Raw genomic sequence first — 51,234 nt, 5'->3', positions numbered from 1 at the left:
AAATAATAATGTCGCGAATCCTACTCCTATTAATCATTATGATCATTTTGAGACCTTGGTCATAATCACTATAATCAAGGGACTTGGCTTGGATTGAAAACCATGAAAACACCGAATTAACAGCATATTAAACTGGTTTTGTGTGATTTAATCAAAACTAAAAACCAAATTTTAAGATTTTTCAGTAAATGTAATTAGTTGACGATTTATCCAGCACAGTCACGCACAGCAAACAAAAATGAAGGACATTTGTCCTCCCTAATAGGTAGGCGATCATGATTTTATACAATCGTTTTTCGAAAAGAGGCACACAGATAGACACTGTAGGTATGCAGGGCCAGAAGATAAATAGGAATCGATTTATAGGTTTACAGTGTAAATGGCCCTAAATAGGGCCAATTGAGTCTATCTCTGAGCTGTGATATTTATGAATTAACGGCTTTGATAAGGATAGAAGTATCCATTCTTCCCTCACCTTGCTCAGACAAGGCTTGGTAAGCATGATAAGTTTTTTCTGTCATCGGCAATTTTAGATCGTTTCGTTGCGCTTCATCCAAACAAAAGCCCAAGTCTTTGATCATCCAATCAATGGCAAAGCCGTAATCAAACTTACCTATTGACATATTCACAGCGCGGTTTTCCATCTGCCATGAACCTGCGGCTCCATTTTTCAAACAATCAACCAAAACGCCAATATCTAACCCTGACTTTTCCGCTAAGATCAATCCTTCCGACAGGCCATTTAATACGCCAGCAATGCAAATTTGATTGACCATTTTTGCGCGTTGTCCTTGCCCTGCTTTCCCCATCAGCACCGATGACTTGCCATAAGCACGAAATACGGGTTGCAGCTGCTCAAACAGTTCGGCATCTCCACCACACATAATGGTTAGCACACCATTTTCAGCCCCTGCTTGGCCACCAGAAACAGGAGCATCCATAAAGCGAATGCCCGCTTTATGAGCCGCAGACGCCAGCTCTTCGGCTAACAGTGCCGATGTGGTGGTGTGATCAACCAAAATTGCGCCGCGTTTCATCGCCCTTATCGCGCCGCCGTCACTGGTCGTCATGCTACGGACATCATCATCATTGCCAACGCAGGTTAAAACCACATCGGCATCTTGCACGCACTCTGCGACTGTTTGCGCTGCATGCCCATGATACTGCTGCGCCCACTGCTGCGCTTTAGCTTGAGTGCGGTTGTAGACGCTAACATCAAATCCTGCATTTTTTAGATGCCCAGCCATAGGGTATCCCATAACCCCTAATCCAATAAAACTGACTTTCATTAACTTCTCCTTTTATTATTACCCAGCAGCCCAAACGGACGAACACACGTAACTGAGTGTGGGCTGTATGTATCCTTGCGTCATTCTCTATGAATAAGACCACGGTTAGCAATGCACAGATAAAAAAAAGCCGAGTCAATCACTCGGCTTCTCATTAATTCGCTCTATTACAGCTCAGCGTTATGGTAAACCTGCTGAACATCATCACAGTCATCTAGCATGTCGAGGAATTTCTGGAATTTCTCCGCCTCTTCGCCCGTGACCGGTGTGTGTGTTTGTGGAACGAATGTGATTTCTTCCACATCGATAGTCAAATCAGGGAACTGATTATTTAGCGATGTTTTCACTTTGAAGAATTCAGTGTTAGGTGCAAATACAGTGATCACACCATCTTCCAGTTCAACATCCGTTACATCGACATCATCCATCATCAGTGCTTCAAGGATAGAATCTTCATCATCCCCTTTGAACTGAAATACCGCTTGGTGATCAAACATGTGTGATACGGTACCTGGAGTACCAATTTTCGCACCCGTTTTAACAAAGCATTGACGCACATCTTGGAACGTACGGTTGCCGTTATCTGTTAAGCAGTCAACGATAACACTTGCGCCGCCAGGGCCAAAACCTTCGTAACGAGCAGGTTGGTAGTCTTCACCACCACCACCACTGGCTTTATCTAGCGCTTTATCAATAACGTGGCCTGGAACTTGGTCTTTCTTCGCTTTTGTGATCAGGTGGCGCAAAGACAAGTTCATGTCTGGGTCCGAACCACCATTTTTCGCACACATGTAAATTTCTTTACCGTATTTGGAATAGACTTTAATTTTTGCGCCTTGAGTTTTCGCCATTGAGGCTTTGCGCACTTCAAAACTTCTTCCCATAGGGATGATCTCTCTAATTCAATTTAACGCGAGGGATTTTAGCAAAAAGTGGGATCATTTCAATTTTCCACTTAGCAAAGACATGAATGCTACGCAACACCCATCACTCTTTTGTATTTGTTCACCGATTGTAAAAACCACTCTTTTTCGGCCTCACTGGCAATTTTAGACTGCTGCTGAGTGATCGCTTCAGGCCCTGCTTTTCCTTGCTTGAGTTTCCAAACAAGAAAGGAAGCTTGTTTATCGAGCTCTACTTTGTTTTTCTCTTCAGCGGCAAGTAAAGATAGGTTGAAGGACATGAGTTAGCCTAGATCGGTAAATACGTGGCACGAAATATAGCATAGGACATAGGAAAATTAAGAGCATAAATGTGCAATTTATCGGTATGAAATCAAGAAAATTGGAAAATATAAAGGGTGGCTATGCGCCACCCTTAGGGGATTAATGGTGAGAACTCGTCAGTGAAGTATGCCTAGCTCCTTCGCTTCTTCAATGGTTAAACCACTTTCTCGAATCTCTCTTAATGCTTCAATACGACGGCGAGCTTCGGCTGATTTAAGGTTTTTAACTGGTTTTTGAGTTTCTACTTCTTCCGTGAAGTCCCACTTATTTGCAATATCAGTCATTTCGTCATGGTCAATAGAATTTATGGACATTGTTACCTCCGAACAAACCACGTAAGGGACATGTAATCTGTAGCAAACGATATTTGATTTGTTAAGCATATTTCGTCCATATTGTGATTTTGGCGATGGTTTAGAAACCTTATTTTTAAAACTATTAATATTACTTTGCCAACCTTGCTAGACGAGGCTAGATTTAAATATTGCATACATGAATTCAAGCGTTTTAGCGCTCATTTTATTCTGTTGCATACTGTCGCAGCCCCCCTACCCCACGCTCTTTCAATGTGCTGATTTTTAGCTCATGGTTCCCCATTTCTGTTTGGCAAATAAGCTTGAAATACACCAGACTGTAGTTAATGCATTTAAAGTTGTAGGTAAGACGCGATGTGTAAGCTTCACGACTGGTTAACTGAGATCCATCAATGGCATCTGAACAAGCGCTATGATCAGGTGGCTCAATTACAACCTCTGATCCTTAATGCTCCACAAGAGATCTGGGGGCCGGATCTGAGTGATGATCAAAGTAAAGCAATTGCTTGTTGGCTTGATGCTTGCCTGCGCCAATATGAGTACTACAAGCTCATTGACGGTGAGCTTGCCTTCCAATATCTGCAGCTTGCTTACGCTCGTTTTCAGCGTTGCGTCTCGGAGCCGAGTAGTGAACTTGAGTTAAAATCTTGGTGTATAAAACGGATGCAGCAGTTGATGGTACTGAGTTTGGAACATCTCAATCAACAGCACGTTGATGAGGCCTTATCCCGAAGTTTAATTGATGCTCATGTTCGATTTCTTGCATACTACGCGTGGAACAATGATCAAGGTATAAAGCGAGGGTATTAATTGATTGCAGGGATCAACAGATAAAAAAATAGCGAGTTATATAACTCGCTAAAAACATATATGAGCCAATCTATTAATTCATCAGATAGGACAAAAGGTTGTCTATTCGTTTGCTATACTAACGAACCTTCTAGAACAAAATGTCAGCTACATGTCAAGGTTGTGTTGTAAATTGGTTTTAAATACCTTTTAAATACCAATAGCGACTTCATCAAGTGCCCGGAATACGGATTCATCTAAATGCCCCTCGTACACTTGCTTACACACTTTGCGACGTACTGCGAGACCCGAGATCAAACGTTCGATCGATAAATGTTTATTCTCGTTTTTCGTGTTATAGAGCTCGATCAATTTACTCAACGTCTCATAAGAGATCGCCTCATTTCCAACCCTCAGCCAATCCAGCTTATCAATCAGCTCTGTACACTCTTCCTTGATGGAGGATGGTGGATGCCCAGTCATTGCTGATAACGCCGTTATACTGCGTTCTAGGGCCTCTGGAGAGGTATATTTAGATAAGGTAATCGTAATTTCATCGGCATTGATCTCTACTAGGTGTTTGCGCTGCTTGACTCTTCGTCCTAGCTTACCCTTTGGAGACGGTGCTTTACGTTGAATCGGTTCAAATTCACCATCAATGATCTCAGAGAGCTCTTCTAATTTTTGCTTAGAAACCATCTCATTGCGCAGTGGGTTAGGCAACGTTGGAGCCATGTTGCGTTTGCCTGCATTGGTGGTACGAGCGCGCGAGTAGCGCAGGACTTCTTCCACATCGCATTTAATGTCGACTTGGTAATCCATCACTTTTTCTTTATCCACCAGTGTGGTGACCGTCAAATGATAGCCCCAAAGATTCACGACAAATAACGAATCGCTGCCCTTTCCTTCCGATAATCGTTTTAGCTCACGGACAAGATCCATCGAAAAACGACGCCATTCGATATTACGGGCCAACTTTTGGTTCAATTCACTCAGTAGCATGCTGTCGGTATGGCGACGCGACATGCGACTGCGAAAATAGGAGTAGAGTTGGAAGACCAACGTATGTTGCTTTAGGATCTCTGGTGGAAACAAGAAAAAGTAATCGCGAGTGAGTAACTCTTCGTAGAATGAAGGTTCCCACACCAAAATGTACAAATTAGGTTTGATCCTAATTTCACCATCAGCCCCTTCCGTTGGCGCTTCTTCAGAAGCGGTGATCGTTCTTGCTAGGAACCGAAAACGATCACTCTTAAATCCTTCTGGCATGTTTTCACTCAGCCAACGGCCGGTTAACTCATGCAGTTGGAAGTCTGTAAATTCAATCCGATCAATACTATCGCGAATAGAATCTCTTGCTGGGCCACTATCTTTTTTACCGCGAAGCGACAAAATGTCAGTAATGTACAATGGGGTTTTATTCGGTGTGTGTTTGGTATTAAGTTGATAATCTTCTTGGTGATGATCGTGGTATTGCACCGTTAAGGTGAACAGTGCAAACAGTGTCATTAGATCATCCACTGTCATGATATTTTTGGAAGAACGAGTTTCAATGATCGCACGGGTACCAGAAATCGATACCATTGATTTCTGGTAGCTTTTACGAGTTCTCGGTGGAGCTAATGCTTGATCAATGATCCCAGCCCAATTGGTGGGTGAAACCACAAACTGATCCGCTTCGTCTTTCATCGCTGGTGGAATATTTAGCCCATGCTCTGTCAACAAACGCTTATTGACCTGAGTTTGAGCCAGCGCTTTTGAACGCTTGCGTTTTTCTGTCTGTTTTACTGATTCAGTTACCAGACTGGTTGAACCAAGCACAGAGATGAGCTTATTTGGGTTAACAAATTTATGCAGCATTGTCTTGCCAGCTAAACCTTCTTCAAATCTCACCGGGATCTGTTTAAATAAACCAATACTTACTGCAGCACGCAGCCGTTGCTGAATAGCCGCTCTGGTCAATTGGCCATCGGTTGCTTCAATTAACTCTGTTGTTGAGACTAACCCATCTTGGCTGCGGAAACCTCTTAATGAGATCAGGTTAAGAAGTTCAACGATACTTTTGGTAACACCTTTAAAATGTTGGTATTGATCAACCCAATCAACAGCAGTTTCTGAAACTTCAAAAAGATGCCCATCTTTGTGGCTCCTTGGTGCTTTGATCAATATTTTTTCGTCTGCGTTCATTATTAGATCCGTATCACACTAGCCGTAATATCGCTATAGTTCCAATAGAATAAAGAAAAAGAGATCATAAATAAAGAAAAACTTATTGCTTTTAAATAACTGATCTTTTTGATTATTCTGATCTATATTGCTTATATGATCTAATGATCAAGCCTTAATGAGCAGCCTAATTGATTGTTTTATAGGGATAAAAAAAAAAAACCTTCAGAAGCATGATCATATAAAACTGAAAACATGATCATTGTAGAGAAGAAAGCATGATCAATCACATTCCGAACGATGATCATCAGACGACTGAATCAATGATCACACACTTTCTTAAAGCATGATCATGGCTCATGCACAACTTATCCACATGATGAGTTGAAGTGATTATTTTATTTGAGCTAGATGAAGAATATGGGCTTGGTTTTTCTTTGGAAAGATGATCAAGGAAGTGCATTAAATGTTCTTTCAAAGTCGATTTTGGCATAAACACGAATTGAAATGACAAATAACTCTTTTAACGGCTTCTATTATAAGGAGTGAGAGTGTGTCGAAAGCATGATCAAGAGCGTATTGAAGAAGGTTTTGTTATTTGGTGTGTTTTAAATTTTACTTGTTATGTACTAGGTATCTTGCTCAGCCCCTATTCCATCTGCAATTCCCCGTAATTATGCGCTATTTTTACATGCTTCCGAGCTTAAATCACACTTGATCATTGATCCGATGAAGATCCGTTTGTTTTCTGATTATTTGCTGATAAGGAAGGCGCTAATTCCTCTTGATCATTGTTCCTGTGGCGAGGGATCTCTTCGGACGCATGATCATCATGTTAGCCTTGATCATGCGTCCTGGCACCCTGACGAAAAGGATAAGTTTCCCCTGCCCTGTCGCTCTAGTTATTATTATTCATGTTCTGCGATTATTTAATTGATCTGCAGGGGGAACATCATTCCAAATGACACATACCGTAAATTATGCTGATTCTCTAATCGTTCCGGGTATTTTAAGCTCATTTACAATGTAAATAAGTTACGTTGTAATATTTTTAATGTTCAAATAAATAATGGACTAAGTTGCCCATTATTTAAGGAAAAATGATGACCATAATGAGGTCAATTCATTAAATTCCGATATGTTTTTCTATTTATTGTGATATTAATCTAAAAGTGAATGTTCACCTTTTTGTTGAGTATTAAATTGTTTGCTGTACAATCTGCGTTAGGTACTTATTATGGAATTTGGCAATGAAAAGAGAACAAACCATAGCGAATCTCTACCAGCTCGCCGAGCAAACTCAACAGGTGCAAGCTGACCGAATTGAAATTGTTTTAGAAGAACGTAGTGATGACCATTTCCCAGCGATGTCAAAAGCGCTAATGGAAACTCGTTCAGGCTTAACACGCCGTAAGCTAGATGATGCCATTTCCAAAATGGAACAAGCTGGCCATCAATTTACTAAAAACAATGCAAATCACTATTCAATTTCTTTAGCGGAAGCCCACATGCTCATGGATGCCGCTGGTGTGCCTAAGTTCCACCAAAGGAAAAAGCATGGTGATCATAAGCCTTGGGTCATCAATGTTCAGAACCAAAAGGGGGGGACAGGTAAATCAATGACGGCTGTCCATCTAGCCGCGTGCCTCGCCCTGAATTTGGATCAGCGTTACCGTATCTGCTTGATTGACTTAGATCCGCAAGGTTCATTACGGTTATTTCTCAACCCGCAAATAAGTTTATCAGAGCACAGTAATATCTATTCTGCCGTTGATATTATGTTAGACAACGTGCCTGAAGACACTGAAGTGGACAAGGCGTTCTTACATAAGAACGTGATGTTGCCAACCCAATATCCCAATTTAAAAACCATCTCTGCATTTCCTGAAGATGCAATGTTTAACGCAGAAGCGTGGCAGTATCTTTCGCAAAACCAATCGCTTGATATTGTTCGACTGCTGAAAGAGAAACTTATCGATAAGATTGGCGATGATTTTGACATCATTATGATTGATACTGGCCCACACGTTGATCCATTGGTATGGAATGCAATGTATGCTTCCAATGCATTACTGATCCCGTGCGCGGCTAAGCGATTAGATTGGGCGTCAACCGTCAATTTCTTTCAACACCTTCCTACGGTTTATGAAATGTTTCCAGAAGATTGGAAAGGGTTAGAATTTGTACGTTTGATGCCGACGATGTTTGAAGATGATAATAAAAAGCAAGTCTCGGTATTAACGGAAATGAATTACCTGTTGGGTGATCAAGTCATGATGGCGACGATTCCGCGTAGCCGAGCATTTGAAACCTGTGCTGACACCTACAGCACTGTTTTTGATCTCACCACCAGCGATTTTGAAGGTGGTAAAAAGACGCTAGCGACTGCGCAAGACGCTGTGCAAAAAAGTGCACTGGAGCTTGAGAGAGTGCTTCACAGTCATTGGTCATCACTAAATCAGGGGTAAGTAAAACATGGCAATTAAAACGTCTGAACTAAATGCGAAACTGTTTGGTAAAGCGAATAAGCGACGTGCAACCACCCCGCAAGAAGCCCAAACGGCAGCGAAAGAACAAGCGCAAATAATCGAATTGGCGGTTGCGGGAGAAGAGTTAGTCACTTTCGAACTGGTCAGGATTCCCGCTGATCAAGTAGCGGAAAAGACGATTGTTTTTACGCAGAATGCGCGTGAACAAGCTTTTCTGAATGAGCATGCTCTATCTGATGTATTGAGTACATTACGTGAGCGTGGTCAGCAATATCCTGCGGTTGGTCGTAAAACCGCTGGGGGCAAAATTGAAGTCCTTGATGGCAGCCGTCGTCGAATGTCTTGTATCTTGGCGGGTAAAGAATTTTTGGTTTATGTCGCTGAAGACATAAACTCGGAACATGCGAAGTTTCTTTCGGATGTGGCAAACGCGCACAAGCCGCTTTCTCTTTATGAGAAGGGTAAAGAGATGCAAGCGAAGCTGGATAATGGTGAAGCGGAAGACCAAAAAGCTTTAGCCAAGATATTTCAATGCAGTGAGGCCCTAGTAAGTGGTGCTCTAAAAGCAGCGGCTTTGCCACTTGAGCTATTGCAAGCTTATCCAAATGTGGTTGAATTAGGTCGTCCAACCATAGTTAAATTGCATAAACAATTTAATGAACTCGATGCAAAGCAACAAGCAAATTTGTTGGAAAAGTGTCAATCCGAAGATGGATTTGTTTGGCAGCGTAGTAGCGTACAAGGTGTTGCCCGATTGACGAAAGAAGTCACAGAGACAATTGAGTCTTGGATACAAGAGTTGTTGCCACCTAAGCGCACTGAGCATGTAAAAATTGATCTGATCAAAGGCCGCGTAAGTTACAGTCGTAAAGGCAGTAATTTAGCGCTTAATTTGAAAAAGGTGGATGATGCTACGGTGCAAGAAATATTAGATTTTATTCAATCTAAGCTTGATTAAGCATCCATCATGTAAAGACTAAAAAACCCGCCACGGCGGGTTTTTTAGTAACTAAGTCTATTCAGTTCGAATCTATTGATTTCTTAAACGCTGCCAGTATTTTTCGTAGATAGCGAGCGCTTCAGGCCCAACATCATTAATGAATTCCCCTTTAGCCATATCTTCATCGGCTGGAAAAATCGTTGGATTGTCGCGAAGTTCTGCTGGAAGCAACGCTCGGCCGCTTTTTGTTGCCGATGCATAACCTAAGCTATTCACAATCTCAGCTTGGTTCTCTGCTTGATACATGAAGTTGATGAATTTATGCGCCAACGCTTTGTTGTGGCTGCCTGATGGAATAGTAAAGTTATCCATCCACAAGACTGCGCCTTCTTCCGGCATTACAAATTTTAGCTCTGGCATCTCAACTTGGCCTTGGTAGGCATTCCCGTTCCATTGCATCCCTAACGCTGCTTCACCTGAGACATAAGGCACATGTGGCGCATCAGAGTTATACAACAGTACATTATCTTTTAACGCGACCAATGATTGGTAGGCTTTTTCAATCTCTTTTTCATTTTTTGTATTAATACTGAAGCCATTTAAGATCAGCGCCATACCAAAGACATCGCGAATATCGTCAATCAGCATCACTTGTTGGCTATATTTCTTATCCCACAAATCAGCCCAGCGAGAGATACCTTCTGGTACTAATGCTTCGTTATAGCTGAGGCCAGTGATCCCCCAAATATAGGGCAGGGAATAACTATTTTTGGGATCGTGTGCTTGGCCGAGTAGTGAAGGCATGGCATCTTTCATGTTCGGGATTTGTGCATGATCCAGCTCGGTTAGTAACCCTTCACGTCCCATTTTTTCAATGAAATACGCTGAGGCAAAAACCACATCATAACCGCCACCTTTGAGCAACTTGAGCTTGGTATACATTGACTCGTTATTTTCAAAGGTCGAATAGTTAATCGTTACCCCTTCCTGCTGCTCAAACTGCTTGAGGGATTTTTCTGGAAGATATCCTCCCCATGCATAAACGTTGAGTGTTTTGTTGTCTGCGCTTACGTGTGAAGAAGTTAGAGCTGCTGCCAAAACCAATCCTTTGATGAAAGTTTTCATTGCATTTGAATTCCTTAAATAGCCCAGAAGTGTACTGGGGTGTAGGTGAATAATTAGTTAAAAATGGTCACGATTAAAGCAAATATAATTTGTCGTAAAGAAAAATATTTTTAACGACGCACAGTGATTATAGCGGCTGTGCTACCATTGCGTTTCAGCGAGGTGGCGTAAATATGAACATGATAGCGGCTTATTTAGATGATTTGATGGTGCAGGCTGAGAATAGCCTATGGCGTATGGGGCTCTTAATCCGTGGTGAGCCTCAATGGCAACAACACGTGCTTATGCATTTTCTCGCAAAAAATGAGGGGCAAGCCATATTTCAGTTAGGTGGAGAACCGTTACCATGCGTTCGTTATGCCCCCTTCAACAAAGGGCAGCAGTTTCTTGGTCAAGAATGCCATTTACTTATTTGTGACAATCACCATGGTTTTGATGCGAACAGTTTCAGTGCTGCGCTGGGTTCACTGGTCGGTGGTGGGTTACTGTTGATCATTGAAGCCCCTCAGCGTAACGACTCTTTTGCTGAGCGCTGGTTAACGCGAGCGTTCGAACAGCTTGTTGTTATAGAACAGAATCAACCTTGCCCTCCTTTACCCGTTTATCCACGAGTCAGCTCTCAATCACCGATTTATGAACAGCAAGTTGATGCGGTTTCAGCAATTCTTCGTGTGATGGATGGGCATCGCAAGCGACCATTGGTTCTCACTGCCGATCGGGGACGAGGGAAAAGTAGTGCGCTTGGTATTGCTGCGGCTAAATTGATGGCGTCTCGTTCATTAGATATTGTGGTCACGGCACCCTCAATCCATGCCGTAGCGCCGATATTTGAACATGCGGCTAAAGGTTTAGCAGGCGCTCGCGTCACCAGACAATCCCTTACTTGGCAAAACTCGTCATTGACGTTTGTGGCACCTGATGAGCTGATTTTGCATCGGCCACAATGTGATCTCCTATTGGTAGATGAAGCGGCCGCGCTGCCTTTATCAATGTTAAAAAACTGGGTTGAACACTATCATCGTGCGGTCTTCTCTACCACCATTCATGGCTACGAAGGGTGTGGGAGAGGGTTCACGCTTAAGTTTCAAACTTGGTTAGCACACCATCGAGCTGGGACTCGAACTCTCCATTTAGATCAGCCGATCCGTTGGCGTCAGGGTGATCCGTTAGAAGCGTGGCATTACGATACTTTCCTCCTTCGCTATGATTTAGCTACATTGCCGACGATGACATCAGAACAGTTAGCGACACTTAACATTGAGCATCTGGATAAGGCTCAACTCATTGCCAACCCGACACGCTTAGCCGCTATTTTTTCGTTATTAGTGAATGCTCATTACCAGACATCACCAAACGATCTATTTCATTTTTTAGCGGACGATAAAGTTCAGCTAGTTGCTGCAATGGTAGGCGAGGTTTGTGTCGGTTGTTTGCTGACAGTACGTGAAGGTGGGCTTTGTAACGCTTTAGTGGAAGAGATCCAACGAGGAAAGCGACGTCCTAAAGGTCATCTAGTTCCTGTTTGCTTAGCTAATCAAGTTGGTATTACGCAGGCAGCGCAGAGTGTTTGCCAGCGCATCATGCGTATTGCAGTTCATCCCGAATTACAAAATCAAGGGTTGGGCAGCCGCTTGATTGAAGCGTGCATGCTGGAAAATGATGCCGACTATTTAGCGACGAGTTTTGGCGTAACGAGCGATTTAATGGCTTTTTGGGCTAAGAACCAATTTGTTCCGATAAAACTAGGGAGCCACAGAGACAGTGCGAGTGGCTGTTTTTCCTTAATCATGGTTCAAGCGAAAAAATTGGATTGGTTAACTCGGGCAGAACAGATTTTCGAACAGCATTTCATTTTCTCTCTATCTGATTCTTTACAAAGTTTAGAGCCGGCTTTGGTTCGGACCACCTTGTCATTGGTCCGAGATCGTGTCGCATGCGCGGATTTAAATGAAGTTAATTTCCTACCTTATTCATTGCTGCGTTGTTACGCACAAGGCGGTGCGGATTATGAGAGTGTGAGTGTATGGATTCATCGGCTAATTACTTCATTGGATAAAGCTGCTCTATCACTGTTATCTGATGTACTTATTGCCAAAGTATTGCAAAGGAAAAGCTGGCAAGAGTGTGCCAGCCAATTAAACTTCACTGGCCGGAAAATGATTGAGGCTACCCTCCGTCATGACCTCAATCGACTATTAGATGATTTACACTGTAAAGTGGATCATTCAACGCAATGAACTGCAGCCAATTTACAGTGTAAAGCGTGAATAATGTAAGAGCAGACACCTTCTCCAGATGTACTGTGCTTGTCATATGAGAAAAAAGTCCTACTACTTACGTCTTAAGAGTAGGATTTTTTTGTTCTAGTCACAGAATAAAAAAATCCAAACTATATTAATGAGTTAACCATACGGTCCCCCTTATTGTGAGGTTTTTATTTTTGTTCCTAACGTGTTCAATCATTTGCTTAATGAGTATTCCCTCCTACACTCAAAGTCAGGTGTTCTCCTAAAAAATAGAATATAAATAGTACGTAAGGATGAGATATGGATTTTTTGTTGGCGGAGTCTTTGGAAATTTCAACGGTACTAGATTCCAAAGCAAATTATCTTCAATGGCTAAGCCTAACTCCTCCTTTAACGATAGATGCATCACGAGTTAATAGCGTGGATGCTGCCGGTCTGCAACTGCTTGCTTCTTTGTTTATGACAGCAGAGCGAGCTGGAATTGAGATCACTTTAGTTAACGCAACAAACACGCTCAATGAAGGTATTGCGCTACTGGCTTTAGAAAGCTTGTTCGCAGAGTAATGATATTTTGCAAGGAAGGGGCTATGACAAAGATCCTCGCGGTTGATGATTCGGTTTCAATTCGTCAAATGCTAAGCCATACATTGAAAGATGCAGGCTATGAAGTTGAAACTGCTATTGATGGAAGTGATGCATTACGTAAGGCACAACAAACCAAATTTGATGTTGTTATTTCGGACGTCAACATGCCAGTGATGGGTGGTTTTGAGTTAGTTAAAGCGATTCGTGGTAATGCTCAATATAAGTTTATTCCTATTTTGATGTTAACCACCGAAACGAGTATGGAAAAGAAACAAGAAGGAAAACTCGCTGGAGCTACAGGATGGTTGGTTAAACCGTTCAACCCTGAGACGCTATTGAAAACACTAAAACGGGTCATATAGAACACCGTATTTTATTAGAAGCTTCATTCGTTAAACGACGTTAACTGGCAGGAAGAGCTATGGCTTTAGACATGGAACTGTTGCGCAAGATGTTTTACGAAGAGTGTCGTGAAAATCTTGAAGTGCTTGAAAATGTACTGCTTAATCTTGACCCTAATCAGGTTGAGAAAGAGACTATTAATACCATTTTTCGGGCTGCCCATTCGATTAAAGGTGGCGCGGCGACCTTTAGTTTACTGGATATCAGTGAATTTACCCACTCTGTCGAAGCGTATCTTGACCTCGTCCGTAACGAAAAATCAACTCTCACCGCTCAAAGTGTGGACATTTTACTGAAAAGCGGTGATTGCATTCGCAATATGCTCGCGGGGCATGAGAGCCATGATGAGGTTGATAGTGAGCTTCAGCAGAGAGTCAGCCAGTCACTGCATGCTTTACTTACCGATAATTCAGTGGCTGGACATGAACTAGCAGACCATCACACGCTTGACGCCGAAGATGAACAGACGTTATCGCTCTTAAAGGCTTCTGACAACGAGAACCACTTAGGCTGGAAAGTCGTTTTTATTCCGCATAGGGAACTTTATTTCAGTGGTAATGATCCACTTCGGTTGCTGCGAGAGCTTTATGAACTGGATGATCAGTGCAGGGCGGAAGCTCAGCTTGAACACCTTCCCGAATTGGCGGAAATAGAGGCTGAGCTTTGTTATTTAAGCTGGACTATTTTCCTCAGTAGCCAAGTGCAAGAGAGTGATATTCGCGAAATTTTTGAATGGGTTGAAGATGAATGTGACTTAATTGTTGAACCTTTAGTACAAGAATCGACGACCCAAGGTATGATCAGCGAGAGTGAGGAATCTCCGGCCGAGGTGCCACCTACGTTTCATGCGAACGCTGTTCCCCCTACCGCATCTGCAGAGCAAGTTGATCTCATAAAACCCATCGATCTCATAAAATCAATAGAGTCTACGCCCGCTGCTGCGCCCAAAGTGGCGAAAGCAGAATCCAGCGTAAGCTCTATTCGCGTCGATATTGAGAAAGTCGACAGCCTGATTAATTTGGTTGGGGAACTTGTTATCACCCAATCAATGCTGACCGAAATCGGTAACGATTTCACCATGGATAAATTAGAAAAGTTGCAAGCAGGCCTAGTTCAGCTTTTGCAAAACAGTAAAGATTTACAAGAAAATGTGCTCAATATTCGCATGCTGCCGATGAGCTTTGCTTTTAGCCGCTTTCCTCGCCTTGTGCGAGACTTGTGCGGCCGACTTGAAAAAAAAGTAGAACTGAACATCATTGGCGAGCACACCGAGCTCGATAAAACCGTCCTTGAACGTATTGTTGATCCATTGGTCCATTTAGTCAGAAATGGTATTGACCACGGAATTGAGCAGCCACACATTCGCCTTGAACAAGGCAAACCAGAAATCGGCACCATTGAACTACATGCTTATCATCAAGGTGGCTCGATAGTGATCGAAGTGAAAGATGATGGCGCGGGGATAAACTGTGAAAGAATATTTCAAAAGGCGCTAGAAAAAGGTGTATTACCTAAAGATACACGGCGTGAAGATATCACCGACAAACAGATCCTTAACCTTATTTTTGCCGCAGGGTTTTCAACAGCAGAACAAGTGTCTGATATTTCAGGTCGTGGCGTCGGTATGGATGTTGTAAAACGTAATATCGAAGAGTTGGGTGGGCATATTGATGTCGAATCCACATTAGGTAAAGGCAGCCATTTCACTATCTGTTTACCACTCACTTTAGCCATCCTCGATGGGCAATTGATCAAAGTAGGCGGGGAAGTTTACATCATCCCACTGCTCACCATTATCGAATCTATCCAAATCAACTTAGCTAATGTGAAGTATGCCGCCGGTGGGGTTGAGCTGTACCGGCTTCGTGACGAAAACATTCCTATCTTACGTCTGCAAGATGAACTGGAAATGGGATCAAGTGGTGCTTTGCCCGATAGAATACTCTGCTTTGTTGAAGCCGCTGGGTGTCGCGTTGGCTTATTGATTGACGAGCTGCTAGACCAGCAGCAAGTGGTTATAAAGAGCTTGGAGTCAAATTACTGCAAAGTGGCAGGCATATCAGGAGCTACGATTTTGGGAGATGGTTCCGTTTCGCTCATTTTAGATATTCAAGGGTTAATCTCCACGTACTCGAATCGACGTTCAAGTTTATCTCCCAAGATTATTGCCGCTTAGTGAAGGTGACAGAGAAGAGCCATGGAATATGATTATTCACCAAATCATCAACAAGAGAATCAAACACAGAGTGTTTTGAATGCTGTTTATGAAGAAAGAAGCTGTGAGGCCGATTTTCTGAGTTTCCGGTTAGCGAATGAGTTGTACGGGGTAGCAATTCAAGATGTTGAAGAGATTCGAGTATGGGAGCCACCTACGCCTATTCCTCGCGCGCCTAGCTTTGTGAAAGGTGTGATTAATTTACGCGGCATGATTGTGCCTATTATCGATCTGCGTCTTCGATTTGGCATGGAGGCTTGTGGCTACTTTCCCACGACTGTGGTGTTGGTACTTCGTAGCCTGCAACAAGAGCGGCCTCGTATTATGGGCTTAGTCGTTGATGCAGTGAGTGACGTGATTGGTCAGGGAGATAATGTGCTGTTTCCTGCCGTGGGGGAAACGCCTGCCGCTGCGTATTCGCTCGGTTTGCTCAATGTTGGCGAAGAGGTCATGTCACTGCTCGATACCCAAGGGCTCCTTGATATGCACCGAATACTGAGTGAGGAACCCTGATGTCTAAACAAGAGTTTCTTAGTTTCGTGCTTGATAACGATGAGTACGCTGTGCCAATCCTTGAGGTCCGAGAAGTTCGCGGCTGGAGTGATGTGCGCTCTGTACCCAATGCACCGGATTACTTAGTTGGCTTACTCAATATTCGTGGTGAGTACGTACCGATTGTTGATCTTCGAATTCGTTTTCATCTGCCACCTGCACAGATTGGGGCCACGACAGTTGTTATCGTTTTGAATGACGCGCAACGCAATCCGCTCGGCATTATTGTCGATGGTGTTTCAGAAGTGTATGACTTAGCCGCTGAAGAGATAAAACCTGTACCAGCCTTATCCACCACGGTTGAACCACAATTTATGAAGGGAATTGCTAGTGTGGCTAACGGTCATTTGATCCTAATTAATATCGAGACCCTTTTTGATGTACCTGGGTTAAATCAGACATTCGTAGAAGACGCTATTTTGTGAGGGAATACTCATGGCATTTTGGAACCGCAAACCAGAACCAAAAAAATTTGTTGAGCAGATAGAAGATCCATTGGTCGATGAGAATGAAGGGCTCTCCAATCAGCAGCTTCTTTCTGCTCTTAATGCAGCAAAAACCGCATTGATGATGATTAACCGAGATTTTCAAATCACCTATCTCAATAAGCAGTCATTGATTCTACTCAAGCAGCATGAAGTGCTTTTTCAAAGTGTCTGGCCTGATTTTAAAGCTGAAGAGTCGTCATTGATTGGCTACTGCATCGATGGTTTTCATGTCGATCCACAGCATCAACGCCAAATGTTGTCGAATCCAGCCAACTTGCCTTTCACTACCATGATTACTATTAAAGGAGTGAAGATCGAGCTTAATGTTGGCGCCATTATTGATGAAGACGGTATTTATATCGGGAACACATTAGAGTGGCGTGATGTCACTCAAGAGATTGCAAAAGAGCAAGAAATTGGCCGCTTAGCTTCGGCAGTCGAGGGAATGACAACAAACCTAATGATGGCCGATAAAGAGGGTATTATTCAATACTTAAACCCTTCATTGACCAAGTTGATGCGTACAAGAGAAAGTGAGTTGAGGACAGTATTAACAAGCTTTGACGTCAATAATCTGGTCGGACAAAATATCGATATCTTTCATAAAAACCCGGGCCATCAACGTAGCATTATTGCCAACCCTGATCGTTTGCCATTTTCATCCAACATCAAAGTGGGGGCGCTGCAATTTAATTTAACTTGTATTGCGATGCACAATCACAAAGGGGAATACATTGGCCCTGCATTGCAATGGATTGATATTACCGAACAACAAGATGGTCAATACCAAGTAGAGAGCCTCATTCAAAAAGCGATCGCAGGGCAGTTGAATGAACGAATTGATACCACTGTGTACAGCGGATTTATGCGGGAGCTGGGCGAGGGGATTAATAACTTGCTTGATACCTTAGTTTCACCGCTGGCTCAGTGTATTGACGTCATGAGTAAAGTGGCGGATGGCGATTTGAATACCAAGATGGAAGAGGGTAGCCAAGGTGAGTTTGGTCAACTGCAAAATGCGGTCAATACCTCGATTGCTAACCTGCGCGATATGGTTGAAAAAATCACCATTTCTTCTGCCAGAGTGGCTACGGCGTCAACGGAAATCGCGCAAGGCAATAATGATTTGAGCCAACGGGTGGAAGCTCAAGCATCCAATTTAGAAGAAACGGCCGCCAGTATGGAAGAGATGACAGCGACCGTGCGCCAAAATGCAGATAACGCCAAAGGTGCGAACGATCTAGCGAGTGATGCTGCCAAAAAAGCCAGTAAAGGTGGTGAAGTGGTGGGGCAAGCGATCTCGGCCATGTCGGAAATTAATCGTTCGAGTAAGAAGATTGCCGATATTATTGGAGTGATAGACGAGATAGCCTTTCAAACCAATTTATTGGCTTTGAACGCAGCGGTAGAAGCGGCAAGAGCCGGAGAACAAGGGCGTGGGTTTGCTGTTGTTGCTGGAGAGGTTCGGAACCTTGCGCAGCGCAGCGCAGCAGCGGCGAAAGAGATTAAAGGGCTGATTAAAGATAGTGTTGAGAAAGTAGAAGAGGGATCGCGTTTAGTTGATGAGTCAGGAGCAACATTGAATGAGATTGTGGACGCTGTAGCAAAAGTATCTGATCTCATCGCCCAAATTGCATCATCAAGTATTGAACAATCGACGGGCATTGACGAAATCAATCGTGCAATTACAGCCATGGATGAGATGACGCAGCAAAATGCCTCTCTTGTTGAACAAACCTCTGCGGCCAGCCAATCGTTGAAAGATGAAGGGAAAGAGCTGATTAGCTTGATGAGCTATTTCACCACCGATGACAACATCAAAACGTTCGAGCCCAAAAGAACACCCATCTCCGCCCATCAACCCAAACCCAAGGTCAAGAAAGTGGCAGGCATTAAAGCCACCAATAACGTTGCCAATTCTGGGCTCAACCTCAATGAGGATGGAGATGAATGGGAAGAGTTCTAACAGATAGCCATCCAATCATGATGAACAATGACCAAGAATTTGAACTCACCGCAAAGGATTTCAAATTCATCCAGTGGTTTATGCACAAAACGGCCGGCATTTACTTGTCGGATGCGAAGCGAGCGATGGTTTACGGCCGTTTGAGCCGTCAGATGCGTCGACGGGGGATTCAGCGTTTCTGTGATTACAAGGAGCTTATTGAGCATAATGAGCAAGAGCGGATCCACTTCATCAATGCGTTAACGACTAACAAAACCCAGTTTTTTCGCGAGTATCACCACTTTGAGTTTTTAGAAAAAGTACTGCTCGATGAGTGGCGATCACAGGGCGTGCGTCATCCTAAAATTTGGTCTGCTGGCTGCTCTAGTGGTGAAGAGCCATACAGCTTTATTGCGTCGTTATACAGCAGCGGTTTATTTGATTTCGCAGACAATGTTGATATCTACGCAACAGATTTAGACACACAGGTTTTGGCACATGCGCAAGCGGGCATTTATACCGATGAGGCTGTGGTTACTATTCCACAGCACTATCTTAAAAAGTGCTTTGTAAAAGGGCGCGGTATCAAACAGGGAAAAATAAAAATCGCCAGTCAATTACAACGTTTTGTCCATTTTCAGCAACTGAATTTATTATCTCCTTGGACGCTACCTAAGAATTTAGACCTCATTTCGTGCCGAAACGTGATGATCTACTTTGATAAACCCACGCAGGAGGCTTTGATCGAAAGGTTCTATGAATGGTTGAAACCGAATGGGATTTTATTTTTGGGTCATTCAGAAAGTGTGGGGCGCTGTGCTGATGTTTTTCATCATCTCGGCCACACCATTTACGTGAAAAAATGAGGAACAATGAATGACCTCGTTGGCGATGCATTTGGCAACCGACAATCGGAATTTCAGTCGATTTTATCATCCCCAACAAAAAGTGGATTGGGTAAAGGTTTTGCCCGGTGGGTTGTACTGTACGATGCGACAAGAGGTCATTTGTACCGGTTTAGGTTCTTGCGTTACCGCCTGTATGTGGGACCAAGCGGCCAAAGTTGGGGGGATGAACCATTTTTTATTGCCTTTTGATCAGCATTCACAAATTGATCACTGGCATCCTGATGATATTGCCTCAACCGCCTCTCGTTATGGTTGCTATGCGATGGAGCTACTGATTAATCAGTTGATCAAAATGGGGGCTGAGCGTCAGCGCTTACGAGTAAAACTCTTTGGTGGAGCACAAATGCTGGGTTTTAAAGCCATGATTGGCCAGAAAAACATAGATTTCATCAAAAACTATGTTGAGCAAGAAAGGCTTATTGTCGAAGCCAGTGACTTGGGGGGGGACGAACCGAGAAAAGTCATTTTCGAACCCATGACAGGTAAAGTGTGGCTAAAAAGAATTCCATTGACCGAAGTGAGCCGGTTAAGTTTTCAAGAAAAGGTTTATGCCACACAGTTGGATCGTAAAGCGCATAAAGAGAGTGATGATGTGGAGCTATTTAAATGAAAAAAATCAAAGTGCTGATTGTCGATGATTCTCCCGTTTTTAGAGCACTGCTCTGCGAGCTGATTAATGCTGACCCTATGTTAGATGTCGTCGCAATGGCACAAGATCCTTACCAAGCCCGAGAGCTTATCAAGCAGCACAACCCTGATGTGCTAACGCTAGATATTGAAATGCCAAAAATGAATGGCGTGCAATTTTTAAAAAATATTATGCGGTTACGCCCTATGCCGGTAGTGATGATTTCAACCTTGACCCAGCATGGCGCTCAAGCCACGTTAGAAGCATTAGAGCTTGGTGCAGTGGATTACTTCCCTAAACCGTCGGTCGAAAACACGGCTGAAATGGCAAGTTATAGGGAGCTGGTGAACGACAAAATAAAAATGGCGGCAGGGGCAAATGTCGTTCAATCGCATCATTCTGCGGCGGTTAATCAGGTCGAACTGATAGCGGCTAGCCACCAAGAGGCGCGTTATCAGTTGATCGCGATTGGAGCCTCAACGGGCGGAACAGAAGCATTAAAAAGCATATTCTCTGTTTTACCAGCAGGGTTGCCACCGATCGTGATCACTCAGCATATCAGTGCGATGTTTACTCGCCCCTTTGCAGAGCGTTTGAATCTTTGTAGCGCCGTAGAGGTGAGAGAGTTGTCCGCTAATCAAGCACCTTTAGTGAATGGATGCGCTTATGTTGCTCCCGGAGATAAGCATCTGATGGTGATAAAAAAAGGCACTCACCTTTACTGTCAAGTTGACGATAGACCTGCGGTCAATCGTCATAAACCCTCAGTAGATGTGATGTTTGATACGGTTGCTGAAAATGTGGGAGACAAAGCCATCGGTATCCTCTTAACCGGGATGGGTAAAGATGGAGCGCAAGGCATGCTCAAAATGAAGTTGTGTGGCGCATTGACTTTAGCTCAAGACGAAAAAACATCAGTGGTGTGGGGAATGCCCAAAGCGGCAGTAGAGATTGGCGCAACACAGAATATCAAAGCGTTAAATGCCATACCACAATGGATTTGTGATGAGCTCTATCGCTAGTGTTGTCTCATTAAATAAGCTCAACATAGAGAAGCAAGGAATGGGTGATGATAAATAAAACAGTGACACCAAAAGCAAAATATATTTTAGCTTTAGTTTTGCAGCTAATGGCCCTTTTTGCCGTCATGCTTCACTCCCCTAATTTATGGAGCATGGGGCTAATGATTTTTGCGGCAGCAATACCTTGGCTAGTATTGTCTATGAATTTTAGTGAACAAAACAAAGCTGAAGCCAACCAAAATAAGGTTGAAGAAGAGTCCACTCTTGAAACGCAGCAACATCTACAGAGTATTGAAAAACTGTTCAAAGAGACGCTACCTAAAGTGAGTAGCCCTTTAACCATGCAGCACACCGTGATTGAAGGTTCAGTAGAGACATTAAATAACGCATTTTTTGGCTTGCAAGATATCAGCCAAAAACAGAGTCACGTCTCAAGTACCTTGGTCAATAACTTATTGGCAAACCAAGGCAGCGAATATGATCTCACCACCGTACTACCAAAGACTGAGGCGATTATTGATGGTTTTGTACAAATTCTGATTGATATTTCGGAGAAAAGTATTTCAGCGGTACACAGCATTCACGACATGTCAGAAAAATTGGATATGGTCTTTAAACTGTTAAATCAAGTGAGAAGCCTATCGGAACAGACCAACTTATTGGCGCTGAATGCGGCGATTGAAGCAGCGCGAGCGGGCGAGGCCGGGCGAGGCTTCGCTGTCGTGGCTCAAGAGGTGCGCGACTTGTCGGTTAAAGCAAGAACGCTGAATACTCAAATTGAATCAGAAATTAATGTTGCTCAACAAACAGTACAAAGAGCAAACAAAACCGTTGGCGAAATGGCATCGATAGATATGACTCACGTTATTGAGTCGAAAGAGAAAGTGGACCACATGCTGCGTGGTGTCCAACAAGTGAATATAGAAATAGAGCAAGAAGTGCAAAAAATTCAAGAATTAGGACAAGAATTAACCCAGCAAGTGAGTAATGGCGTCCGTGCCCTTCAATTTGCTGACATTGTGGTTCAACAAAGTGATTATGCGCATGCGTCTATTGATTATTTGCAAGAAGCAAATGAGCTATTGAACGCTTTACTAACACAAAGCATGACTAAAGCAGCATGGGCAGAACAACTTCACCAATTGACAGAGCGCCTGCACAATCGAAGTGGTCCCGCCGCAATCCAAACTAATATGGACGAAGGCGAAGTCGAGCTTTTCTAGGAGGGAGTACGATGAGTATAGAAACTGAAATAGATAGCAATGCGAAACACATTACTATCGCGATTGAGGGTGCTTTTGGCTTTAACCTAGTTAAAGAATTTCGTAATAGTTATTCACCCTATCGAGGTTTTAGATTCACCATTGATTTACGCAAGGTGGACTATATTGACAGTGCTGGTCTTGGAATGCTGCTCAATATGCAGAAATATCTTGAGCAAAGTGATGGCATGATCCGAATTACCAATACCTTACCCCAAATAAGGAAAATCTTACTGATTTCTCGATTTGATAAAAAATTTAGTATCGAATAATGCTTAAGGAGTGAGCCGATGCGCGTAACGATTGTTGATGACCATAAATCAAATAGAGAGCTCTGTCGGTTTATTTTATCGCCTATTGTTGAGCACATAGATACCTTCGAAAATGGCGCTGATGCTGTTGAGGCGATGCTCGTCATGGACGTCTTACCCGACGTTATTTTGTTGGATGTGATGATGCCAGTTAAAGATGGTTTCACCACCGCAAAAGAGATCCGCGACTCTTTTCCAAATCACCATATCCCCATTATATTTTTGACCGTGCTTGATGATCATGATTCGTTTGAACGTTGCTTATCGCTGGGCGATGATTTTATTCTTAAACCAGTAGAGCGAAGCGTACTGCTCGCTAAAGTGCAGGCTCATTACCGTATTGTGAAAATGCATAATGAAGTCACTCAACAGCGAGATAAACTCAATTATTTCAACGAACAAGTACAATATGACTATGCCATCGCCGAATCCATTTTCACCAACTTAATGGAGGAGATGAGTGCAAAAGTCAGCAATATCTATGGCATCAGTTATATCTCCACACCTTCGACCATTTTTAATGGTGATCTCATCATTGTGGCGAACCGACCCTATGGTGGCGTCTACATCATGATCGCCGATGCCACTGGGCATGGATTACCTGCCGCGATTTCAACGATCCCTGCTACGCGTACTTTTTTTTCAATGGCTGAAAAAGGGATGTCGCTTGGCGAAATGGTCGCAGAACTTAATAGTGCGCTAGTAAAGTTTTTGCCTGTTGGCATGATGCTTGCCGCCAGTGTATTTGAGATACGAGCCAACGGCTTCGAGGTTTCGTGGTGGGGAGGTGGTTTGCCTGATGGTTATTTACTGGATGAAGAGAGCAACATCGTTCGTCGTCTCGTTTCCACACATATGCCGTTGGGAGTTCTGGATGCTGATGAATTTGAAGTAAATTTAGTTCATCTCAAATTAAAACCTAACCAAACTATCCTCTGTTATACAGACGGTATTACCGAAGCGATGAATGAAAACGGGGAGCAATTTGGCCAGTTGCGACTCGAACAAGTTTTGCAACGGAACGGTAAGACTCAGATTTCAGATTTGTACGATGAAGTGTGCCAGTTTTCCAATCGTGGCCATGGTGATGATCTCTCAATTCTTTCAATGACATTTCCAATTACCAATAATAATGAAATATTAGCGTCGCAAAAAAAACAGTTTCTTAGCCATATACCAATGCAAAGCCATCTCTTTTTTCCTGCTTCAATTCTTAAAAAGATTTCAATTATGGTCGAGATGCGTAACATTGTTCGCGGTTTTATCAGTGGTGGTGAGCATCTTGACCTCGTTTGCTCTGTATTGTCAGAACTGTTTGCCAATGCCATTGAGCATGGGTTATTAAAACTTAATTCTTCACTAAAAGATGACCCAGATGGATTTCTCACTTTTTACCAACGACGTGAAGAGTGTATGGATGAGTTAGATGAATCGTTATGGATTAAACTAGACATTGATTATGACCCAACGGTGGGACAATTGAGCTTTTCACTTGAGCATAATGGCGAAGGCTTTGATTACCAACATACGGTTGCAGACGGCAACTGTACACACGGTCGAGGGATTATGTTGGTCTCTAAATTGTGTGAGTCATTGGAATATTCAAAAGATGGTTGCACTGTTAAGGTGACTTACGCCTTTAACAGTAAACATGATTTTCCGATATTGTCTGAATACTGAACAGATTATTTACACTGTAAAATTCCGCGTAACTCATTCTTTCGTTTATTTTTAGGTTATGTGGTTCGTTTCGTCGTGACTAAGTGATGTAGCCCTTAATTTGGTTGCCTAAAGATTTAGTCCATACTGTAAATTGTATACACTGCCATACGAACGGAATCTAACCATATGGGTTAAGTAGTATGTGGAAACGCTTAATTTCGCTTTCAGAGGACAAAAAACAAGTCATTGCCCAGCTGCCTGGGACGGAGTCCATCGACAAAAATTTTGACCAAGCAGGCTTGAAAGAAGCATTGTTTGAGTTATCTGCATCGACATTTTTCTTAAATGAAACTGAAGTTACCCGCTTTATCAACTGTGCAAAAGAGGGGAAGGGTGAAGCATTCTCTGGAATCACCATTGCAGAGAAGAAGAACGCTTCGGTTGAGATTGAATTTAGTGATCGAGATATGTTAGCCAGCATGGTCGTGACGGGTGCATACGGGGGCAGAGCATTGCGCGGTAGTGAGTTGGTGTATGCATTGGCTCATTCCCATGTGACAAAAGGCATCAACAAACTGGCTTTAAAGAAAGTGTTAATGGTAAGTAATACCTTGAAGCCAGGGGAAGTATACACTCAACCTGTTGCGCAGGGGCGCGAACCCATTCAAGGTAAAGACGCACAATTTATTCCTTTGGTTGAGGATGTCAGTAAGCGCGTGTTAGCACCGACCAAAAAGCAAGGACAGAATAAAATTGATATGCGCAACTTAGGTGAAACCATCACTGTTGGTCAAGATGATGAAGTGATGCGTCGAATTCCTGCAACAAAAGGAACGCCAGGCTATACCGTGCAGGGAAAAGTGCTGGATCCTAAACCAGGTAAAGACTCGGCCTTAGTTGCAGGAAAGGGGTCTTACATCTCACCCAATGACCCGAATGTGCTACTGGCCAGTCAAGCGGGCATGCCTATCCTGAAAAGTAAAACGGTTGATGTCGATAACGCTTTATGTTTAAACAACGTCAGTGTAGCAACTGGCCACGTGAAATTTAAAGGATGTGTTGTCATCACGGGCGATGTCGAGCCTGGGATGATCGTGAGAGCGACGGGCTCAATCACCATCGGTGGGTTTGTTGAGTCTGCTGATGTTCAAGCCCAAGGTAATATTGATGTTGGTAAAGGCATTATTGGCCATACGGTGTTTGATGATGAAGCAAGAACGTGCATTATCAAATCAGGAGGCTCTATCACGGCTAACTATGCTCAATTTAGCGAACTGCAAGCGGCAGATGACATCAATTTAGCGGTTCACAGCATGAGCAATGAATTACGCTGTGGCAATGATCTAAAAGTATTAGATAGTAAAGAGAAGCAAGGCACACTCAGCGGTGGTCACGCGAAAGTTGGTGGTAAGATCGTTTGCTTCAATCTAGGCGTTGAAGGCGATACTGCCACGGCTGTGCAGGCTTTTGCTCGTTATGCTGTGTATAAAGAACGGGTCGCGAAACACAAAGAACATTATAAACAAGCGCAAGAAGCGACGATGGAAGTGATCCGCCGTGAGATTGAATTTAAGAAAAAGCCTAAAGCGGAACGCTCGGAAGAGGAACTGCTAAAAATTGATGAATTTAAGAAACAGACTAATGATCGTTTAGAAAAAGCAAAATTGGCGTTGGATATGCTGGGAGAGGAGTTTGAGCAATTGCTCGAAATGAATACGATCGAAGTCAAAAATAAAGTTTATACCCATGTTTCGGTGCAATTTGATGATGAGCGGATCATCACCAAGCGGGCTCATGGCGCTAGTATCTTCTCATTTAACCAGTATGAGATTAAATGTGCTTCGATGCTTGAAGATGAAGATGTCGGAGGGATCTAACATCCTTATCTCAGAGTGCTAAGCAAAAAACGAGGCATTTTGCCTCGTTTTTTGCTGATCATGTTATTTCTAGTAAGGTGGCTATTGCACTGATCTCACTTTGCCCTGTTTGAGATCGTTTAACACCATCGATTTAGGACCATCGGCAATGACACAGCCTTTCTCCATCACAATGACGCGATCAACCACATCGAGCATTGACGTTTTATGAGTAATTAATATTAACGTCTCACTTGGTGTCAATTGAGACAGTTGATGTTTGATGTGCATTTCAGAGCGATTGTCCATGGCGCTGGTGGGCTCATCAAGTAGCAAAACGGGTGGGCGTCCGAGCAGTGCACGAGCAATGGCTACCGCTTGCCTCTGACCACCAGACAACAACAAGCCGCCTTCACCCACTTGTCGTTCTAACCCTGCTGGATCTTGCTGTGTGAACGCGGTAACTCCCGCTCGGTTGGCAGCATCCATCACATCTCTATCATCAACTAATGGACGCCCGAGCGTAATGTTATCGCGAATTGAACCGTAAAATAGGTTGCTGTCTTGAGGTACGCAACCAATATTACGTCTCACATCAATGTGATGCAGTTGCGCGATATCAGTGTCATCAATACGAACATTCCCCTCGGTCGGTTGATATAACCCCATAATAAGGCGCTCTAAGGTGGTCTTCCCTGAGCCGATGCGGCCTATGATCGCTACTTTTTCACCCGGATGAATCGTTATACTTAAGTCACGTATTGATGCAACAGGCGCATTAGGGTAGTGAAAAGTGATTTTGTCTAGCTCAATTTTACCTTGCACAATCGGACGATGAATATAGCGTTTACCTTCTTCTTGCTCATCGGGCATTTGCATCACTTGCTCAATGATTTTTAAGGACGATTTGGCTTGGTTGTAGCGTGTTGAAAGTAATGATAGTTGCACCATTGGGCCAATCGCACGGCCGCTGAGCATGGTTGCGGCGATGAGCCCACCCATGGTTAAATCGCCGTTGGATATCAGATAGACGCCTAAGATGATCATGCCAACGTTCGCGGCTTGCTGAACAAAGCCGGCAGTATTTTGAATACCATCAGTAATTCGACGGCTTTTAATGTTCCAGTTCGCCATGTGCGCAACCGCTTCTTCCCAGCGATATTGAAACTGACTTTGAGCGCCAAAGAGTTTCACTGTTTCAAGCCCAGCTAAACTTTCAATCAGGTTGGCGTATTTTTGTGATGCCAGTCGAGAGCCCTCTTCAATCGCCCGTCGTAGAGGTGCTTGGATGAGCAGAGAATAGATAGCAATGATCAGTACACCAGCGATAGGTACCAGCACTAAGCTGCCCGCCATTAGCCAGATCAGCACTAAAAAGAGCAGTGCAAATGGCAGGTCAATCAATGATGAGATGGTTGCTGAGGTAAAGAATTCTCGTATGGATTCGAACTCTTGTAAATGTCGCGCAAACGCGCCGACAGAAGGAGGACGAGACTCCATTCTGATCCCCATCACTTTACTAAAGAGCTTAGAAGAGATCAGAATGTCAGATTTTTTGCCCGCCACATCAATAAAATAACTGCGAAGTAGTTTGAGCAGCAGATCGAATAAGAAGATCACAAAAATCCCGCTCGCTAATACCCACAAGGTTTCAAACGCAAGGTTAGGCACGACTTTGTCATACACTAAACGGCTGAACATTGGTGCCGCAATGGCAAATAAATTGATTAAAATGGAAGCGATCAACACATCGCGATAAATGTGCTTTGACTGCCATAATGTACCCCAAAACCAGTGGCCATCACGGGTCTTTAATATTTCTGGTGAGCGCTCGTCATAGCGAAACTGTTTTTTCACCATGAAGTAGCGGCCAATATAGCGTTCAGTCAGTTCCTCTAAGGGAATAGCTACGGGGATTAGACCAGACTCCGCAGTGACGACCTCAGCTTCTTGATTCGCTTCGTTGATGCTGCTGAGCACACAGGCTTCACCGCCTTTTAAAATTAAGATAACGGGGAAAACCAATTTTGGGATTTGATCCAATGCTGAGCGATTTTCCTTGGCGATTAACCCCGCTCTTTCGGCTGCTCGAGGAAAGAGAAAAGGCGTCAGTTTGCCATCTGATAAAGGTAGGCCGTTGATCAGTGCTTCTGGGGAATTCGCCAATCCATAATAACGACTCACATAGATAAGCGAATTGAGTAGCGTGTCTTGCATTACATCTGACCTTTTTTATTTATCCACAATAAAGCCTTGGAAGACTTCTATAAAATGCTCGGAAAGGAAATCAAGTTGAGTTTGCGTTTCTACCCTTGACGCAATTGTGGTGATTCCTAAATTGTGTGCTGTGCGAGAAATCGACGTTAAGGTGAACTTTTGCTTTTCATCGTCGAGATGGTGAGTAAATAGATAATCGAGTTTCACGTATTTTGGACGGTACTCGTTGATGTAGTCTAATGATTGGAAATTCCGGCCATAGTTATCGACACCAAAGTCTGCACCTGCGGCTCTTATGGCATTACAAAACAGCGCCGTATGGTGAGGGGAGTTGAGGAATGCGTTTTCCGGTATTTCAAAGTGTAGGTTCTCACAGATAGAGCGATGCTTCGCCAGAGTCTGAGTGACCCAACGAATAAAACTGGGTTGAGAAAGGCTGCTTTGAGCGATATTAATGGCTAATGGTTCGGCTATCTCTCCCGTTTCGAGCTTGCGAATCATCGTTTCAATAACATATTCATCAAAAATATGGCTGGCATTGAGTTGGTCGAGTGCAAATAAGTATTGGTTAGCGCTGTAGCGTTTGCCATCGTGCTCAATCGCTGAAAAAACTTCGCGGTGGAAAGTTTGTCCCCAGCTATTATTGGCTGACTGTAAACGGAAACTGAACCAATCGTTATGGATAGCTTCTTCAACCAATGCTTTCCATTGCTGTTTACCCATCACAGTTTGTTTGGTTTCACTGCTGACAAAGCCGTAAATCAGCTCTGGATTTGCAGTTGCAATGGCTAACGCGTTGTCGAGCAAGGAAAGTAACTGCGTTGAAGATTTTGGTTCTTTATTATGAACAACACCTAAAGAGACTTTGGCTGATGCCATGCCAGTCGGGTCGGCTAGAGTGTCTTGCACAAAATTCATAATACTATCGGCGATGATTTTGAGTTCACTCTCTTCCATGTTGGGCAAAATAAAGCCAAACTCTTCGGTAGAAATGCGTGCCAGAGTCACATCAGGTGAAGTAATCGACACTTTTAGATGCTCAGCCAAATGGCGCACCATACCATCGCCTGCTTCATAACCCTTTTCTTCGTAAAGCTCTTTGATAAACTCTGCTTGCAAAATAGCAGCGCCACCTATGGCACTTTCTGATAGCCAACTACTGAGTTGACTCATGTAATAGGCGCGGTTGCCAAGTTGAGAAACTGGGTCAATATAAGCACGCTCACGCAGTTGCTGCGCTTCTTGCGCCTGAGCTTTGAACGCTTTTTCAACCTGCGCTGACATGCTATTGATACCATCAACTACATAAATCAGATCTTTGGTCGCTGGCCGCGGTAGCGGTTCACCAAAATGGTTGCGTGCGACTTGCTCCATTTTTTCGACAATCATCTGTAGCGGGCGTAAAGCGCGCTTCAGAATGAAAGCGATGGCGGCAAGGCCAATCACAAAAATAGCGCTAAACGCGATAAGTAGCCGAATCAGCGCCTTCCATAATTGCGCATAGGCCTCGCCAGGGTGGCTGACAATTTCGACTTCAGCAAGCTGCATCCAACCACTGGTTACAACGCGTTGATCATGGATCGGTGCAAACAGGTGTAAATTGGTAAACCATTGCGGAACGTTATTGGGTTTTACAGGGTAAGATCGCAGAATCTCTTCGTCATCGTCTAGAAAAATCAATCGTACGACTGAGTAAGAGCTGCCATCAAACAAGGCATTGATAACCGACTCAACCGCAATCTTATCTTTCTTCTCCAAATAAGGTGCCAGCGCCAAACCGACGGTGTTGATGGTGTTGTTGACTTCAGAGCGCTGCTGCTGCTCTAAGTTGTTGCGGGTCGTATTGAATTCAATAATAAAGACTGAAGTCATCAGCATAATGAAGACGGCAATCATTCCCGCGACAAGTTGTTTATATAGCGTCATATTACTTACTCATCGTAACTTACAATTGGTTTATTCAATTTTAGCGAGCGTTCCCGTTCACGTAAGTCATTCCAAAGACTTAATCGTGAAGAGTCTCCTGCAAGCTGGCCATTTTTGGATTTCATTAGCCATAAATTTTTACCGTTAAAGCTGTAGATCGGTAACAGATCACGGCGTGTTGATGCTGGCTTAATCTCAGGGTTTATATTGTCTAAAATTAAGGGCTCGGCATTGGGTGTTGAATAGTACGCAAGAACCATATGAAACTGATTTAATTCAATGGCTTTAACATACACGAGGCGCAACTTTTTATCATCGATACCCAGTTCAAGCAGGGAGAAGTACTTCGCAATTGTGAAATCTTCGCAATCCCCTGCGTTGCTTCCTAGAAACTCAAGTGGTGTTGCCCAGTAGTCATTTTTTCCCCATAAATCGATATCATTAACAAAGTACAGCTGATTGAAAAATCGATTTATTTCGGTCAATTTGTCACGTTCGGGAGCATTTTGGTGTTTGGCAATTTCTTTGCGCCATGTTTCGACGCGTTTCCCTGCTCTTGTGCCATAGGTAAGCGCGACCGCATCGACCCACTGCTGCTCTTTGGTGTTGAGCGCTTGGGGGGATGAGGGCATAAATAGCAATAAAACCAGTGGCAGCCAAAACTTCATCAAAAACCGTCAATCATGGATATATTAAAAAGCATAAGTGAACCTTACTCCCTTAGCGCATTTTTTTGTGCACTGAGTATGGGCTTTAGTAGATAATCCATCACGGTTCGTTTACCCGTAATAATATCAACAGAGGCCGTCATTCCTGAGATGATAGGCAGGTTAGCATCATGCCCTAAGCTGGTTTGATTGGTCCTTACTCGGACTAAATAATAGCTTTTGCCTTCTTCATCTTGAGTGGTGTCGGCACTGATATGCTCAAGTGTCCCTTCCAAGCCGCCATATTTGGTGAAATCATAGGCGCTGAATTTTACGATGGCGGGCAACTCTGGTCTTAAGAAGGCGATGTCTTGTGGGGCAATTTGCGCTTCAACAAGCAAGGTATCCTCTGTTGGGACTACTTCAACAATATCCATACCGGGCTGGATAACACCGCCAACAGTGTTGACGTAAAGCGTCTTAATTGTTCCTGTCACAGGCGATAGTACAACAGTGCGATTTACCTTATCTTCAAGCCCAACGGCTGATTCTGTGATTGCTGAAAGTCTATCTTGGGCTTCGTTCAGTTTGTCTTGCTGCTGTGAGCGAAACTTTTGAGCCGCATCAATACGGTTGAGCACCGCTTCGCGAATCGCTGATTTTAATACTGGGATGTTAAGCTCGCTGGTGGTCATTTCACGGCGAGTATCGTTTACTTGGCGCTGTAGTTTCAGCAGCTCAATTCGTGGCACGACACCTTCGTCTGCTAAAGGTCTAGTGATCTCAAGTTCTTTATTCGCAAAATCATAACTTTGGCGCAAATTTTTCACGCGCGCTTGTATTTCAACCAACTCTTGTAGTTTCTGTTTGACTTGTTGATCTAAAAGAGAAAGTTGGTTGCGTAAGTTATTAAGATCTTGCCGGTAGGCGGCCCTTTGTCTATTAACTAAATCGGGTTGGTTGTCTGTTAACAGCGGTGGAAAGGCGAGTTTGTTATAGTCAATTTTGACGCTATTTTGCCAGTTGTCATCATCAATTTCTTCGTTAATCATCACGCTAGTAATGGAAGCGGATAGCTGTAGAACACTGGCGGTAAGGTTAGCGACTTGTTGTTCACGTTCGCGGTAGTCTGAGCGGAAACGAGTGTCATCAATTAATAACAGTTGTTGGCCTTTTTGCACTCGTTCACCTTCGCGAACCAATATCTGTTTGACTAAGCCTCCTTCCAAGTTTTGAACCACTTGAACTTGCGATGACGGAACGACTTTGCCTTGTCCAACTGTCACTTTGTCGACCTGTGCCCATGAGGCCCAGACGATGGCTAAGAGAAAAAAACAGACCATAACCCAGAGCATCACGCGTGCACTGTTGGGCGTGTTCAGTAGCAGAGCCGCCGTTTTGTCGTCTACGTACTCCAATTCTGTCGAAGAGAGTTTGTTATAACTCTTGTTGCTCATCGCTTATCCTTTGCGCCTAATCGTAGTGTATTTCCCTTTTCTACTTAAAGCTGTAGAGGGAGGCTACAACTGTAAGTTGTTTGGGTATAGTTGCTTGATTTTATTACTTGTCTAGCAAAATGTTAAGGATTTGCCACTCATCATGAGATTACTATTCACCATTTGAATTGATTGTACTTCCTATTGCGTACGTTCTACAGAGTTTAGCTGTGAATTACTGATTTTGTTGAACCTTAGCACTCTTGAGTTATGACGATGATAGGCGCACAATCGTCAAAAATTTCATAAGGAGCAGAGATGGAACTTTCAGACATCCGCCGCGAATACATAAAAGGCGGTTTAAGACGCAAAGATTTGCTTTCAAATCCCATTGAGCAGTTTAACCTTTGGCTGCAACAGGCCATTGATGCCGGTCTTACCGATCCCACAGCGATGACAGTGGCAACGGTTGATGAAAATGGACAACCTTTCCAACGTATAGTGCTATTAAAAAATGTCGAAAAAGACAGTTTTGTTTTCTACACCAATTTAGGCAGTCGCAAAGCACAGCATATTGAACACAACAATAAAGTCAGCTTGCACTTTCCTTGGCACCCATTAGAGAGACAAGTGCACATCACAGGAACGGCTGAAAAATTGTCGGCTTTTGAAAACATGAAATATTTTACTTCTCGTCCTAAAGATAGCCAAATTGCCGCGATAGCGAGCCGCCAGAGCAGCCGTATCTCAGCTCGTGGTATTTTGGAAGGTAAATACTTGGAGTTAAAAAAGAAATTTGAACAAGGTGAGATCCCAGTTCCGAGTTTTTGGGGAGGATATCGCGTTAAAGTTGAATCGATAGAATTTTGGCAAGGTGGTGAGCATCGTTTGCATGATCGCTTCTTGTTTACGCAACATGATCAACAATGGGACGCTGAACGTTTAGCACCATAAGGCCTACTTGTTAAAAGTCAGTCGCAATGAATGCCTCATTTATATGGGGCATTCACTATTGAGTACCACGGATAATTGCGTTTTGAGCAAGGTCTTGGGGATGTTTGAGCCATAACCTTGGTCTAGAGCCATATCGATAAGTTGCTCTTTACTGTGGGCTGCAAATTTATGTCGCAATTTTGCTTCATAGCCTTCCACTGTTTTTATCGAAATCTTCATTACCCGAGCAATGTGTTTGGGCTTTTTTCCATAAAGCAGAAGAAAAAGAACCTCAGATTCTCTTGTGGTTAGGGGCCCGGAAATGGGCTCTAGAACACCTGTGGAATGCTGTGTGGTCGTTAAACCTGTTGCCCGACATATCCAATGGCCTACTTCCAAAATCGCGGTATCAGTTAGCTCTTGCCCGAAAAAAATTGTACCTTGAACCTCACCTTGTGCGTTGAACCATGGGGTTTTGGTGAAAATATGAGCGCGCCAAGAACCGTCAGCATAGGGGTGGATATCCAGCACTTTTAACGGTTTTTTTGTGGAGATTACACATCGATCTTGTTGCTGGAATTCTGCGGCGCAAGCGGTTGTCGGGCTTGGCATTTCAAAGTCAGTTAATCCAATGCACTGTTTTGCATCACTAACACCAATTAATTTGCCATAAGCATTGTTTGCGTAAACAAAAACCGAATTAAGATCTTTGCAACCCCAATATCCCGGAAGCTGTTGAAACAATGAAATTTGTTCTGCGCTGAGGAAATTGACCATAGCGGGTTCTCCTAACAATGATATTGATATAATACCAATGGCATGGCGGGTTGTAATCCATAGCGGCATTTGAACATAAAAAAAGCCAGCCTGAAGAAGGGCTGGCATAAATACAAGAATTGCTTCTTGTCGACGTGCAGAAGAGGTTCTATGAATGCTGCGAGGGTGTTGCAAATTCATAGGGATACCACATGGATATCAAATATCAAACGTGTTTGATATTCAACACCACTTTAGACGACGAGAGTGCAATAACAAAGGGGGGAATTCCCCCCTTTGTTATATAAATGGTTGGGCTAGTTCAGCTTACCTAAAGTTCCCTAATGACCCTGAAGCCAACATAATTTGCCGAAGTAGCAGGAGCAATAAACAAATTACCATAAGCCGCCGCCGTTGCAGGGGAGAAGCTCCATGCTCCACCTTTTGCTTGACCTCTTGAGTCATTTGTCCATTCCCACACGTTACCGACAACATCATAAAGGCCTAGGCCATTGGGAGCGAAAGACTTCACAGGAGAGGTACTTTTATTTGACCAAGGTGTACCACTCCAGCCAGTATTCGCTTTCCCAGTTCCGAAATCATCTCCCCACCAATAGTCTGTTTGTGTACCAGCGCGAGCGGCAATTTCCCACTCTTCTTCTGTCGGCAAACGGTATTTATAGCCAGTTTCCTTACTTAGCCAGCGAGTGTAGGCCTTCGCATCATTTTGGCTAATACACACCACTGGCGAGTTGCTCAACTGCTTAAAACCAGGGTCGCGCCAATAGCTACCTGCAATCGGAGTAATTTCAGATTCGGCGACTGCTGTGCACAGTTTTTGTAGCTCAGCATCAGTTTGGTAGGTGGTTTGATTCACAAAGGTTTCAAATTGACCCACAGTTACGGGGGTTGAACCAATTGCGAAAGCATGATCAAGGAAAACTTGTTTCGATGCGTGCTCGCCAATCAAATATTCGCCTGAGATCAAAGTGACTAACTCAGGAGCTTTAATATCCCCTTTGAGGGAATCAGCAAATTTATGTCCAGGTTTAAGTAGGTTGTCTTTTTCTCGTAGGTTCGCTCTTAATGTATGATCTGAGGTGATTTTCAGCTCTTGATTAAATGAGTAATACCCTTCTTTCTCAATCGTAATCATGTGCGGTCCCACTGGAAGCATCACTTCGACGGGAGTACTACCATAGTTTACATTGTCGATAGAGACTTTATCACTGTATTGGTTCGAGCGAATCGATAGGGTAACCCAAGCAATTTCTTTCTGTTTTTCTGTATTGGCTGAGTATTCGCCTGGGGCGAAACAGTATTGTGATTCGACATTCAGCAACCGACATGGTGTGTTTTCATCCGGTCTTGCATCAAGCTGAACATCTAGTACGGCTTTGTACTTATTGCCATTGTAGAAACCTGAATCTACGGTTTTATGGCGCAGTACATGAATATTAAAAGAGACATTGGCCAGATGTTGTTGGACGAGCTTGGCCTCACTTGTGGCCTCTATTAACTTGGTTTGATACTGGTTTACCGCTTTCTGGAGCGCTAAGTCAGTGGTCTGTTTCGAGCATTGAGCTAATGTCATATCGGCACTACAAGCGTTAGTAAAGCTAACTTTCTCGGTGCTACTCTGTTTGAGTTCATCTCTTAAGCGCTCAACTCGCGCGCGTAATTTATGCTGTTCTAGCTCATTGATATTTTTGCTGACCGTGCTCTGCTCGGCCCTTTTTTGTGCCAGCAGTGCTTCTGACTCTTGGCGTTTTTGCTCAGCTTCTAAACGGTTTTTTTGATTCTGCTTTACATTAGCCCAAGCCGCTTGGTAGGCATTTTGTGAAGGCATGATGTCCAGTTCAGGATCATCAATCATTTTCATGTAATCGCGTTCTAAGTCAGTTTTTGCTTTTGCAAGTGCCTTATCAAGGAGTTGGGCTTGCTTTGTTAGCCTGTCTAACTCACTGTTGTGGTTGTTCACAACCACTTGTTGTTCATGGGTAGCCTTCTGGGCTGCCTGTAATTCGGACTGTTTAGTAAACAACGCATCATCAATGGCAATTACTGAGGAAGGCGTTCCTTCTGCCATCGTCGATGTTGCCACTAAGCAAGGCGAAAGTGCTAATAAGAGAGCGGGTAAACCTTGTCGCATTATTATCTACTTCAGTTAAGTTATTAGTTCATTGTGTCTATTCTAAACGAAAACACCATTTTGTCTGAAGTCATCTTTCAATAACTTAATGACAAAATGGCGTTTTAACCGCATCTTTGTGAATTACGACAGAAAAACAGAGTTTTTTTGAGGTAATTAACCCTCTTTATTCGGTCTTAGCTTTATCCAAACCGTATCATTGCCGTTAATTGTTAATACCCGGTTGTAGGTTTCGTAGCCATCTTTAGAGACGGTAACTTGGTGGCGGCCATTGGGCAAAACAATCTCAACAGGTGTACTGCCGTAGTTAATACCGTTGATGGTTACGGCATCGTTGTATTGATCCGACCTTACGGTCACATTTGCCCACTGTTTGTCATTTTTTTGCGTACCTTCAGACACGCCGCCTTTCAAACAGTATCGAGTTGACACGTTAAGCAGTTTACACGCAGCCACCGCTTCTGGTTTCGCTTGAAGCTGAGCTTGCATTTGGGTGAAGTATTCGTTGTTGCCTTCAAAACCACTGCGAATAATTTGGCTATCTTGTACATGGATATTAAGTTCCACGCCTTTCAGGTTTTGCTTGGCAATGACCGATTCGGTTAGGTCATCAAGCAACTTGGCCCGAAACGTTTTTACCGCTTTTTGTTTGGTAAGGTGCTGTCCCTGATTTGAACACTCACCGAGTGTCATTGTCGTTGAACAGGTGGTTTTATAGCCAGTTTCAAGAACACTACTTTCACGCAGTTCGGCTTCGAGACGTTTGACCCTAGCTTCAATGCGCGACTCTTCGAGGTTCGCATACTCATTACTGAGACGAGCTTGCTTCTGTTTGATTTGAGACAAGCGCATTTCAACTTCGGTCATCGCTTGATTATTCTCAAGGCCTTCAGCTTGGTTCTGCTTCACTGATGCCCATGTTTCTTGGTACTTCTTTTGAAACGAGGCTAAATCTGTGTCTGGATCATCTAAAAGACGGCTATATTGTTTGTCCAAAGCAGACTTGGCTCGATTGCGTTTAGCATCAAGTTCTTCACTTTCTCGTTTAATACGAACATGTTCATTTTTAAGTTGTTGAAGCTTAGCTCCCTCTGCTTCGTATTCTGCAGAAATCGCGTCGATTTCCGTCTGTTTAGTAGTCATTTTTTCATCGATAGCGGTGACAGGATCTACCTGAATAACTTCTTCCGCGTACACCGATGCAGATACCCAAAAAGGGCTTAGCGCAAGCAATAGCGCTGGGATGCGACGTGTGATCATAGGTCCCTGCAACAAATTAACGTTTAACCACAAAAGTGGGAAAGACAAACTTTTGACAGCTTTAATGGATAAGCTGTATTCATAATGCAAAATTTATTCCGAACAATAGCAAAATTCACTTAAATCTATTACTAGGTGACTGATTTTGTAAATTTTATAATTGTGCATCTTCATTTTGAGCCTAATAGCGAAATATGCAAGTCTCTATTTTCGATCTATTTAGGGGTTTTGGGATTGAACACACATTGACCGTAATTTATGTGCACTTGATCATTGTTCCGTTTTGAAAAATCGATCTCATTTCACCCCTAAACTTAAGCTTCATATGCACTTTGATGTTTAATTTTTAAAAAAATACAGCTTTGTTTTCGCTCCTGATAGTTTTGTTATAACATCAGCTTCTAACCTCAACCATGATGCAGCAATATGAGTGACTTTCCTTCGGCTAAGCTATCTAACTATCAACAAAATGACAAAGTTTTGTCGCCTAGGCCGGCAGAGTTAGTGACATTACCCTCGTACATGGAGTGTCATGATCATAGTTATACCCAAGTCGTTATCGGATTAAAAGGCCAAGCTGAGTTTGAAGTACAAGGTGTAGGCAATTTGGTGGGGCCGGGGCAAGGTTGTGTCGTTACCTCTGGAACTGGCCATGCGTTTGGTGGTGTCGTTGGGCAGTCGGATATCTTAGTGCTTAACCTTCCAATCTCCTGTGGAGATGACCCTTTGCTTCTACAAAAAATGAATGAGTTGTCGAATGCGGATATTTACTTTCAGCTGGATGGGCAAATCCAAAAGCTGATCCAATTGCTAGTTAAAGAGATGCAATCGAGTCCTGATGATTTACTGTTGAGCCGTGCCTGCAATGACACCGTTATGGCATTACTGCAACGCCATATTTCTGTATTTGAAACGCATCGCAAAGAGTCTCGTTTTGATCTTGAAGCGATTGATCGTTATATCGATTTGCATCTTGGTCGTAAAATTTCAGTCGCTCAATTAGCGGGCCGCGTTTATTTAGGTGAAAGCCAATTTCATATGTTGTTCAAAGAGCAAATGGGGATCACGCCTCATCAATATTTGTTAGGTAAACGAATTGATATGGCAAAAGATTTGATTGAGCAAGGTTGTTTGAGTTTTGGTCAAATTGCGGAATTAACGGGCTTTTCTGGACAAAGTACCTTCACTCATTCATTTACTCGCTTGCAAGGTGTTTCTCCATCGCAATACCGAAAATTGTGTCGTCGCTAATTCTTTATATCCCTGCCTCTTTTTTGTTTGTAATTCCCACATCATTTTTATATTGCTTGCCTTGAACTATCGGCAACACGTGCACCTTTGGTTAAATTTTGGAAACAATGTTGCTATTTTCTGCTTTGTGCATGATGTCAATTGATGTGATTGTGTTTTTATTTTGTTAATAGCCAGAGTTTTTGGCAAAAAACTCGGAGTTTTTGACAAGTATTCTTCTCGCGCTCAAAATACACTGCCAGCCATTGCAGGAAACCCGACCTTTTTCGGGAGTGAGATTGAGGAAAACGCATGTTTACAGCAACAGATGTGTTGAATGCAGAGTTTATCGAGCAACCGCTTGATAAGCTGTGGTCGCTGATCTCTCCACTTTATATGGTGGACGAATCTCAATGGCTGAAGCAGTTATTACCGCTGGCAACAGCTACAGAATCAGAAAAATCGGCGATATTAAATAAAACAACCCAGTTAATCGAAGCGATCCGAGCCGACAAAAAAGCGGTGCAAATGATCGATGCCTTATTACTTGAGTACAGTTTAGATACGCAAGAAGGTATTTTGTTGATGTGTTTGGCTGAAGCTCTGATGCGCATTCCCGATGCGGAAACCGCGGATGCTTTTATTAAAGATCGCCTCAGCGTTGCGGATTGGAAATCTCATCTGAAAAATTCTGACTCTGTCTTTGTCAATGCGTCCACGTGGGGGTTGATGCTGACTGGTAAAGTGATTGGCCTTGCTGATGTGGATACGACTAGTCCAACGCAGGCGGTTAATCGTCTAGTGAATAAGCTTTCTGAGCCAGTGATTCGTAAGGCGATGCACCAAGCGATGAAGGTGATGGGCCACCAATTTGTGCTAGGCCGAACCATTGAAGAAGCACAAAAAAATGGCCGTCCTATGCGTGATAAAGGCTATACCTATTCATTTGACATGCTCGGTGAAGCAGCGTTAACCACGGCCGATGCCAATAAATATTTCAAAGATTATTTGATGGCGATTGAGGCGGTTGGCCGCGAGAAATATGGCTTATCAACCAGCCCGGCACCGTCCGTATCAATCAAGCTTTCTGCATTGCATCCGCGTTATGAAATGGCTAATCAAGAGCGCGTGCTGAGCGAGCTTTATAGCACACTGCTACAGCTTTTAGCCCGTGCTATCGAGCTGGATGTGGCGATCACTATTGATGCAGAAGAAGCAGACCGTTTAGAGCTGTCATTAAAGCTATTTGAAAAGATATATCGCAGTGAGCCCGTGAAAGGGTGGGGGAAATTTGGTTTAGTTGTACAAGCTTACTCTAAGCGCGCTTTACCCGTTTTAGTTTGGCTTAATGGGTTGGCGAAACAGCAAGGTGATGTGATCCCACTGCGTTTAGTCAAAGGGGCGTATTGGGATAGCGAAGTGAAGTGGTCTCAGCAAAGTGGCTACAGCAACTATCCGGTATACACACGTAAAGAAGCTACTGATGTAGCCTATTTGGCTTGCGCTCGTTTTCTTTTAAGCGAGGGCGTTCGTGATCATATTTTCCCTCAATTTGCCAGCCATAATGCACAAACCGTGACCGCGATTGCGGTGATGTCACAACACAAAGATTTTGAGTTCCAGCGTCTGCATGGCATGGGTGATGCTCTTTATCATCATGCAATGAAAGCCTATCAACAATCGGTGCGAATTTATGCTCCAGTAGGTAGTCATAAAGACTTACTGCCTTATTTAGTTCGTAGATTGCTTGAAAATGGTGCGAACAGTTCGTTTGTGCATCGTTTAGTTGATGCTCGTTGTCCTATTGATACGTTAACGCAACATCCTGTCGATATGTTGCTCTCGTTTGATTCTTTACCAAATACCAAAATCCCTTTACCACCGCACATCTTTGCCGAGCGCGTTAATTCCTATGGTGTCAATATTGATATTGAAAGTGAGGCAACGCCTTTTGAAGCGAAAGTAGAATGTTGGCTCAGTAAACAGTGGCATGCTTCTCCTATCATCAATGGTGTTGCTCTGCTCGAAAGCATGATCAAGGCAGGGGCATCGCCGGAAGTTGTGACTGCGCCGTATGACCGTAGGAAGCATGTTGGACAAGTGGTATTTGCCAACCTTGATCATGTTTCCGAAGCTATCTCAATAGCGGAGCAATCCTTTGCTGCTTGGAAGCAAGAAGAGCACAGCGTTCGCGCGGGCAAACTTGATAAACTTGCTGATTTACTCGAAGAGAACTTGGCTGAACTGGTCGCCATTTGTCATCACGAAGCAGGGAAAACCATTCACGATAGCATTGATGAAGTTCGCGAAGCGGTAGATTTTTGTCGTTATTACGCCAAACAAGTTTCCGCGTTAACACCCTTTGAAGTGACGAGTTTTGATAATGAAAAGCGTAAAGTGAGCCGTGAAGGTCGCGGTGTTTTCGTGTGCATTAGCCCATGGAACTTCCCTCTTGCGATTTTTCTTGGGCAAATCACGGCAGCGTTAGTTGCGGGTAATACGGTCGTTGCCAAACCCGCAGAACAAACCAGTTTGATTGCTTCGCGTGCCGTGGAACTGATGTTGGAAGCTGGCTTTCCTGCCGGCGTTATCCAATTGTTACCTGGACGTGGTGCAGAAATTGGCAGTGCGCTGACTTCTCACCCTGCCATTGCAGGTGTCGCGTTCACTGGATCAACGGCGACCGCGCAACGTATCAATCAAGCTCTCGCTCAACGTGACGCCGCGCCAGTGCCGTTGATTGCAGAGACGGGTGGGCAAAACGCGATGATCGTTGATAGTACGGCTTTACCCGAGCAAGTGGTGAGAGATGTGATTCGTTCTGCCTTTGCTTCGGCCGGGCAGCGCTGCTCTGCATTACGAGTGCTATTTGTTCAACAGGATATTGCCGATCGCATCATCAGCTTGATTCATGGTGCGATGAATGAGCTCAAGATTGGTCTTCCTTACCTCCACAGTACAGATGTCGGCCCTGTTATTGATGAAAAAGCCAAACAAAAGTTGCTCTCTCACATTGAACAGATGACCAAGACACAGACCAAAGTTGCGCAATTAGAACTCGGTTCGGAGTGCCAACACGGCGATTTTGTACCGCCAGCGGCTTTTGAAATCTCAGATATTCACTGCTTAACCGAAGAACAATTTGGGCCGATCTTGCATATCGTGCGCTTTAAAGCGCGTGAGCTGGCCGATGTAGTGCAGCAAATTAATCAAACTGGTTTTGGTTTAACCATGGGGATCCATAGCCGCAATGAAACGACGTATCGTTGGATAGAAAAACACGCCCGAGTAGGTAACTGTTACATCAACCGTGATCAAGTGGGTGCGGTGGTGGGCGTGCAACCATTTGGTGGGCAGGGGCTTTCTGGTACCGGACCAAAGGCAGGTGGCCCACATTACTTATACCGTTTTACTCAAACTGAATTTTCTCAGTAATAAAGGCTCAGGAGAATTAGCATGGTTCATCAAGTAACACGTTTTTCTGACGCTTTTTCAGCATGGGAAAATTGGAATATCACCGATTTTGATTCTAAATGTGAGTGCTTACTTTCATTTAAAAATCTACTAGAAAGCGCTATGCCACAACTGGCAACAGTGATTTCTTACCATCTTCATCAGGCATCGGCGCTGTTGGCGCATTCGCATCAATTGATCGGTCCTACTGGAGAAACCAATGAGCTATACACCGCAGGTCGGGGCGTGGCTGTGATCATCCAAGGTGAACACAGTGATAAAGCGCAACAGGCGGTGGCAGCTCAGCTTTGTGCCGCTCTTGTGGCAGGCAATAGCGTCGTCTTATGTAGTGACGATGCGATGTTGATTCGAACACTGCAAGCGGCATTTGAGCAGTCAACACTCCCTACTAATCTCATTCAGTTTACGTCTTTTGATGCTTATCATCCGTTGATGGCGTCGGACGTTCGAAGTGTAGGTTACGTTGGGAACACTTCGGTTGAGCGTAGCCTCAACCGCCAGCTAGCTGATCGTAATGGTGCGATTGTCAGCCTAGTTTCTGAAACGGACTTGAGCGCGATCCCCGTGGCTCATGATCCTCACTTATCGTTGCGCTTTATTACCGAGCGTACTCGCACAATAAATATAACAGCAGTGGGTGGTAATGCGACCTTGCTTGAGCTTGGTAGCGAAACCCATTAATCCTTTCTGTTTTATCCTCTTCTTCGGAAGAGGACATGGAAGGCGATCTTTTAAAGAGGACAAACACAATGGAAAATAGCTTTGCTATTACAACCACCTTTATCCTGTATCTTATTTTGATGCTGGCTATTGGTGTGGTTGCATACCTTCGAACGAAGAACTCCGCAGATTATTTCTTAGGAGGGCGATCACTTGGCCCTTGGCCTGCGGCTTTATCGGCGGGTGCATCTGATATGAGCGGTTGGTTATTGCTCGGTTTACCTGGTTACGCGTACGCCGCTGGTATTGAGGCTTTCTGGCTAGCGGGTGGATTATTATTGGGCACATGGGCTAACTGGTTAGTGAATGCTAAGCGCTTGCGCACTTATAGCATCACGACAGATTCATTAACATTACCTGAATTTTTATCACGCCGTTTTAATGATAAATCTAAACTGATTCAAACCATTTCAGCCTTCTTTATTTTGCTGTTCTTCCTCTTTTATACCAGTTCTGGCCTTGTGGCTGGCGGTAAATTATTTGAAACGGTATTTGGTTTAGATTATTCAACCGCAGTTATTATTGGCACCATTTGTGTGGTGTCTTATACACTGTTTGGTGGATTTTTAGCCGTTTCTTGGACTGACTTAGTGCAAGGCCTATTGATGGCAGCGGCATTAATGATTGTGCCCATCGCGGCAATCAACGGTGGTTTGGGTCAACTGAGTCAAGATCTATCCGCAATAAACCCAGAGCTACTAACGCTGTGGCATGATGTGAAAGGTGAGCCGTTAACGGGTGTTGCCATTATCTCATTAATGGCATGGGGGCTTGGTTATTTTGGTCAACCCCATATTTTGGCGCGCTTTAAAGCGTCTCGCTCAAATAAAGATCTCACTACTGCACGTCGTATTGCGGTAATTTGGACCGGTTTATCCATGGCGGGAGCCTTGTTGGTTGGCTTAGTTGGGCTTGTTTATGTGACGAACACAGGTTCGCTGGAGCTGGCAGATGGTGAAAAAATCTTCATGCTGCTAGTGAATGCGATTTTCCATCCAGTTATTGCAGGTATTTTGCTTGCAGCTATTCTTGCGGCAATTATGAGTACCGCTGACTCGCAATTATTAGTTTCTTCCTCTGCGTTAGCGGAAGATTTTTACAAGCAAGTCATCAAGCAAGATGCAACGTCGGAGGAGATAGTTCGTGTTGGCCGCTTTGCTGTGATTCTAATTTCTATCGTTGCGTTAGTGCTGGCCATGACACCAGATAGTTCCGTGCTCGGCTTAGTTTCGTATGCATGGGCGGGTTTTGGCGCTGCATTTGGCCCTGCAGTGGTATTGAGCCTTTATTGGTCTCGAATGAACCGCAATGGTGCACTAGCCGGCATTATTGTTGGTGGCGTGACAATTGTGGTTTGGAAACAACTGTCTGGCGGTTGGTTTGATGTGTATGAAATTGTTCCTGGGATCATTTTCTCTGTACTTGCGATCGTTGTGGTGAGCTTAGCGACAGCTGAACCCGAAGAGAGCGTGAGAGCACAGCACGTGACCTTTAAAAAGCAGCTGGTTGAACTAGATTGACATTCATACCGTTGTTCAATAACTAGCCCCTTTCTGAGGGGCTTTTTTGTACAGGTTAGATTGTGTAGTGCTTAGCAGAAAATAAGGAGATTGGGATGGACGTTTTTTGAAGATAGCTCACGAAACACACACTAAAGTTTGAGAAAAATGAACCTGTAGGCGCAAAATGTGTCAATTATCAATAATGATGCAAATTGTAGGGATTATTGGACCATGTCAAAAGCTTATTGCACCTGCTGTCGTAAAGAGACACCACATAAAGTCGTGATGAAGCGCTGTCAGTCAGAACCTTGTTCAACGTGGCAAGGTGTTCAAAAGTTTTTTGCGCTCATTATACAAGGTGAACCTCATTACAAAATGGAAAAGCAAGGTTTTTGCCGAGTATGTAATCACCCATCAACATTAAGCCACACTGACTTCTCACGCGTCCGCGTTCTCTAAATACTTCCAGCACTGCGCTAAGGTTTTTGGCGTAGTGCGCCTCTCGCTCAAAAGATAATTTTGCTTTTATTCGGCTGACTAAGTTTGATTTAGTGCACATTCACGTGCCGTTCTATTGCACGAGTGTCAAGTATTGGGAACTTAGGCAAAGTAATAATCCATAGTTGTAATACTCTCAAGCCCATTACTTTGGTGAACAAGCTTCAAGGAGCATTGCAATGCAATTGAGTTTAAAGAGAAAAATGGTGTTCTCTGTGGTTGCTGCTATTACATTGACAGCCGCTGCATTGGTTATGGTTGGCTATCAAACCTTTAAAACCGACAGCTGGAGAGCGATTGAGAGTGAAGCGCGTAATACATTACAGGCTCATGCAAAAGGGATTGGTGACTGGTTTAATGGTAAACAAAAAACGCTGCTAGGATTAAAAAACGAAATCGAGCGTAATCCACAATTAGACATTGTTCCTCACCTACGCCAAACCTTGGAGTCTGGTGAGTTTGGGTTGAGTTATTACGGTAATGAACAGGGCGATATGATCCGCAATGACGGATCGCGTAACCAAAATGGTTATGATCCTCGTGAGCGTGGTTGGTATAAAGAAGCCAAAGTCGCGGGTAAACCGATCACAACCGCCCCCTACGTCAGCGTTACCATGCAAACCTTAGTGGTGACATTGGCAGAACCTGTCCGTCAAAATGGCCAACTGATTGGCGTCGCCGCTTCCAATTTAGCTTTAGGTAAATTGATCAAGGACGTCTTAGCTATTGAGGTTCCCGGGAAGGGCAATGCTATTTTGGTGAATACCAAGGGGCTAATTGTTGCCCATCCCAATCAAGAGCTTATTTTAAAACCTACCCAAGAAATGGCCTCACAACTGACCATTCAAAGCATATCAGAGGCGGCAAATTCTCAATTACCACTCTTTGTTGATATTGATGGTCAGGCCAAAGTATTGATGGCGCAAAGTATTGAACATACTGACTGGCTGTTGGTTATGGTGATGGACAAAACGGTTCTTGAACAGCCACTCAATGACATGCTATTGAAACAGAGCTTGATTGGCTTGATGATTTTAGTGATCTTGGCATTAGCGACCTCATGGTTCGTCGCTCGTCAGTTGAATGAGTTGAGTAATATTGCTCAAGCTTTGTCAGATATCGCCGAAGGTGATGGCGATTTAACCCGTCGTTTAGCCGTTCGCAGCGATGATGAAGTCGGTATCTTAGCGGATAAGTTCAATAAATTTGTCGATCGCATCCATGTCATGGTGCAAAGCGTGCGTGATGTTTCCGTTTCCCTTAACCAAGGAGCGACACAGGCCGCGAGCTCAGCCAGTCAACGTAGTGAACGGATTCGTACTCAACAAGATGAAATTACTATGGTTGCAACTGCGGTAACTGAAATGGCGTCTGCGACCGCTGAAATCGCGGGCAATGCTGATAATACCGCTAAAAATGCCAATGAATCGGTTGAGCTTGGTGCACAAGGCTATCGCCAGATGCAGCAAAGCAAACAGTCAATCAATCAGTTAGCACAAGAGCTTAGCAGTGCTGTGGGCATCATTGGTGAATTAGAAGTGCACGCTAATGAGATTTCAACCATTCTGTCGACCATTCGCTCGATTGCAGAGCAGACAAATTTGTTGGCCTTGAATGCGGCGATTGAAGCGGCGCGCGCCGGAGAGCAAGGTCGTGGCTTTGCCGTTGTAGCTGATGAAGTCCGAGTGCTTTCTCAGCGCACTCATGCCTCTACCGAGGAGATCCAGTCTAAAATTTCCGGTTTGCAAAAGGTAACGACCAATGCTGTTTCTGTCATGACGGAAAGCCATAAACTGGTCGAAACAAGTGTGCAAGATGTGAACCACACAGGAGAAAGCTTACACGCAATCAGCGAAGCCATTCAGATGATCAGTGATATGGCGACACAAATTGCATCAGCAGCAGAAGAGCAATCTTTGGTGACAGCGGATATTAATGGCAACACCGAATCGGTACGTGAAGTCAGCGACCAACTCGCCAGTGATGCGCAAAATGCAGTGCAACAAGCTCATGAAATGCACCGTTTAGCGAATGAGTTAGATAAAGAAATTTCTCGTTTCAAACTGTAATCATCTCAACGTACTCAAAGTAAAGAGGCGATAAATAGATTACAACCAAGAAAGTGGGTGCTTGCTCACTTTCTTTTCCTTTTTTCTCCTCAGTCTTTTTATTCTAACGTTCCCCTATTCTATGTGATTTATATCACAATGCCTTGTGATGATAGGTTGGTTTAACGCTGTAAGCCATTATTGTATGCCATATCACTTTTTTTAGAGCGCCGTGCAAAACCATGAGCCTAGACCGCATCGACCAACAGATTTTACGTATTTTGCACAGTAAAGGACGGCTTCCCGTTGTTGAGCTGGCAAAGTTGGTGAATTTAACCACATCTCCTTGTTCTGATCGTGTCAAACGCTTAGAAAAGGAAGGGTACATCAAAGGCTACCATGCAGAACTGTGCCCAGAAAAGTTAGGTCTGGATGTACAAGTGTTCATTCATATTCGATTGGATCAAACCAGTTTCTCTATTTTTGAGCGCTTTTCACAAGCAGTGGCGGACATCCCAGAAATTGAAGCATGTTATTCATTGTCCGGTGATTTTGACACCATGATCAAAGTGAGAGTGAAAGATATGAAAGCCTACCAAAGTTTTATGTCTGGCAAGTTGGGTACATTGCCGGGAGTGATTCAAACGCGCAGTGAATTTGTGATTGAAGAACATAAAGCCAGCTTTGGCATTAATCCTGAGCTCATTTCCAAGACGCTGCCTTAGCTGCGAATGAGGTGAAATACGGTGCAAGAAACAGAACAGCAACAGTCCTTAACTAAAGACGTTACGACACTTTTTACTAGATTAAAACAGCAGACAATAGCAGAGCCGTATCCTAGCCTTGAGCAAAGACGTATTTGGTTGCAGCGCTTAAAAACCGCGTTACTCAGTGAACAGACCGCGCTCGTTGAGGCCTTAAATCGGGATTATGGTTATCGAAGTCGCTTTGATAGTACGGTTTGCGATCTGCTACCGGCCGTTTCACACATTAATTACACGCTAAAACACCTCAAATCGTGGACAAAATCGCAATCGCGTCATGTAGGTTGGCTATTACTGCCGTCGACAGTGAGCGTTCACTATCAACCCTTGGGTCTTGTGGGGGTGATTGTACCTTGGAATTTTCCTATCGTGCTCAGTATGGCTCCATTAGTCACCGCATTGGCAGCAGGTAATCGCGCTATGGTCAAATTGAGTGAACATACGCCCTGCACCAACCAAGTGTTGATGCGTATTTTTGCGACGGTCGATGAAGCGGTTGATACTGTAGAAGGCGGGGCTGACGTTGCCGCACAGTTCAGTGCGTTACCCTTTGATCATCTGTTATTTACGGGGTCAACACCGGTAGGTAAATTGGTTGCCCAAGCGGCTGCGAAAAACCTAACACCAGTAACGTTAGAGCTTGGCGGGAAATCCCCCGTGATCATTGCACCTGATGCTGACCTTGCGCGTAGCGTTGATAACATCATGCTTGGCAAAGCCATCAATGCAGGGCAGATCTGTGTTGCTCCTGATTATGTTTTACTGCCGGAAGGCAAACAACAAGCCTTTGTGGAGCTCTATCTGCAACGCTTTAAGCGCTATTTTTCCACTAAAGATGGCTATGATACGTCACATATTATTAATCAAACCCAGTTTGATAGGCTGCAGCAATACTTAGAAGATGCTAAACAAAAAGGGGCTACATTGCATCCCGTAGAAGGCGATGCAAAAGCGGGCACGTATCAATTTTTGCCTTGCTTAGTGACGAATTTGAAGGTTGATATGTTGTTATCCCAACATGAGATATTTGGCCCCATATTGCCGATATTGAGTTATCACAGTTTGGATGAAGCGATAGCTTATATCAACGCTCGCCCACGTCCGTTAGCTTTATATTTAATGAGTGATGATCACGAGGTGATCAAACAGGTTAGTACACAAACGCATAGTGGTGGCCTAGCTGTGAACGATACTCTGTTACATGTGGCCGCCGATGATGCCCCCTTTGGCGGTATTGGCGATTCTGGGGTTGGGCACTATCACGGGATTGAAGGTTTTAAGACCTTTTCACACGCCAAAACCGTATTGTTTTCTAAGCGTTGGTTGCCACGTAGCCAGTGGATGCTGCGTTATCGTTTAGTGATGCTGGCAATATTACGCAGGCTATTTATTCGCTAATCAATGGACCACACATTTTTAATATCAGGCCATCCCCAGTTGGTCAGTGCAACGTCTTTGAGCACACCCTGAAAACGTAATGTTTGCTTATGGTGGAACAAAGGGACGAGGCAGTATTCGTTGATCAAACTCGATGCTAGCGGTTCCAACGCGATAAGGTAGTGTGTCAATGGTGTCGTTGATCGAATGTCGATTAACGCTTTGAGCAGCCATTGGCTCTCTGCGGGGCCAATGCAATGGTGCAACATTGGGTTGCCAAATAAGTGGCTAAATGCACTGAAATGCCGATTGTCATCTAAATTAATATTGGTGATAACTATGGTTTCGTACAATTTGCCTTGCTGGGCCAGAAAATTCAATTCTCGGTAGGAGTAAATGTTGACGGCAGCAGCCAGCCCCATCTCCTCTAAAATATGTTTCACACCGAAGGCGCAATGAATCAGTACCGTGTAGTCATAGACGGCAATCGAGATTTGATTTGGCAGGCTTGCTTTGGGCGCTGGTGGTCGCACCACAGGTTGCCATACTGGCAGTAGGTTACTGGCAACGACTGCGTCAAACTTAGCTGGTTGTTGTGCTAAATAGTGCTCTAGTTTTTCTCCAGATATCTCGGTAGCTAGGTAGCGTTTCTGATTTTCATTAAGAGGTGAATGAGCACCTTGATTGAACAAAATAAACATGCAGCCATCTTCCACTCTTGATGATTGATTAGAGGTGATGATCGCCAGTTCTTCAACGTTACTCAGCTCTACATCGTGGTGGCAAGAGATGTTTTGTAGCTGATTTTTTTGCTTAATGTGCATGCCTTGAGGGTACAACTCGTCTTCATTTAAAATCCAAATTGTAACGTGATCCGTTAAAGCTCGGCAGCCATAGAATTGGTCAAATGCGCTTAAAATGAGTTTGTGAGGTGAGTGATCTTGAACTTGAAATGGGCCACAACCTGTCACCATTGGGGAGTATGCATTGTTCACTTGGCTGGCTGGTTGAATTGAATATTTGACGCCAGAGAGCAACCCTGCAAATCCTAAATCAGATTGATTAAGAGAAAATACTACTTTTTGTGGTTGTGGTGCGCTTACATCAACCAAATGCGCGAGCTCTTTTTTGTACTCTTCCAAACTAGAGAGTTTGGCAAATAAACTCACGATCGTATTAGCATCAATCGGTGAGCCATCGTGAAACGCTAATCCGGGGCGAAGATAAAATACCCACTGAAAATGTTGTGCATTATACTCCCAGTGATGGGCTAATTCTGGATGAAAGCGTCCTTGTTCATCACACTGGATGAGGCAGCAATAGATTTGCCTGAGCAGAAATCGCTCACTACTACGCTGTATTTGATGGGGCACTAGCCGTTCAAATGGTCGTTTATACGTCAGTTGAATGTGTAAGCGACCTTCGCGAATAGATGCGCCGGAAGTACTTTGCAACAAACGCCCAAACACTACCTCATCATTATCCAGTATGGTTAAGGCTTTTTCATATTTCCCAGCCAAAATTTGCTCTTTCGCGAGCGTTTGTTTGATTGTGTCTAAATCGAGGTTCAGGCGCAGTATCGAGCGTTGGTTACGTCCGACTTTGGGTTGCCACTTGAGCCAACCTTGTTGCTGCATTTTAGCCACCAGATTTCGTGCATGACGCGGTGAGGTGAATAAACATTCTGCAACCTGTGTTAACGACACTTTAATCTCTTGACCCACACCAAGCACGGTCAGGCGTGTGTAATAACGTAATAAAGTAAGATCAGACACTCGCAAATCCTCTGGATGAAAGGGAAGAGATAGGCAGTTCAGTTCTTCGCACGGCCTTGCGCTTTGCCCTCCTTGATGGTCAAGTTGTTTGGGTATAGT

General features: G+C 43.8%; 40 protein-coding genes. 26 read left to right on the top strand and 14 right to left on the bottom strand.

Going from position 1 to position 51,234, the window contains the following annotated elements; all coding sequences use genetic code 11:
* Positions 1–425: 425 nt before the first annotated feature.
* From AACQ21_RS16515 to AACQ21_RS16500, 4 genes are all read right to left on the bottom strand, one after another.
* Complete coding sequence (locus AACQ21_RS16515) at positions 426–1,289, bottom strand: NAD(P)-dependent oxidoreductase (RefSeq protein WP_094124090.1); 864 nt, start codon at positions 1,287–1,289, stop codon at positions 426–428.
* A gap of 167 nt (positions 1,290–1,456) precedes the next feature.
* Positions 1,457–2,173, bottom strand: coding sequence for a YebC/PmpR family DNA-binding transcriptional regulator (locus tag AACQ21_RS16510; RefSeq protein ID WP_017044945.1), 717 nt, complete (start codon positions 2,171–2,173; stop codon positions 1,457–1,459).
* Positions 2,174–2,262: 89 nt separating this feature from the next.
* A complete protein-coding gene (locus AACQ21_RS16505; protein WP_017046863.1) occupies positions 2,263–2,472 on the bottom strand; it encodes a DUF3283 family protein in 210 nt (69 codons plus the stop codon).
* Positions 2,473–2,631: 159 nt separating this feature from the next.
* Positions 2,632–2,829, bottom strand: coding sequence for a PA3496 family putative envelope integrity protein (locus AACQ21_RS16500; RefSeq protein ID WP_017043498.1), 198 nt, complete (start codon positions 2,827–2,829; stop codon positions 2,632–2,634).
* A 354-nt stretch (positions 2,830–3,183) separates the two neighbouring features.
* Here AACQ21_RS16500 and AACQ21_RS16495 point away from each other — a divergent pair, with 354 nt between their 5' ends.
* Positions 3,184–3,639 (top strand): transcriptional regulator, encoded by a 456-nt coding sequence (locus AACQ21_RS16495; protein ID WP_094132123.1) that lies wholly within the window; start codon positions 3,184–3,186, stop codon positions 3,637–3,639.
* Between the two features lie 189 nt (positions 3,640–3,828).
* Here AACQ21_RS16495 and AACQ21_RS16490 read toward each other — a convergent pair whose 3' ends face one another.
* The gene (locus AACQ21_RS16490; RefSeq protein WP_017043500.1) at positions 3,829–5,805 is read right to left on the bottom strand and encodes a replication initiator protein RctB domain-containing protein; all 1,977 of its coding nucleotides are present in this window, start codon (positions 5,803–5,805) and stop codon (positions 3,829–3,831) included.
* A gap of 1,229 nt (positions 5,806–7,034) precedes the next feature.
* Here AACQ21_RS16490 and AACQ21_RS16485 point away from each other — a divergent pair.
* Together AACQ21_RS16485 and AACQ21_RS16480 are read left to right on the top strand one after the other, a co-directional pair.
* A complete protein-coding gene (locus AACQ21_RS16485; RefSeq protein ID WP_026027506.1) occupies positions 7,035–8,252 on the top strand; it encodes a ParA family protein in 1,218 nt (405 codons plus the stop codon).
* Between the two features lie 7 nt (positions 8,253–8,259).
* Entirely contained in the window at positions 8,260–9,231 is a 972-nt protein-coding gene (locus tag AACQ21_RS16480) for a ParB/RepB/Spo0J family partition protein (protein ID WP_017049342.1), read from the top strand.
* A 72-nt stretch (positions 9,232–9,303) separates the two neighbouring features.
* Here the strand turns inward: AACQ21_RS16480 and AACQ21_RS16475 are convergent, their stop codons facing one another.
* Entirely contained in the window at positions 9,304–10,338 is a 1,035-nt protein-coding gene (locus AACQ21_RS16475) for an ABC transporter substrate-binding protein (RefSeq protein WP_105977654.1), read from the bottom strand.
* 173 nt (positions 10,339–10,511) lie between these two features.
* Here AACQ21_RS16475 and AACQ21_RS16470 point away from each other — a divergent pair, with 173 nt between their 5' ends.
* The 14 genes from AACQ21_RS16470 (at position 10,512) to AACQ21_RS16405 (ending at position 26,441) form a co-directional block, all read left to right on the top strand.
* Positions 10,512–12,575 carry a tRNA(Met) cytidine acetyltransferase TmcA gene (locus AACQ21_RS16470; RefSeq protein WP_105977653.1) on the top strand — a complete coding sequence of 688 codons (2,064 nt, stop codon included), beginning with the start codon at positions 10,512–10,514 and terminating at the stop codon, positions 12,573–12,575.
* Positions 12,576–12,884: 309 nt separating this feature from the next.
* Positions 12,885–13,148, top strand: coding sequence for an STAS domain-containing protein (locus AACQ21_RS16465; RefSeq protein ID WP_017044940.1), 264 nt, complete (start codon positions 12,885–12,887; stop codon positions 13,146–13,148).
* A 23-nt stretch (positions 13,149–13,171) separates the two neighbouring features.
* Positions 13,172–13,531, top strand: coding sequence for a response regulator (locus AACQ21_RS16460; RefSeq protein WP_010317272.1), 360 nt, complete (start codon positions 13,172–13,174; stop codon positions 13,529–13,531).
* 59 nt (positions 13,532–13,590) lie between these two features.
* Positions 13,591–15,747 carry a chemotaxis protein CheA gene (locus tag AACQ21_RS16455; protein ID WP_105977652.1) on the top strand — a complete coding sequence of 719 codons (2,157 nt, stop codon included), beginning with the start codon at positions 13,591–13,593 and terminating at the stop codon, positions 15,745–15,747.
* A 21-nt stretch (positions 15,748–15,768) separates the two neighbouring features.
* Positions 15,769–16,299: a chemotaxis protein CheW gene (locus AACQ21_RS16450; RefSeq protein ID WP_017044938.1), complete on the top strand. Its 531-nt coding sequence runs from the start codon at positions 15,769–15,771 to the stop codon at positions 16,297–16,299.
* Positions 16,299–16,763: a chemotaxis protein CheW gene (locus AACQ21_RS16445; RefSeq protein WP_017042330.1), complete on the top strand. Its 465-nt coding sequence runs from the start codon at positions 16,299–16,301 to the stop codon at positions 16,761–16,763. Before AACQ21_RS16450 ends, AACQ21_RS16445 begins: the two co-directional genes overlap by 1 nt.
* A gap of 10 nt (positions 16,764–16,773) precedes the next feature.
* Entirely contained in the window at positions 16,774–18,792 is a 2,019-nt protein-coding gene (locus AACQ21_RS16440) for a methyl-accepting chemotaxis protein (protein ID WP_105977651.1), read from the top strand.
* Positions 18,777–19,637, top strand: a complete 861-nt coding sequence (locus tag AACQ21_RS16435; protein ID WP_017044936.1) for a CheR family methyltransferase — start codon at positions 18,777–18,779, stop codon at positions 19,635–19,637. Before AACQ21_RS16440 ends, AACQ21_RS16435 begins: the two co-directional genes overlap by 16 nt.
* A 10-nt stretch (positions 19,638–19,647) precedes the next feature.
* The gene (locus AACQ21_RS16430) at positions 19,648–20,289 is read left to right on the top strand and encodes a chemotaxis protein CheD (RefSeq protein WP_013868213.1); all 642 of its coding nucleotides are present in this window, start codon (positions 19,648–19,650) and stop codon (positions 20,287–20,289) included.
* A complete protein-coding gene (locus AACQ21_RS16425) occupies positions 20,286–21,329 on the top strand; it encodes a protein-glutamate methylesterase/protein-glutamine glutaminase (RefSeq protein ID WP_017042334.1) in 1,044 nt (347 codons plus the stop codon). Before AACQ21_RS16430 ends, AACQ21_RS16425 begins: the two co-directional genes overlap by 4 nt.
* A 44-nt stretch (positions 21,330–21,373) precedes the next feature.
* On the top strand, positions 21,374–22,552 hold the full coding sequence (locus AACQ21_RS16420) for a methyl-accepting chemotaxis protein (RefSeq protein ID WP_105977650.1): 1,179 nt from the start codon (positions 21,374–21,376) through the stop codon (positions 22,550–22,552).
* Positions 22,553–22,563: 11 nt separating this feature from the next.
* Positions 22,564–22,863 (top strand): STAS domain-containing protein, encoded by a 300-nt coding sequence (locus tag AACQ21_RS16415; RefSeq protein ID WP_094163515.1) that lies wholly within the window; start codon positions 22,564–22,566, stop codon positions 22,861–22,863.
* An 18-nt stretch (positions 22,864–22,881) separates the two neighbouring features.
* Positions 22,882–24,582, top strand: a complete 1,701-nt coding sequence (locus tag AACQ21_RS16410) for an ATP-binding SpoIIE family protein phosphatase (RefSeq protein WP_105977649.1) — start codon at positions 22,882–22,884, stop codon at positions 24,580–24,582.
* Positions 24,583–24,764: 182 nt separating this feature from the next.
* Positions 24,765–26,441, top strand: a complete 1,677-nt coding sequence (locus AACQ21_RS16405) for a DUF342 domain-containing protein (protein WP_105977648.1) — start codon at positions 24,765–24,767, stop codon at positions 26,439–26,441.
* Between the two features lie 81 nt (positions 26,442–26,522).
* On the opposite strand, the gene AACQ21_RS16400 is transcribed toward AACQ21_RS16405, so the two are convergent.
* Genes AACQ21_RS16400 through AACQ21_RS16385 form a run of 4 tightly spaced genes read right to left on the bottom strand, consistent with a single transcriptional unit; the run spans position 26,523 to position 32,667 of the window.
* A complete protein-coding gene (locus AACQ21_RS16400) occupies positions 26,523–28,637 on the bottom strand; it encodes a type I secretion system permease/ATPase (RefSeq protein ID WP_013868207.1) in 2,115 nt (704 codons plus the stop codon).
* A gap of 15 nt (positions 28,638–28,652) precedes the next feature.
* Complete coding sequence (locus AACQ21_RS16395; RefSeq protein WP_105977647.1) at positions 28,653–30,563, bottom strand: bifunctional diguanylate cyclase/phosphodiesterase; 1,911 nt, start codon at positions 30,561–30,563, stop codon at positions 28,653–28,655.
* 5 nt (positions 30,564–30,568) lie between these two features.
* A complete protein-coding gene (locus tag AACQ21_RS16390; protein WP_026027195.1) occupies positions 30,569–31,231 on the bottom strand; it encodes a transglutaminase-like cysteine peptidase in 663 nt (220 codons plus the stop codon).
* Positions 31,232–31,275: 44 nt separating this feature from the next.
* Positions 31,276–32,667, bottom strand: a complete 1,392-nt coding sequence (locus tag AACQ21_RS16385) for an HlyD family type I secretion periplasmic adaptor subunit (RefSeq protein WP_017046873.1) — start codon at positions 32,665–32,667, stop codon at positions 31,276–31,278.
* 297 nt (positions 32,668–32,964) lie between these two features.
* Between AACQ21_RS16385 and pdxH the strand changes: the two genes are divergently transcribed.
* Complete coding sequence (gene pdxH / locus AACQ21_RS16380) at positions 32,965–33,600, top strand: pyridoxamine 5'-phosphate oxidase (protein WP_013868203.1); 636 nt, start codon at positions 32,965–32,967, stop codon at positions 33,598–33,600.
* Positions 33,601–33,639: 39 nt separating this feature from the next.
* Here pdxH and AACQ21_RS16375 read toward each other — a convergent pair whose 3' ends face one another.
* The 3 genes from AACQ21_RS16375 to AACQ21_RS16365 all read right to left on the bottom strand — a co-directional run bounded on the left by AACQ21_RS16375 (position 33,640) and on the right by AACQ21_RS16365 (position 37,747).
* Entirely contained in the window at positions 33,640–34,356 is a 717-nt protein-coding gene (locus AACQ21_RS16375; RefSeq protein ID WP_017046874.1) for a helix-turn-helix transcriptional regulator, read from the bottom strand.
* Positions 34,357–34,666: 310 nt separating this feature from the next.
* The gene (locus AACQ21_RS16370) at positions 34,667–36,487 is read right to left on the bottom strand and encodes an SUMF1/EgtB/PvdO family nonheme iron enzyme (protein WP_105977646.1); all 1,821 of its coding nucleotides are present in this window, start codon (positions 36,485–36,487) and stop codon (positions 34,667–34,669) included.
* Positions 36,488–36,643: 156 nt separating this feature from the next.
* Positions 36,644–37,747, bottom strand: a complete 1,104-nt coding sequence (locus AACQ21_RS16365; RefSeq protein WP_026028446.1) for a PEGA domain-containing protein — start codon at positions 37,745–37,747, stop codon at positions 36,644–36,646.
* Positions 37,748–38,173: 426 nt separating this feature from the next.
* Here AACQ21_RS16365 and AACQ21_RS16360 point away from each other — a divergent pair, with 426 nt between their 5' ends.
* From AACQ21_RS16360 to AACQ21_RS16325, 8 genes are all read left to right on the top strand, one after another.
* The gene (locus AACQ21_RS16360) at positions 38,174–38,998 is read left to right on the top strand and encodes an AraC family transcriptional regulator (protein ID WP_105977645.1); all 825 of its coding nucleotides are present in this window, start codon (positions 38,174–38,176) and stop codon (positions 38,996–38,998) included.
* A 291-nt stretch (positions 38,999–39,289) separates the two neighbouring features.
* Positions 39,290–42,412 carry a bifunctional proline dehydrogenase/L-glutamate gamma-semialdehyde dehydrogenase PutA gene (gene putA, locus AACQ21_RS16355; RefSeq protein ID WP_105977644.1) on the top strand — a complete coding sequence of 1,041 codons (3,123 nt, stop codon included), beginning with the start codon at positions 39,290–39,292 and terminating at the stop codon, positions 42,410–42,412.
* 21 nt (positions 42,413–42,433) lie between these two features.
* Positions 42,434–43,132 carry a 1-pyrroline-5-carboxylate dehydrogenase gene (locus AACQ21_RS16350; RefSeq protein WP_017042347.1) on the top strand — a complete coding sequence of 233 codons (699 nt, stop codon included), beginning with the start codon at positions 42,434–42,436 and terminating at the stop codon, positions 43,130–43,132.
* 68 nt (positions 43,133–43,200) lie between these two features.
* Positions 43,201–44,691 carry a sodium/proline symporter PutP gene (putP, locus tag AACQ21_RS16345; RefSeq protein WP_017044927.1) on the top strand — a complete coding sequence of 497 codons (1,491 nt, stop codon included), beginning with the start codon at positions 43,201–43,203 and terminating at the stop codon, positions 44,689–44,691.
* 213 nt (positions 44,692–44,904) lie between these two features.
* Positions 44,905–45,132 carry a hypothetical protein gene (locus AACQ21_RS16340; RefSeq protein ID WP_013868195.1) on the top strand — a complete coding sequence of 76 codons (228 nt, stop codon included), beginning with the start codon at positions 44,905–44,907 and terminating at the stop codon, positions 45,130–45,132.
* Between the two features lie 218 nt (positions 45,133–45,350).
* Positions 45,351–47,240: a methyl-accepting chemotaxis protein gene (locus AACQ21_RS16335; protein ID WP_013868194.1), complete on the top strand. Its 1,890-nt coding sequence runs from the start codon at positions 45,351–45,353 to the stop codon at positions 47,238–47,240.
* Between the two features lie 221 nt (positions 47,241–47,461).
* On the top strand, positions 47,462–47,944 hold the full coding sequence (locus AACQ21_RS16330; protein ID WP_010317305.1) for an Lrp/AsnC family transcriptional regulator: 483 nt from the start codon (positions 47,462–47,464) through the stop codon (positions 47,942–47,944).
* Positions 47,945–47,965: 21 nt separating this feature from the next.
* Positions 47,966–49,381: a coniferyl aldehyde dehydrogenase gene (locus tag AACQ21_RS16325; RefSeq protein ID WP_105977643.1), complete on the top strand. Its 1,416-nt coding sequence runs from the start codon at positions 47,966–47,968 to the stop codon at positions 49,379–49,381.
* On the opposite strand, the gene AACQ21_RS16320 is transcribed toward AACQ21_RS16325, so the two are convergent.
* Positions 49,378–51,234: SgrR family transcriptional regulator (locus AACQ21_RS16320; RefSeq protein WP_258174244.1), on the bottom strand; the 1,857-nt coding region annotated here is incomplete at its 5' end. The two genes, AACQ21_RS16325 and AACQ21_RS16320, sit on opposite strands and share 4 nt — an antisense overlap.

The organism is Vibrio sp. V01_P9A10T6, assembly GCF_963877065.1.
Taxonomy (GTDB): Bacteria; Pseudomonadota; Gammaproteobacteria; order Enterobacterales; family Vibrionaceae; genus Vibrio; species Vibrio anguillarum.
Note: the sequence above shows the minus strand (reverse complement) of the source record. Positions and strands in the feature narration are given on the sequence as shown.

Excerpts from the sequence above, each read along its gene's own strand:
- AACQ21_RS16395 (WP_105977647.1), bottom strand. The coding sequence starts at position 30,563 with ATGACGCTATATAAACAACTTGTCGCGGGAATGATTGCCGTCTTCATT.
- AACQ21_RS16375 (WP_017046874.1), bottom strand. The coding sequence starts at position 34,356 with ATGGTCAATTTCCTCAGCGCAGAACAAATTTCATTGTTTCAACAGCTT.
- AACQ21_RS16485 (WP_026027506.1), top strand. The coding sequence starts at position 7,035 with ATGAAAAGAGAACAAACCATAGCGAATCTCTACCAGCTCGCCGAGCAA.
- AACQ21_RS16500 (WP_017043498.1), bottom strand. The coding sequence starts at position 2,829 with ATGTCCATAAATTCTATTGACCATGACGAAATGACTGATATTGCAAAT.
- AACQ21_RS16385 (WP_017046873.1), bottom strand. The coding sequence starts at position 32,667 with ATGAGCAACAAGAGTTATAACAAACTCTCTTCGACAGAATTGGAGTAC.
- pdxH (WP_013868203.1), top strand. The coding sequence starts at position 32,965 with ATGGAACTTTCAGACATCCGCCGCGAATACATAAAAGGCGGTTTAAGA.
- AACQ21_RS16475 (WP_105977654.1), bottom strand. The coding sequence starts at position 10,338 with ATGAAAACTTTCATCAAAGGATTGGTTTTGGCAGCAGCTCTAACTTCT.
- AACQ21_RS16335 (WP_013868194.1), top strand. The coding sequence starts at position 45,351 with ATGCAATTGAGTTTAAAGAGAAAAATGGTGTTCTCTGTGGTTGCTGCT.
- AACQ21_RS16350 (WP_017042347.1), top strand. The coding sequence starts at position 42,434 with ATGGTTCATCAAGTAACACGTTTTTCTGACGCTTTTTCAGCATGGGAA.
- AACQ21_RS16440 (WP_105977651.1), top strand. The coding sequence starts at position 16,774 with ATGGCATTTTGGAACCGCAAACCAGAACCAAAAAAATTTGTTGAGCAG.
- AACQ21_RS16370 (WP_105977646.1), bottom strand. The coding sequence starts at position 36,487 with ATGCGACAAGGTTTACCCGCTCTCTTATTAGCACTTTCGCCTTGCTTA.
- AACQ21_RS16410 (WP_105977649.1), top strand. The coding sequence starts at position 22,882 with ATGCGCGTAACGATTGTTGATGACCATAAATCAAATAGAGAGCTCTGT.
- AACQ21_RS16445 (WP_017042330.1), top strand. The coding sequence starts at position 16,299 with ATGTCTAAACAAGAGTTTCTTAGTTTCGTGCTTGATAACGATGAGTAC.
- AACQ21_RS16490 (WP_017043500.1), bottom strand. The coding sequence starts at position 5,805 with ATGAACGCAGACGAAAAAATATTGATCAAAGCACCAAGGAGCCACAAA.
- AACQ21_RS16455 (WP_105977652.1), top strand. The coding sequence starts at position 13,591 with ATGGCTTTAGACATGGAACTGTTGCGCAAGATGTTTTACGAAGAGTGT.
- AACQ21_RS16405 (WP_105977648.1), top strand. The coding sequence starts at position 24,765 with ATGTGGAAACGCTTAATTTCGCTTTCAGAGGACAAAAAACAAGTCATT.
- putP (WP_017044927.1), top strand. The coding sequence starts at position 43,201 with ATGGAAAATAGCTTTGCTATTACAACCACCTTTATCCTGTATCTTATT.
- AACQ21_RS16515 (WP_094124090.1), bottom strand. The coding sequence starts at position 1,289 with ATGAAAGTCAGTTTTATTGGATTAGGGGTTATGGGATACCCTATGGCT.
- AACQ21_RS16510 (WP_017044945.1), bottom strand. The coding sequence starts at position 2,173 with ATGGGAAGAAGTTTTGAAGTGCGCAAAGCCTCAATGGCGAAAACTCAA.
- putA (WP_105977644.1), top strand. The coding sequence starts at position 39,290 with ATGTTTACAGCAACAGATGTGTTGAATGCAGAGTTTATCGAGCAACCG.
- AACQ21_RS16435 (WP_017044936.1), top strand. The coding sequence starts at position 18,777 with ATGGGAAGAGTTCTAACAGATAGCCATCCAATCATGATGAACAATGAC.
- AACQ21_RS16415 (WP_094163515.1), top strand. The coding sequence starts at position 22,564 with ATGAGTATAGAAACTGAAATAGATAGCAATGCGAAACACATTACTATC.
- AACQ21_RS16400 (WP_013868207.1), bottom strand. The coding sequence starts at position 28,637 with ATGCAAGACACGCTACTCAATTCGCTTATCTATGTGAGTCGTTATTAT.
- AACQ21_RS16480 (WP_017049342.1), top strand. The coding sequence starts at position 8,260 with ATGGCAATTAAAACGTCTGAACTAAATGCGAAACTGTTTGGTAAAGCG.
- AACQ21_RS16505 (WP_017046863.1), bottom strand. The coding sequence starts at position 2,472 with ATGTCCTTCAACCTATCTTTACTTGCCGCTGAAGAGAAAAACAAAGTA.
- AACQ21_RS16470 (WP_105977653.1), top strand. The coding sequence starts at position 10,512 with ATGAACATGATAGCGGCTTATTTAGATGATTTGATGGTGCAGGCTGAG.
- AACQ21_RS16430 (WP_013868213.1), top strand. The coding sequence starts at position 19,648 with ATGACCTCGTTGGCGATGCATTTGGCAACCGACAATCGGAATTTCAGT.
- AACQ21_RS16465 (WP_017044940.1), top strand. The coding sequence starts at position 12,885 with ATGGATTTTTTGTTGGCGGAGTCTTTGGAAATTTCAACGGTACTAGAT.
- AACQ21_RS16360 (WP_105977645.1), top strand. The coding sequence starts at position 38,174 with ATGAGTGACTTTCCTTCGGCTAAGCTATCTAACTATCAACAAAATGAC.
- AACQ21_RS16365 (WP_026028446.1), bottom strand. The coding sequence starts at position 37,747 with ATGATCACACGTCGCATCCCAGCGCTATTGCTTGCGCTAAGCCCTTTT.
- AACQ21_RS16425 (WP_017042334.1), top strand. The coding sequence starts at position 20,286 with ATGAAAAAAATCAAAGTGCTGATTGTCGATGATTCTCCCGTTTTTAGA.
- AACQ21_RS16330 (WP_010317305.1), top strand. The coding sequence starts at position 47,462 with ATGAGCCTAGACCGCATCGACCAACAGATTTTACGTATTTTGCACAGT.
- AACQ21_RS16450 (WP_017044938.1), top strand. The coding sequence starts at position 15,769 with ATGGAATATGATTATTCACCAAATCATCAACAAGAGAATCAAACACAG.
- AACQ21_RS16390 (WP_026027195.1), bottom strand. The coding sequence starts at position 31,231 with ATGAAGTTTTGGCTGCCACTGGTTTTATTGCTATTTATGCCCTCATCC.
- AACQ21_RS16460 (WP_010317272.1), top strand. The coding sequence starts at position 13,172 with ATGACAAAGATCCTCGCGGTTGATGATTCGGTTTCAATTCGTCAAATG.
- AACQ21_RS16495 (WP_094132123.1), top strand. The coding sequence starts at position 3,184 with ATGTGTAAGCTTCACGACTGGTTAACTGAGATCCATCAATGGCATCTG.
- AACQ21_RS16340 (WP_013868195.1), top strand. The coding sequence starts at position 44,905 with ATGTCAAAAGCTTATTGCACCTGCTGTCGTAAAGAGACACCACATAAA.